The organism is Halorussus amylolyticus, assembly GCF_004143485.2.
In the GTDB taxonomy this organism is placed as follows: domain Archaea; phylum Halobacteriota; class Halobacteria; order Halobacteriales; family Haladaptataceae; genus Halorussus; species Halorussus amylolyticus.
Genome location: NZ_ML974131.1, coordinates 512,341 through 566,347, shown reverse-complemented (window position 1 = coordinate 566,347; position 54,007 = coordinate 512,341). Strand labels below are relative to the sequence as shown.

Sequence of the window (54,007 nt, the reverse complement as noted above, 5' to 3'; positions counted from 1 at the left end):
GAAGCCGAAGCCGTCGTGTTCGATGGCCTTCCGAACGATTTCGGCGTGGCGCTGGGCGTCGGTCGAGAACGACTGGGCGATGAAGCTCCCGCCCGCAGACAGCGCGAGCGCGAGGGGGTTGACCGGCGGCTGTTTCGGTCCCTCGGGCGTCGTGGAGGTCTCGAAGTCCTCGCGGCTGGTCGGCGAGGCCTGCCCCTTGGTCAGGCCGTAGATGCGGTTGTCCATCACGACATAGGTCATGTCCACGTTCCGGCGGACCGCGTGGACGAAGTGGCCCGCGCCGATGGAGTAGCCGTCGCCGTCGCCGCCCGCGACCATCACTTCGAGGTCGGGGTTGGCGAGTTTGACGCCCGTTCCCACCGGGAGCGCGCGGCCGTGAACGCCGTGGAGCGCGTAGCTGTGCATGAAGGTGCCGATTTTGCCGGAACAGCCGATGCCCGCCACGACGAACGTGTCGTCGGGGCTGTTGCCGGTCTCGGCCAGCGCCTTCATCATGCCGTTCATCGTGCCGAAGTCCCCGCATCCGGGGCACCACGTCGGCTGTTTGTCGGATTTGAAGTCTGTGAAGCGAACCTCGGAACTCATGCTGTAACCTCCTCCGCCTGAAGCTTCTCCTTGATGTCGTCTGCCAGCTCGTCGGCCTTGAATCTGATGCCGTTGTACTTGTTGACGCGCTTGACCCGGGTCAGCGCGTCGTGTTCGAGCAGATTCGCGAACTGCCCGGTCTCGTTACACTCGACCACGACGACCTCCTCGGCGGCCTCGATGTCGTCGGTGAGGTCGGGTCGCGGGAAGATGTACGGCACCGAGAGGAAGCGCACGTCCACGCCGTCGTCTTCGAGGTAGTCGAGGGCCTCCTGCATCGCGCCCTCGTTCGACCCCCACGAGATGACGAGGTTGTCCGATTCGGGGTCGCCGAACTCTCGGGGCGACCAGTCTTCCTCCTCCTTCGCGGTCTCGACTTTGCGGTTGCGCTTGTCCACCTGCTCGACGCGAACCTCGGTGTCCTCGGTCCGGCGACCGAGCGAGTTGTGTTCGAGACCGGTGGACATGTGCGCGCCACCGGTCGTGCCGGGGAACGCGCGCGGACTCACGCCGTCAGCGGTCGGGAAGTGGGGCTGGAAGCGGTCCTTCTCGTCGGTCCACGCCTCGATTTCGTTCTCGTCGACGACCTTTCCGCGGTCGATTTCGACTGCGTCCATGTCGAACTCCTCGGGGCTGAACGTCTGCTCGGTGACGGCCATCGCGAGGTCAGAGACCAGGAAGACCGGCGTCTGGTACTTCTCGGCGAGGTTGAACGCCTCGACGGTCTTGTGGAAACACTCCGCGACGGTGGTCGGCGCGACCACGAACCGCGGAATCTCGCCGTGCCCGCCGTAGAGGGCCATGTTGAGGTCGCCCTGCTCCTGCTTGGTCGGCATCCCGGTCGAGGGACCCGAACGCATCACGTCGCAGATGACCAGCGGCGTCTCGCTCTGGGCGACTAGCCCGAACGTCTCGGTCATCAGGTCGATGCCCGGACCGGACGTGGCGGTCATCGAGCGCGCTCCGGCGCGGGCCGCGCCGAGCGCCATGTTGATGGCCGAGAGTTCGTCCTCGGCCTGAATCACGGTGCCCCCGAAGTGGTCGATTCGGCCGGTGAGGTACTCCATCACGTCGGTCGCGGGCGTGATTGGGTAGCCCGAGTAGAACCGACAGCCGGCCGCGATTGCGCCCATGCCGATGGCCTCGTCGCCGTTGAGCAGGACGTAGTCGTTGTCGGTGGTGTCGAGGTCGTAGTCGAACTCGTGGTCGAACTCCTCCTGGACGAACGACTGACCCTTCCGGGCGGCCTCCTTGTTGTTCTCGACGATGGACTCGCCTTTGGCCCCGAACTTCTTCTCCAACGCGGAGTCGAGGTTCTCTATCGGGAAGTTCGACACCTCGCACGCCGCGCCGAGCGCGACGACGTTCTGCATGATGGCTCCGCCCGCCTCCTCCGCGAGGGTCTTGAGCGGGACCGACAGGCCAATCATGCCCTCGGGCACCTCGACGTCCTGCATCTCGGTGCGCTCGCCGTCGTAGATGATGACGCTCCCCTCGTGGAGTTCGTCCAGATTCTCGTCGATTGTTCGCTCTGTCAGCGCGACGAGAATGTCGAGACGGTCCACGACGCTCTCGACGCGGTCGGTCGAACTGCGGATTTTGTACGCGGTGTACCCCCCACGGATGCGGGACGCGAAGTCCTTCGAAGTCAGGACGTGTCGGCCCGCGCGCGAGAGCGCTTGCGCGAAGATTTTCCCCGTCGAGTCGATGCCATCGCCAGCTTCGCCGCCGATGGCCCAGTTCAGGTCGTCTGGCATTCCTAGGTGTGCGGTAGCCGATGCCAAATCAAAAGCCTTCTGAAGCGACCCTCGTATTTCCGGATTTCTGTCCGGTTCGAGAGCGGGTCGGAGCGTCGGATTCAGAGCGAGTCGAAACGCGATTCGAGAGTCGCAGGGTCTTTGGTCGTTCCGGCGCAACCTCGCCCATGGACGGAACCGAAGTCGCGGTTCGCTCGGTCAGGTCGGTCGGGTCGGATACGGTCGCGCTGGAACTCGAAACGCCGCCGGAGTTCGACGCCCGCCCGGGCCAGTTCGTGCAGGTCGGCGCGACGGTCGAGGGCGAGGACGTCACTCGCCACTACACCCTCTCGTCGCCCGACTCCGAGGACACCTTCGAGGTGACGGTCGAAGTGGACCCCGAGGGGTCGCTCAGTCCGTACCTCGCAGGCATCGAACCCGGCGAGACCGTGCTGGTCGCCGGGCCGTTCGGCAACTCTTACTACGAAGGCGAGGAGTCGGTCGTCGTTCTCGGGGGCGGGCCGGGCGTCGGCCCCGCGGTCGGCATCGGCGAGCGCGCGCTCGAAGACGGCGGCGACGTGACCGTCGTCTACCAGGACGACGACCCGGCCCACGAGGAGCGTCTGGCTGACCTCGCCAGCGCGGGCGCGACGGTCGCCATCACGACCGACGCGAGCGCGGAGGACGTGGTCGCCCTGCTCGCCAACAGCGTGGGACAAGTCTTCGTCTACGGCTTCGCGGAGTTTTTGGACGAGGCGACCGCGGCGCTCGACGCCGCGGGTCTCGACCCCGCAGAGGCCAAGACCGAGAACTTCGGTCCCGCGCCCTGAAAACAGCTCCCGGACGAGATTCCTTCAGTCGATGTCGCGCTCGGCTTCGATTTGCTCGGCGTACGCGGTCGCCATCCGTTCGATTATCGCCTCGCCCGCCTCGGCGGTTCCCTCTCGGGGGTCGCCGAGGACGCCGTTCTCCGTGACCGCGTCGAATCCCTCGTTTATCATGCGAGTGCCGGAGATTTTGCCCTCCGCGCCGGGTTCGAGTCGGTCGGTTCGGACGAGGTCCGGTTCGACCGCCAGCACGACCGCGGTCTCGGCGGCCCCGGCGTGAATCGACGGCTCTTGGTACTCGACGCCCGCCTCGGCCATTCCCTCGTTCATCAGCGCCATGTTCTCTTCGAGGTCCGCGAGCGCGACCACGGTCGCGTCGATGTCGCGGGCGACCTCGGGCGCGACGGTGTTGACCGGCCCGAAGTTGCCGCCGTGAGTGGGGACGAGCGCGATGCACTCGAAGCCGTGGTCGTCGAGCGACCGGCAGTACGACTCGATGGTGTCCATCAGCGTCTCGGGCGAAATCGTAATCGTGCCGGGAAACTCCATGTGGTGGGCCGAACAGCCGGGCTGAATCGCGGGTCCGGCGAGCGCGTCGCCGAGCTTTTCGGCGATGCGCGCACAGACCGCCTCGCCAGCGAGCGTGTCCATCTTCAGCGGCAGGTGCGGCCCGTGCTGTTCGATGGAACCAACCGGGACGACCACGGTTCGCGTCCCGTCTTCGAGCGCGGTTTCGACGTCCGTCCACGTCATGTCCTCCAACTGCACCGATGATTCGTCGGTCATACACTCGGTCGGTCCGCGCCGGAGCAATTAAGCCTGTGGGAGGAGGTGTCAAACGGCCAGCCTCGGAACCGGCTCAGTGTTCCACGAACTCGATTAGCGCGCCGCCGGTCGATTTCGGGTGGAGGAAGGCCACGTCGTGACCCCACGCGCCGGGCCGGGGTTCGTCGTCGATGAGTTCGACGCCGTGGTCGCGCGCCCGGTCGAGCGCCCCGTCGATGTCGTCGGTCGCGAGCGCGAGGTGGTGGATACCCGGGCCGTTCGAGTCGAGGTATCGCGAAATCGTGCCGTCTTCGAGCGGTTCGAGCAGTTCGAAGTAGCCGTTTTCGAGTTCGAGGAAGACGACCCGCAGGCCGCCGAACGCCTCGTCGTGGGCGACCGGCGCGTCGAACAGGTCGGCGTACAACTCGGCGAGTCCGTCGGCGTCGTCGGTGGCGATTCCGGCGTGGTCGAAGCGCATGTTCGACGGGTCGAGTCGTCGGAATATAATTTCGGTGGTCTGAGGCTCCCACCCTGCCGTTTCGACAGCGTTTATCACGCGCCACCCCGTGGCAGGCCGCATGAACCCCGAAGACCTCAGAGCCGACATTCCGGCGCTCGACCGCACGATTTATATGAACACCGGGGCCGCGGGACCGAGTCCGACCCGCGTCGTGGGCGCTGGCGAGGGCTGTCTGGAGCGCCACGAGTACGAAGCGCCTGCCGAGGAGGGCGCGTACCCCGCGGCGTTCGAGGTGTTCGACCGCACGCGCGAGGCGGTCGCAAACCATCTCGGCGCGACCCCCGAGGAAATCGCGCTGACCCAGAGCACGACCGACGGCATCAACCGCGTGGCGGCCGCGCTCGACTGGGAGGCGGGCGACAAAGTCGTCCGGACCGACCTCGAACACTCGTCGGGCATCCTACCGTGGAAGCGCCTCGCGAGTCGCGGCGTCGAAACCGAGGTCGTCGGAACCGAGGGCGGTCGTCTCGACATGGACGCGATGGCCGACGCGGTACAGGACGCCAAACTGGTCTGTCTGAGTTCGCTGACGTGGACCCACGGCACGCTCCTGCCCGTCTCGGAGGTCGTGGAGATGGCCCACGACGCGGGCGCGCTCGTTCTCGTGGACGCGGTCCAGTGCCCCGGCCAGATGGAGACCGACGTGACCGAGTGGGGCGCGGACTTCGTGGCGGGCGCGGGCCACAAGTGGCTCCTCGGGCCGTTCGGCGCGGGCTTCCTCCACGTCAGTCCGGGCGCGGAAGACCACCTCGAACCGGCTCACATCGGCTACCGGAGCGTCGAGGACCCCAACGCCGAGGAGTACGCCTACGAACCCGGCGCGCACCGCTTGGAGGTCGGGACGGTCTCGCCCGTGCCGTACGCCGGACTCAGAGAGGCGATTCACCTCATCGAGGAAATCGGCTACGACACCATCGAGGGACGAATCGAGCGATTGACCGACCGACTCAAGGACGGTATCGAGGAATCGGACGAGGCCCGCCTGCTGAGTCCGCGCGAGTACGAATCCGGACTGGTGAGTTTCGTGGTTGACGACCCCGAAGCGACCGTCGAACGACTGGCCGAGGAGGGCGTTCGGATTCGGGACCTTCCGTATCCTGATGGCGTGGTTCGGGCTTCAGTTCACGTGTTTAACACGGAGGACGATGTGGATGCGCTGGTGGAGAGAATCTGAGAGTATCTGAGAACGCGAGTTTTAGTTAAGACTGCCCGTGTAATCGTCGCTCACTGCGAGCGCGGGTTGAACGATACAAATAGCCTATTCAGCACACCAGTCAGCAACGTAATCGACTGGTTCCCCGTCGCCGAGACGATACGGCTGGTGTTCGACGAGGAGACTGAATCTATTACCATCTGGGCACGTGATTTCGTAGTCGAACGTTCCTTCCGATTCTCCATCTAACCACGCCCGGACGGTAAATTGGTCGTTAGAAGTACCCTCAAACGCGTCTTCAATCAGCACTTCTCCTAGTGTTCCATCATCAGCAGGTATCGTTTCCTCCGTGCGGAACACCTCCTCACCAGTATCACGTTCAACAGCGACCGTCATCCGCCACTTCTCGGTATCGTCACTCTGTAACAGAACGTCCACCTTCTTCGGTTTCTCTCGCGTTGTCGAACAGCCGCTGAAGGCGCTTGCTGTGACGAGACTACACAGACCGAGGACTGCTCGCCGGGAGGGCATTATCTCGAGATACTGGCAGGATACTAACTGCTTTTCGATTCTCGCGACACGTTCGCACCACGAACTTAGCAAAACCGCCGAGTCAGTCATGGACTAAGATGGACGAACACCGCACACCAACGACTGCTGAAAAGAGCCACAAACCGACCCCCGCCTACACTGCCGTTCCGGGCTGATATTCTCCAAACGTCTCCCGAAGCACGTTACAAATCTCACCGACAGTCGCGTAGGCCTTCACCGCGTCCACGATGTAGGGCATCACGTTCTCATCGCCCTCGGCGGCCTCCCGGAGCGCGGCGAGTCGCGCCTCGACTTCCTCGTCGTCGCGGTCGGCCTTCACGTCGTTCAGGTGCGCGATTTGCTTTTGCTCTTCTTCCTCGGTGACTTCCTGAATATCGACTTCTGGCTCCTCGTCCACCTCGAACTCGTTGACGCCGACGATGATGCGCTCTTCCTCCTCGATTTCGCGCTGGCGCTCGTAGGCCACGTCCTGAATCTGGCGCTGGACCCACTGCTGTTCGATGGCCCGGAGCATCCCGCCCTTCTCGTCCACGGTGTCGAGGATGTCGAAGGCCTCGTCCTCGATGTCGTCGGTCAGGCTCTCGACGTAGTAGCTTCCCGCGAGGGGGTCGATGGTGTCGGCCGCGCCCGACTCGTGTGCGAGAATCTGCTGGGTTCGCAGGGCCGTGCGGACGCTGTCCTCGGTCGGGAGCGCGAGGGCTTCGTCCTTGCTGTTGGTGTGGAGGCTCTGGGTGCCGCCGAGGACCGCCGCGAGGGCTTGGTACGCGACTCGGACGATATTGTTGTCCACCTGCTGGGCGGTGAGCGTCGAGCCAGCGGTCTGGGTGTGGAATTTGAGCTGTTTCGACTTGGGATTCTCGGCGTCGAATCGCTCCTCCATGATGGTCGCCCACATCCGGCGCGCGGCGCGGAACTTCGAAGCCTCTTCGAGGACGTTGTTGTGGGCGTTGAAGAAGAACGAGAGTTGGGGCGCGAATTCGTCCACGTCGAGTCCGGCGTCCATCGCGGCCTCGACGTACTCGATGCCGTTGCCGAGCGTGAACGCGACCTCTTGGGCGGCGGTCGCGCCCGCCTCCCGGACGTGGTAGCCCGAGATGGAGATGGTGTTGAACTTCGGCGTCTGGTCGGCGCAGAACTCGAAGATGTCGGTGATAATCCGCATCGAGGGTTCGGGCGGATAGATGTAGGTGTTGCGCGCGACGTACTCCTTCAGGAGGTCGTTCTGAATGGTCCCGCGAAGCTCTTCTCGGTCCACTCCTTGCTTGTCGCCCACCGCGATGTACATCGCCAGCAGGACGGAGGCGGGCGCGTTGATGGTCATCGACGTGGAGACTTCGTCGAGCGGAATGCCGTCGAACACGGTCTCCATGTCCGCGAGCGAGTCGATGGCGACTCCGGACTTGCCGACCTCGCCCGCCGACATCTCGGCGTCCGAGTCGTAGCCCATCTGTGTCGGCAGGTCGAACGCCATCGAGAGGCCCGACGACCCGTTTTCGATGAGGTACTCGAACCGCTCGTTGGTCTCCTCGGGCGTACCGAACCCGGCGTACTGGCGCATGGTCCAGAGTCGCCCGCGGTGCATCGTGGAGTACACCCCGCGCGTGTACGGTTCCTCGCCCGGGAAGCCCAAATCCTCGCCGTAGTCCAACTCCGCCACGTCGTCGGGCGTGTAGATGCGCTCGACGCGCTGGCCGCCCGTGTCGGTGGTGAACTCCTCCTTGCGCTCGCCGAACCGCTCGACCGTGGGGCCGACCGTCTCCGCTTCCCACTCCTCGCGCGCCTCGCGTATCTCTTCGAGGTCGTCGGCGTCGAACATTGTGTGGACCGACGGGCGGGCCGGTCTTAACGATTGGCGGATTGGTCCGAAAGCGCGGGGGCGGCCCGCCACACCTTTTTAGCCCCCGAAAGCCTACTGGCACCTATGTACGTCCGGGACGCGAAAAACAGAGAGGAGGTGTGGCTGTTGGACCACATCGAGGCGATGGAACTCGACGAGACCGCGTTCCGCTCGCGAGACTACGTCGTCGCCATCGACGAGACCTCGGGCGATAAGGCGGGATTCGGGCGCATCCGTATCCACAAGACCGACGACGGGGAGGTCTGTGAACTCACCAGCATCGGCGTCCTGCCCGAGTGGCGCGAGCAGGGCGTCGGCGCGCACGTCGTAGAGCGACTGGTCGAACACGCTCGCGACCACAGCTTCGAGGACGTGTACTCGCTGACCAGCGCGACCGACTACCTCGCGCAGTTCGGCTTCGAGGGCGTGGCGACCCCCGACCTTCCCGAACGACTCCGCGAGCGCCTCGATACGAAGCGCGACCGCCTCGACCCCGAAGCGGTCGGGATGGTCCTCGACGTGGACGAGTTCGAGATGCCCGACCGACTCCGTGAACGATTCAAGCGCGCCCAACCCCACGAGGACGACGACGAACCCGAGGAGTCACCCGAGGACTTCGGTATCGACCCGAACGAAGTGACGTACAAGTACGACACCGGGCGGTGACGAACGGCACCGGGCGGTGACGAGATAAAATACGGTCCGGGGCGGTGAGCGCCGACGCGTCGGCGCTCACCACCGATAATTCCGGACGATTCGGATAGCGGCTACCGGTTTTTCACACTCCGCCGGTCACCTCGTCGAGTCGATTCACCACCTGCTGGAGGTCGGCCTCGTCCTCGATGGCGTCCCGGACGCGCTCGCGGTGGCGCACCTCGGCCGCGCTCGCGCCGTAGGCCCGGACGTACTCCGCGCGCGAGTGCTCGTCGAACGCGTGTCGGATGGCGAAGTAGCCGTCGGGGACGACCGACCCGCAGACCTTGCACTCGCGGCGCTTGTGGTCGGTCGTCTGATGGACGATGGCCTGTTCGACGCTGTCGAATCGCTCGCCGCAACCGTCGATGCCGCACTCCCAGTCGCTCATTGGCGGATGGTCCCAGTCCCGGACTAAAATCTTTCTGCCCGACGGTTTCGAACGAACGCGTTCGGTTCGACGCTCCCTTCGACGCTCACTTCGGAACGGTCCGCGCTCACTCCAAGACGTTCGGAACCTCGCGGAGCGACGAGACGGTCGCGTCCGCGCGGGCCGCGCCGTCTTCGGGGTCGGCGGCGACGTAGACGCCGGTGAATCCAGCGTTCTGCGCGGGCACCACGTCGCGCTCCAAATCGTCGGCCACGAAGACGTGTTCGTCCGCGGGGATGGCGTCCTCGGCGGCCGCGAAGATGTCGGAATCGGGCTTGGCCGCGCCGACCGCCCCCGAGACCACGGCCTCGTCGAACTCGTCGGCGAGGTCGTGGTGGTCGAGTTTGCGGCGCTGGACGTTCTCCGCACCGTTCGTGAGGACGCCGAGGGGCGCGTCGAATGCGGAGAGCACGTCCCGTGCGCCCGGTCGGAGTTCGGTTCGGGCGACCTCTGTCTCGACGTACGCCGCTGCCAGTTCGTCGAAGTCGGGGACGAAGCCGAACTCCTCGCAGAGGTCGGCCATCGCCGCCCGGTAGGGTTCGGGGTGACACTCCTCGAAGTACTCGAGAAAGGCCTCGGTGTAGAACTCGTGATGGTCGTCGTCGGTACTCACGCCTACGTCGGCCATCGCGTCGTGGAACAGGTCGGCGAAGTCGTCGGGGAGTTCGACCAGCGTTCCGTCGAGGTCGAAGAAGACTGCGCGCATGGCTCCCGGTTCACACCGAGGGGTCAAAAGTGTCAGGACTGGCGAAGTGTCGGAGAGACGGCGTATCAGGACTGGCGATACACGAGGTTCCGTTGAATCTCGTTCGCGCCCTCGTAGACGACCGGGATGCGAACGTCGCGGTAGACGCGGGCGATTCGCCGGTCGGTCAGAATCGAGCGCCCGCCGTGGAACTGCATCCCCTGCTCGGCGCAGTCGGTCGCGGTCTCGGTCGCCTTCGTCTTCGCCATCGCGGCCCAGAGTCCGGCGTCGTCGTTGTCCCGGACCTTCTCGGCCGCGCGGTAGGTCAGCGCGCGGGCGGACTCGAACTCGATTCGCATGTCGGCGAGTCCGTGCTGGACCGCCTGAAAGTCGGCAATCGTCCGGCCGAACTCCTCGCGGTCGTGGACGAAACTCCACGCCTCCTCGATGGCGGCCGCCGCGAGACCGAGACCGTGGCCCGCGACCACGACGCGACCGAAGTTGAAGAACTCCGCGAGCAGCATGAACCCCGCGCCCTCGGAACCGACCAGATTCGCCTCTGGAATCCGGCAGTCGTCGAAGACGATGTGGGCCTGCTTGCTCGCGCGCATCCCCATCTTCTCGGGGATGTGCTCTGCGTCGTACCCCTCGGCGTCGGTCGGCACGATAAAGAGCGAGTGATTGCCGTAGCGATTGTCCGGGTCGTTTCCGGTCCGGGCATAGACGGTGAGCCAGTCGCCCTCGACGCCGTTTCCTATCCAGTACTTCTCGCCGTTCAGCACCCACTCGCCCGCGTCGTCGTCCTTTTTAGCTGTGGTCTCCATCCCCGAGAGGTCGCTCCCCGTGTCGGGTTCCGAGACCGCGAGGCCGGTGAGTTGGTCGCCCTCCGCGACGGGGCGGAGGTACTGCTCTTTCTGCTCGTCGGTGCCGTACTTCTCGACTATCTCCGCGCCGAAGCTCGCGAGCTGGAGCGAGAGCGCGATGCCAGCGTCAGCTCGGAACCACTCCTCTGCGACCGCGAGCATTTCGACCACGTCGAGGCCTCTGCCGCCCCACTCCTCGCCGATGTCTTGGGCGACGAGTCCGGCGTCTCGACCGGCTTCGAGTATCTCCCACGGGTACTCGGCCTCTCGAAAGCACTCCTCGGCGTTCGGTGCGATGTGTTCGGCGGCGAACTCGCGGGCCTCGTGTTTGACCTCGCGTGCGTACTCGGGGACTACGTCTTCGGAAAGGAGTTCCATACGTCGTGAACGTACTGTGGGGAGTTATGTTCGGGGGCTATCGAGGGGGTTTGTTGGCTTTTACGTTGGTTTTGGTTTCTGAAGAGCGTCGAGCAAGGCGGTAGTCGCTTATTTAAATAATCGAATATTTATATATTTCACGAGCCGTGGCTAAAATAGGGCGCATATCGGTCATAGTCTGTAAAATTGACTACCAGTCCCAATCAGGTCATCCTTTATGCATCCACTCTCGTCCCAAGACTGCCAAACCAGAGGATGCAATTGCCAGACCTGCTGTGACCATTGAGGCATAATTAACCAAGATAGCATACTCCTCTGAAACTGGTAACAGCCATATATCCAATTCCAGCATCAGATATATTACGGCCCCACCAATACTCAGACCTGCCAACACGGCAAGCGATGCTGTCAATATTCGAATATCCGTTCTACTAACCACTAAGTCAGCGACTGCTCTCCGAAGTTGATCCTCCGTAGCGACTTTTTCTTTATGGCTTTCTGAATCTTCTGTCGGTACCCACCAAATCCATCCTTGATTCGTCTTTCTCCCACTGAGTCTATTTCCGCGCATCCCTTTAAGATCGTCAAGAACAGTTTCCTGTGTCACAGACTCAATCCTCTCCGAGACTTCCCCAGTAGTGAGCACGGGTTCATTGGAATTCTGAAAGGACTCAAGAATCTTTTGCTGCCGAATTGTTTTGACTTGTTTTCTTGGGTCGCTCATACAATCAGCCCTCCTTGTACTAATTCGTGGGGTCGCGAATCGGTTCTTGTGGTGACGAATGTGTTCGTACGGACACGACTGGACTTTTCATTATAATCGGCCCTCGGTCGTAGGCAGACTACAGTCAACATGGGCAAGAAGACCATGTTCAGGCTGAAGGGCCGTCGTCTCAAGACGGTCATAGTAAATACCATGACAAAACGCCAAAACGTAAATCTACCGTCGATACACAAATCTCGACGCAATGAGTCTGAACGGCGAATAGTGTATGACCAAACTGTGGATCTATTTGGTGATCTCGATGATAGATGACCTACTTGAGTTCGTAGTCGCAAGTGTAATTCTCGTCACCGGAGTGGGTATTGTGTCAGTTTTGTGGGGTGCCGATCCCGAATTCGCCACTTCTCTGATTAGCGGTGTCACTAAGTTGGGCGTCTATGTTTTGGTAATGGGTATTCTGGTAGCAATTCCGCTTTCGTTTTTCAGGTGACTCGGCCACTGACTCGCTAAATTCGGACTAATTTTCATTTATCTTTAAATTGATGGACAAGCCCTTGTATTTATCACACCGATGTTATCAATACCGAAATGCCCAACATATATAATAGTGAGATGTTTCGGAGAAGTCGAACAAGACGGAAAACAACAGGAAGCTAGCGACTCCCGGTACCTATGAGAGCCGCAATGCAGTGCAATACAATGCATTGCACTGCGACCGCAGGCCACAGTCCTCCCCAACCGACTGCGTTTCTCAGTCAGTCGCTCCCTCCGGTCGCTCCTCCCTGCGATACTCATCCCTCGCGCGCTTTGGGCGCGACCACTCGCGGGTCGCGCCAGCGCGCGCCGGGTGGAAAGTCGAGGTGGCGCGAAAAATCAGATATGTCAGGTGATTCCACCGAAGTCCGCCCCGTTCGCCGCTCCTACTCCTCGTCGGGCGCGGCCTCTTCCGGAACCGACCCCGCCACGAGCGATTCGTCGTCGTACTGCTCACGCAACACTTTCTTGTCGAACTTCCCAGTCGCGGTCTTGGGCACTTCCTCGATGAACACCACCTCGTCGGGTGCCCACCACCGGGGGTACTCCTCGCGGATTTGGGCCAGAATGCTCTCTTTCAGCGCGTCCTCGTCGGTTCCCTCGACCGGGACCACGAAGGCAACGGGGCGCTCCTGCCAGCGTTCGTGGGGGACGCCGACGACCGTCGCCTCCGCCACCTCGTCGTGGGCCATCAGCGCGTTTTCGAGTTCGACCGACGAAATCCACTCGCCGCCGCTCTTGATAACGTCTTTCGCGCGGTCGATGATTTTGACGTAGCCGTCCGAATCGACCGTCACCACGTCGCCCGTTTTGAGCCACTCGCCCTCGAAGTCCTGCTCGTTGGCCTCGGGACGCTTGAAGTACGATTGAGTCACCCACGGGCCTTTGATGTACATCTCGCCGAAGTCCTCGCCGTTCCACGGCACCTCCTCGCCGTCGTCGCCGACGACCTTGAACTCCAGTCCGGGCGCGATGAGTCCCTGCTTGCCGCGCTTCTCGTACTGGTCTTCCTTGCTCCAGTCGTCCATCTTCGACTTGAGGTGCGAGACGGTGCCGATGGGCGCGGTCTCGGTCATCCCCCACGCGTGGAGGACTTCCACGTCGTACTCCTCGTCGAACTCCCGGATGAGGCTCTCGGGCGCGGCGCTCCCGCCGATGACGATTCGTTCGAGCGAGGACATGTCGGCGTCGTTCTCCGCGAGGTACTCCAGCAGACCGAGCCACACCGTCGGGACGCCCGCGGTGAAGGTGACGCCCTCCTCCTCGATGAGACTCGCGAGGTCGGCGGGTTCGGGCGCGGGACCGGGGTACACCTGCTTCGCGCCCGCGGCGGTCGCCGAGTACGGAATCCCCCACGCGTTGACGTGGAACATCGGCACCACGGGCATGATTACGTCGGACTCCTCGAACGCCAAGCCCTGCGGCGTCAGGGTCGCCATCGTGTGCCCCCAGAGCATCTGCTGGGTGTACTCGACGCCCTTCGGTTTTCCAGTCGTCCCCGAGGTGTAGCACATCCCCGCCGGGGTGTCGCCCGAGAGGCTCGGCCAGTCGTAGTCGGTCGGCTGGTCGCCCACGAACGACTCGTAGTCGGTTACTGGGTCGAGCGAGGTGTCGGGCACCGCCTCGTCCATGACGACGAACTGCTCGACGCTCTCGAACGCCTCCGAATCGGCCGCGCCTTCGAGCTTTTCGACGAGCGAGGGGTCCACGAACAGCAGGCGGTCCTCGGCGTTCTCCACGATGTACTGGATGTGGTGGTCCGGAAGCAGGGGATTGATGGTGTGAAGCTGTGCGCCCGAGTTCGGCACCCCGAAGTACGTCTCGGCGTGGCGGTGGTGGTTCCAGCAGAACGTGGCGACCCTGTCGCCCGATTCGACACCCGCCGCGTCGAGCGCGTTCGCCAACTGCGCGGTGCGGTCGTCGTACTCGTCGTAGCCGTACCGCTCGATGCCCCGAGCCGTCCGCGAGACGATTTCGGAGTCGGGGTGAAGCTTGGCCGCGCGCCACAAGAACGGTCGAAGGGTCTGGTCTGCGCCTACCATACCGGACTGTCTCGCCCCTGATTCTTATGGTTTGCTACCGTCCCCCACGGTATCCGAATCACTTGGCGAATCAGAATCGTTAACAGCGTCGTGTCGAAACGAGAGAACGTGACCGACGGCGAACCGTTCCGCGCGGACCTTCACGTGAAAGTGCTGGACGAGCGAGTGGTCGAGCGAGCGAAAGCCCGCGGCCTCGACGCGCTCGTGTACGCGCCCCACTTCACCCGCCTCCCCGACGTTCGCGAGCTGTGCGCTCGCTTCTCCGACGACGACCTGCTCGTGGTGCCCGGTCGGGAGGTGTTCACCGGGCGGTGGCACAATCGCAGACACGTCCTCGGAATCGGTCTCGACGAGCCGATTCCGGACTTCGTCTCGCTCGACGACGCGCTCGCCGAACTCGCCCGACAGGACGCCGCGGTGTTGGTTCCCCACCCCGAATTTCTCAACGTGAGTCTCGACGCCGACGACCTCCGGGCGTACTGCGATGCGGTCCACGCCGTCGAGGCGTACAACCCCAAGCACTGGCCCCACCACGACCGCCGGGCCAGCGCGATTGCGGCCGACCTCGACCTCCCGACGTTCACCTCGTCGTACGCACACCTCCGGACGACGGTCGGCGAGGCGTGGACCGAGTTCGAGACGCAAATCGACTCCGCGAGCGACCTGGTCGGCGCGCTCAGAGACGGGGTTTCGCGCCGGGTCGTCCACCGGTCGGGGTGGGGCCACCGGCTTCGATGCGCCGCGGAGTTCGCCCACCTCGGGTGGGAGAACTCCTACGAGAAAATCGACCGAATCCTCCTCTCGGGCACGGAACCGACCCATCCCGACAACGTCGCGTACGACGACCGGTTCGACGGCGTGTACTGAGTTTTCAGACGAGCGTGCTGACGCTCGTCGAGAGGTCCTGAATCCGGAACGGCAGGTCGAGGTGAACGACGGCGGCGATGACCGCGAGTTCGAAGGCGGTCACCGCGACCGTGACGGCGGTCGCCCGCTTGCTCGAAACCGGAACCCCGAACGGGAGGTTGTACTCCTTGCTGTAGGGGTAGAACAGCGCGATGCCCCGCTTGCTCCCGAGCATGTCGAGGACGTAGTGAGTCGCCACGCCTATCCAGACGTAGTGGAGATTGCCGAAGTACACCGGATACGCGTAGATAATCGCGAGCAGCGGCAGATTGTGTAGCGTCTTGCGGTGCTTGCCGAACGCGGTGTCCACGTCCGGGAGCAGCGCGCCCAAGATTACCGGAACCGAGACCTCGGCTATCATCAAAAACGTCGGCACGTCGCCCGCGGGGTGGATGATGTAGCCGAGACCGATGCTCAGGAGGGCCGCGTTGAGGACGTGTCCCTCCTTGTTCATTTCGCTCCCTCTGTCATGTGCGAGTCCTTATCCGGAGGGGTCACAAGGTTTTCCCTCCGGACCGGCGAACTCAGTCGGTCCCCTCGCCCGCCACCTCTCGGACTTCCGCCAACACGTCTTCGAGCGCCTGCCGAGCAATTTGCTCCTTTATCGCGCGCCGGTCGCCGTCGAACTCGTAGCGAGAGACGGTCGCGTACGAGTCGCCGGTCCCCCAGTCGGCGGCGTATGCCACCCCGATGAACACGGTCCCGACGGGCTTGTCGTCGGTCCCGCCGGTCGGTCCTGCGATACCGGTGGTGGCGACGCCCCACGCGGTTCCGGCGGCGTCCCGAACCCCCTGAGCCATCTCGCGGGCGACCGGTTCGCTGACCGCGCCGCAGTCGTCGAGCGATTCGCGGGTCACGCCGACGTGCTGGAGTTTGGCGTCGTAGGAGTAGGTCACGAGGCCGCGGTCGAAGTAGTCGCTCGACCCCGACACGTCGGTCAGGAGCGACCCGACGAGACCGCCCGTGCAGGATTCGGCGACTGCGATAGTGTGGTCGGCCTCGCGCAGGGCGTCTCCGAGGCGCTCCTCGATGGGTGAGTCGTCGGCGTGTTCGCTCATGTCCGTGAGTGATGCGCCGGGCGGGAATGAAAGTGCGGGTCTACACCTCGTCGCGGTCGGTGTAGGTCCACCGTTCGGTGATGTTCCCGCCTCCGTCGAACCGGTGGAAGTCCGCGAAGCCGAACGAGACGCGCTCGCCGTTCTGCTCGCCAGAGAATCGTCCGCGAACCGCGACGGTGTCGCCGTCCACGACGAGACTAGCGATTTCGTGGTTCCCGTCTTCGAGCGGCCGGTCTTCGAGGTAGAACTCTCGGAACGCCGCCATCCCCGAGAGATTCGACTGGCCGGGCCGGTCGTAGGTCACGTCGTCCGCGAACAGCGCGAACACCGCCTCGTACGCCTCGGCGTCGATTCGGTCGTAGTACGCTCGAACCGCCTGCGGGTCTGCGTTGGTCATGTCGGTTCGACGGGAGCTTCACGGGAAATCGTTTTGGAGCGAGCGATACCCGCGGGTCGAAAGAAAGAGTAGGGCCGCGTCCGAGGTGCGACTATGGAGTACGACACGCCGCTGTTCTTTCGCGTGATGCAGTACGCGGCCGATGCGGACCGAGACGTGGTGGACATGGTGAGCGGCAATCCCGACTGGGGTTCGCCGCCCGCCATCAGCGAGGGGCTTCACGAGTACGCCGACCTCGGGGGCGCGGACTTCCAGTACCCCCCGAGCGAGGGCCTGCTCGAACTCCGCGAGGAAATCGCCGACCGCCGGAACGTCGATACCTCGCAGGTCATCGTGACCAACGGCGGCGGCGAGGCGAACTACCTCGCGATGGCGCGGGCGCTGGAGCGCGAGCGCGGGTCGGAGTTCGTCCTCACGGACCCCGTCTATCCGTACTATCCCGGCAAAACCTCGATGCTCGGCGCGACGGCGCGCTACGTCCCGACTCAGGACGGCGGCGCGCTCGACCCTGCAGACGTGCGCGAGGCCGCGAGCGAGGAGACGGCCGCCATCGTGGTCAACACGCCGAGCAACCCCACGGGAGCGATCTACGACGCCGAGACGATGGCCGAACTCATCGCCATCGCCGAGGAGTACGACGCGCTGCTCGTCAGTGACGAGGTGTACGACCACTTCGACTTCTCCGGGAAGTTCACCTCGGCGCTGTCGGTCGATTCTGACCACCGCGTGGTCACGAACTCCTACTCGAAGACGTTCGCCATCACGGGCTTTCGCGTCGGCTACGCTGTCTTCCCCGAGTCGCTGGTCGAGATGGCGAAGACCCGCCACATGCTCACCAACGTCGCGACTACGCGACCCGGCCAGTACGCGGTCCTGCACGCGCTCCGGAACACCGATCCGGCGTACTACGAGGCGAACCGCCAGCTCCTCGAAGAGCGCGTCGAGACGTTCACGGGCGCGCTCGCCGACGCTGGCGCGGACTTTTCCAGCCCCGACGGCGCGTTCTACGTGATGGCTCGGTTCCCCGACTTCCCCGGGACCTTGGAGAACGTCGAGCGACTCATCGACGAGGCGGGCGTGGCGGGGATGCCCGGCGAGGCGTTCGGCGAGTCGCAAGCCGACCGGATTCGGTTCGCGCTCGTGACCCCGGATGTCGAGGAGGCCGCCGAGCGACTGGCCGACTACTTCGCGTAGATTCGTCTAGTGGCCGCATTCGATAGTGGCTCAGCCCTCTCGGGGTAGTCGGACTGGCGGTTACGGGGTCATCGACCGTGCTAGCCGAGTTGCCAGCTATCTGCCCGCAACCGCACGAAGCGTCCGAGAAGGGTTGGTTCCGGCTTCGTATTTAAACTCTCGTGACGGCCGACTCGACAGTCCCTAAATTCCAGCAGGCCCGTCCGACCACAGGACGCGCCGCGCACTCGGTCGCACCTGCGGTGCGGGCGACCGAGTGCGCAAGCGGGGAGGTACGGGGGCGCGGTGCTGTGCGGCGCGGTCCTCATAGGTACCGGGAATAGCTACCGTCACGCCGATGATGACTAATTCGATAGAAGCGACGCAAACACCATCAGTCCATCACTCTTCCCGAACAACTAAGCCCCCGCGAGAACCCCTCCCCGACAACGAATGGCCGACACGACCGACGAACTCGCCGGGGTGGTGGACCTCTTCGACGCGCTGACCCGCGACGAACTCGAACAGGCGTTAGTGGAACTCGCCTTCAAGCAGGGCAAGGATGTCGAACGCGAGGCGTTCACGGCCGAAATCGAACGCGCGATTGCGGGCTATCACCTCGTGGAAACCGACCAGCGAGCGTGGGACGACGGCGACGAGAGCCTGCTGGTCGCGGGTCCCGCGGCGTTTCCGACGGTCCCCGAGAACGGCGCGGACCTGCCGCACATCTTGGACGTGCCCGACCGCGAATTGGACCGCGAGGGTCTCGGCGAGACGGTCGCCGACCGACTCCGCGAGGAGGCCCGAACGGTCGCGGCGGCGGGCGACGCCGACCGAGCGCGCGACCTGCTCGACGTGAGCTACGACCTCGAAGCGTGGGCACCGGTCGAGGTGGGGGACGTGCGCGAGACGCTCGACCGCACGCTCGACTAACGGGCAAATTAAGACGCACGAGTCCGAGGGTGTCGTATGGAGTTGGGTCGGGTGGCCGAGTACGCCCCGCGGGAAGTCACCGACGAGGAGCGCGACGCCGCGGTGGTAGCCCCGGTGGTCGAACGCGACGGCGAGCAGTTCCTCCTGTTCACGAAGCGCGCGGACCACCTCGGCGAGCACGCCGGGCAGATGAGCTTTCCGGGCGGAAGCCGCGAACCGAGCGACGACGACCTGCTGGCGACCGCGCTCCGGGAAGCAGAGGAGGAAATCGGTCTCCGACCGGAGGAAGCCGAGGTGGTCGGGCGACTCGACGACATCCGGACCACGACCCGGTACGCGGTGAGTCCGTTCGTCGCACGCGTCCCCGACCGCGAGTACACGCCCGACGAGCGCGAGGTGGCCGAAATCGCGATTCTACCTGTTTCCGGGCTTCTCGACCCCGAGAACTACGAGAGCGAGCGCCGCGAGCACCCCCAGTACGGCGAGGCGGTCGTCCACTTCTTCCGCGTGAACGGCTACACGGTGTGGGGCGCGACCGGCCGGATTCTGGTCCAACTGTTGGAACTGACGACCGACTGGCGTGCGCCGGAGAAGATTGATCGGGTGGTGGACCCCGACGCCGACGTTCGGCGAGGGTGAAACTGGTGGGCGTTCTGAACGCTTGTCTGTCTCGGTAGAAGTAGAGTGACTACAGACCGCCAGAAAGCCCGCGCGCTCGCCGCCGCCGGACAAACCGCGTCCGCCGAGGTCTCGTTCGTTTGCTCACGTGACCGCGAGCGGGCGGCCCCTTTCAGTTCCACCCCCGCAAGCCGCACTGCGACCGCAGGCCACAGTCCTCCCCAACCGACTGCGTTTCTCGATTGCTCGCTGACGCTCGCAATCTGCGATACTCATCCCTCGCGCGCTTTGGGCGCGACCACGAGGGTCGCGCCAGCGCGCGCCGAGAGGTAAAACTGACTGACAGGTTTCGTTCAGAAGCGACCCTCGCGGGCGGGCAGACGCGGTAAGACTCACGCGTGCCGATACCCTTTTGACCCTCCCACGGGTACGAGTGGCTACATGGTCGCACAGACGATGGATCGAGTTCCGCACGAGTCGTAGACGAGTAACTATTGCTGGAGGTGTTCGCGCGTGCTGACGACTGGCAAGGCCGTCGTGAACACAGGTATCGACGCCGCCGCGCTCAAGCCCGCCGAGTGCGACGTGTCCCGCGCGCGTGACCTCCCCTTCGAGACGGTCACGATAGACTACGAGGGCCGCGAGCATCTGCCCGACGCCGAGACGCTCGCCGACCTCGCGCGTCACAAGGAGGTCCGGCTGACCACGCCCGTCCGCGCCGAGGGGTACGACCCCCTCGGCGACGATAGCCTCTCGGGCGAGATTCCCGAGGGCGTCCGCCGGGTCGCGGTCGCCGGACATCCCGCGTACCTCACCGACGACGAGCGCCGGAAGGCGGTCGCGCCCCGACTCGGTGCCGTGGTCGAGCGCGACCCCGATACGTGGGTCGGCACCGAGGGCGTCGAGCGCGCCGCGCTCGCGACCGGGGCCACCCAGTTCGAACTCCTCTCGCGCTCGACCGACCGCGACGTTCGCGGCCTCCGGGCCGCGGGGTTCGACGGCGAAATCGCGATTTACGCCCCCACGGTGCTGACCGACGACGGCGACACCGTCCTCGACGCCGTGGGCGCGTACATCGGGCGTCGGGGACCCGTGGCACGGGCGCTCCCCGAGGGCGCGGCGACAGACGCCACTGCGACGGGTCGAGCGCGAGAGGTCCTCTCGGCCGCGAGCAAGGACTACGCGCTGGTCGGCACGCCCGGAGAGGTCGCCGAGCGCGTCGATGCACTGAAGCAGGCGGGGGCCGACACCGTGGTCGGCTACCCCGCGCGGGGCGTCGAGGAGTTCTGCTGATTTTCCGAGGGGCACAACGCTAAGTGCCCGACCGACCTTCTCCCGGCCATGAGTTGTACGAATCCGCACGAATCCGCGACAGCGACGAAATCAGGGCGCTCGCTACGGGGACAGCGATGAAGGTCGCAGTCGTCGGCGGCGGCGCAATCGGCGTCACCGCGGCGTACGACCTCGCCGAGCGAGACGCCGAGGTCGTGGTCTACGAGAAGGGTGAGATTGCGGGCGAATCGACGGGCCGGGCCGCGGGCGTCCTCTACGACGCCTTCGCCGCGCCCGAGGACGCCCGCGTCGGCGACCGAGCAATCGAGCGCTTCCGCGAGTTCTCGGGCGAGGGCGACTTCGAGTTCCGCGAGACGCCCTACGTCCTGTTCGCCCGCGACGGCGACGAGAAGCGCGCGGACGCCATCCGCGAGCAGGTGCCCCGAATGCAGGACGAAGGCCGGGACGTCGCGCTCGTGGACCCCGACGAACTCCGCGAGCGGTTCCCGACGGTCGAGTGGGACGATGTCGGCGTCGCCGCGGTCGCCGAGAACACCGGGTGTACCGTCCCGGCGACCTACGCCGAACTGCTCGCGGAGAAGGCCAGCGAAGCGGGGGCCGACGTTCGAACCGGAACCGAGGCCCGACTCGACGCCGAGAGCCTCGAAATCGAGACCGACGAAGGGACCGAATCGTTCGACGCGATTCTGGTCGCCGCGGGCGCACACACCAAGCGCCTGCTCGCCGAGACCGGGATTCAGGTCGCGCTGAAGCCCTATCGAGTGCAGGCGCTGACCGCCGGGTTCGACGACGACCGGCGCGACGACTTGCCGATGGCCTACGACGCCACCGCGGGCTACTACCTCCGACCCCATCCCGACGGCCTGCTCGCGGGCGACGGCACCGAGGAGGTCGAGAGCGACCCCGACGACTGGAAGCGCGACGCCGACTCGGAGTTCGTGGACGTGACTCGCGAGCGACTCGGCCACCGTCTCGGCGAGTTCGGCGCGGTCCGCGAGGCGTGGGCGGGCCTCTGCGTTGCGACCCCCGACCGCGACCCTCTGCTCGGGGAACTCCGCGAGGGCCTGTTCGTCGCGGCGGGGTGGCAGGGCCACGGTTTCATGCGCGCCCCGGCGCTCGCAGAGGCGGCCGCCGAATCGGTGCTCGGCGAGGACCCGATTCCCGAGTTCGACCCGACGCGATTCGACGGCGACGAGGAGTTCGACATCGTGGAGGGGATGGCGGTCGAATAGCGCCCGTCGGGTCGTGTCGCTCAGAAAATACGGTCTCCGAAGTTGGCACGGCAACCGCGCCGACCGCGACTGGAGTCGCGGTCGGCGCGTTCGCTGGCGCAGTGTCCCCCACGTGACGCGTTCGAGTGCTACGGTCGCGAAAATGAAGTCGGCGAGTCGCTACGCCTCGACCGATTCGCCGTCCTGCTCGTCGGCCTCCTCGGCCCGCTTCGGAACTCGGACTTCGAGCGTGCCGTGTTCGGTCAGGGTTGCGGACGCTTCCTCGGCGTCCACGAGCGCGTCGGCGGGCAGTTCGGCCTGCCCGTCGAGCGAGAGGCCGCGACCGGGGAACAGCATCTCGAAGCCCTCGTGGTAGTCGCGAAAGCGGTCGATACGGACGAGAACCGCGCCGTCGGCGTACCGGACCTGCACGTCGCTTCCGGTCGCACCGGGAGCGTCGAAGACGACGAGGTAGGCGTCGTCGCTCTCCAGCAAGTCCACGGGGAGGGGTTTGGACTCTTGGACCTTGCTCGCGGCGCGGCCGACACGCTGGAGGACCGCACCCCCGACCGACCGGCCGAGTTTCCGGAGATTCATAGCTCGATTTCGTCGAGCGTGTCGGTTCGAGCGCAGTACGGACACTGGAAGTCCGAGACGCCCGTCCCGTCGGGCATGTCGTAGGTGTAGTGGAGTTCGAACATGTCGAGTTCGCAGTCGTCGTTCGTACACGCTACTTCGAGTGTCGCGGGCATGCTCGGACCTAACGCCCGCGTGACCATAAACACGCGGGCTTCGGCGAGAATCCGTCGTCAGTCGCGGCCGTTCCCCCGACCGCGGTCCCCTCCGTTTCCGCGTCCCTTCTCGTCGCCCCTGCCGCCGCGACCCGCCCCCTTTTCGCCGCTCTTTCCGGGGGCTTTCTCTCCGTCTTCATTTTCGTCGTCGTCATCGTCGTCCTCCCCCTCGTCATCGCCGTCTTCCTCCTCGTCATCGTCACCATCGCCGTCTTCATCTTCATCTTCCTCGTTCTCCTCGTCATCGTCACCATCGCCGTCTTCATCTTCATCTTCCTCGTTCTCCTCGTCATCACCTCCTCTGTCGTCGCTCTCGTGGTCTTCGTCGTTATCCTCGTCGCTCCCTCCGTCGTCTGCACGGTCGTCGTCCTCGATTTCGTCGCTCTCGTCATCGCGGTCGTCGTCCTCGCGGTCGTCATCATCGCGGTCGGAGTGTCCGTCGTCTGCCTTTTCGTCCTTCCCGTCCGGCGTGGTCTCGCGAGTCGTCTCCCCAACGGTCGTGGTCGTCCCACTCCCCGAACAGTCTCCGGGTCGAATCGTGACCGAGTCCGTGAGCGACAACGAGATGCGGTCGGGGTCGTTCCGGTCGCCCGAAACGACCTGCCAGTCGGTGAGTTCGCCCTCGTAGGGGTCGCCGTACAGCGCGGCTTCCTCGTTGAACGCGGGGTGGATGGTCACGGCAAAGTCGTCGCCGAGGGGCCGGTAGGCCCCACCGTCGGAGCGTCCTTCGGTCCACGTCCAGTCTATCTGCCACCCATCGGCGGTCTCCTCGAATCGGTCGTAGTTCGACTCGCCGTCGTAGACGTCGTCTCCGACGGCCCACTCGCCGCCAGCGAGGTTTTCGAACTGAAAGGTGACCGACCCGCCACTCGTGCCGTCGTCCAGCGCGTCGTGAATCACGACGAGGCTGAGTCCCTCCGGACCGTCGTAGAGGAAGCAGATGCTCGTCTCGGCCCGCTGGAGGTCGGTCGTCCCGTAGGAACTGTACGCGGGTCCCGAGGGGTCGGTGAACGGGGTCCGGTAGTCGTAGAACTCCTCGACCGTCTCGTCGCCGGACAGCGGCGTTATCGGTACGCACCGGTCGCCCTGCTCGACGACGTGGGTCGCGTCCGCCGACTCGCGGGCGAGGACGTGACGACTCAGGCCAGCGCCACCGAGTCCGGCCCCGAGCGCCGACAGCACGGTTCGGCGCTCGATGCGGTCGGTCGGGAGTGGTCGTTCGGACATCGAGCGTTGCTTTGACCGGTTCGAACATTGTTCCACGCCGCTTACTTTCAGCGACGCTACATTCGCCGTGATGGTGCAACTGCGACGACCACCTCGGTCGTCGCGAACGCGACCGACCCGTCGGGTCCGTGACTTTAGGCGCGATAGAACGACCTGAGAAGGTTCGGTCTCCGTCGGTCGCGTGGCGGCGTTCGCCGAGGCTGCTCGGCGTCGATACGGAAGTGTCGGCGTGTCGATTCAGAACGCGACCACCTTACGCTTTGATAGGTGGTACACGCCGATTACTCCCGGTCGGTCTCCGACCCACTCGACCCGTCGCCCCCGAACGCCGCCCGCCGATGTGTAGTCACCGTTTTACCCGTCGAGCGGCAACGAGACCACATGACCGACCTCGCGACTCTCGACGTGACTCTGGTGGACGGGTACGTCGACGAACCGGCGCACTTCGGCGTCCCGCCGTACATCTCGACGTATCCGCGATACACCGCCGGAGCCATCGTGGACGCGGGCGTCCCCGAGGAGAACGTCACCTACCATACCATCGACGAACTCCGGGACGACTCGCACAAGTGGCGCGACGTGGAGGACGCCGACCTGTTCATTTATATCGGCGGGATGACCGTCCCCGGGAAGTACGTCGGCGGGACGCCCGCCGAACCCGACGAAGTGCGAAAGATGGCGTGGACCGCGCAGGGAACGAGTCTGATGGGCGGCCCCGTCAAGTTTGGCGTGGGCGACGAGAACGCGGGCGGCACCGAAACCGAGCGCGACGACCTCGACTTCGACTTCGTGGCGAAAGGCGACGTGGAGGCCGCGGCCTACGACCTCCTCGAAAGCGGTCTGGAGGGGTTCGGCAATCGGATGCGCGACAACGCCGAAATCGACCGCTGGGCCGAGGCGGGCGCGTTCGTCGTCGAACAGCACCCGAACCATCCCGAGTACCTCATCTGCGAGATGGAGACCTCCAGAGGGTGTCCCTACCGATGCTCGTTCTGCACGGAACCCTTGTACGGGAATCCCGCCTTCCGAGAGCCGCGGTCCGTCATCGAGGAAGTCGAAGGCCTCTACGACCGGGGCGCGCGCCACTTCCGACTCGGCCGACAGGCCGACATCCTGGCGTACGGCGGCGACGGCGAGAAGCCGAATCCCGACGCGCTCCGCGAACTCTACGGCGGGATTCGGGAGGTCGCTCCCGACCTCCGCACACTCCATCTCGACAACATGAACCCCATCACGGTGGTCGAGTGGCCCGACCTCGCGCGGGAGGGCATCCGGGTCATCGCCGAGCACAACACGCCCGGCGACACCGCGGCATTCGGTCTCGAATCCGCGGACCCGCTCGTACAGGACGAAAATAATCTCAACGTCACCGCCGAGGAGTGTTTCGAAGCCGTCAAAATCGTGAACGAGGAGGCCGGGTGGCGTCCCGGCGAATCGCGCGACGACGCGCCGACTCACGGCAAAGAAGCCGCGAACAGGCTCCCAAAACTCCTGCCCGGAATCAATCTCCTCCACGGACTGAAGGGCGAGCGCCGGGAGACGTTCGACCACAACAAGCGGTTTCTCGAACGCGTGTACGACGCGGGCCTGATGCTCCGACGGGTCAACATCCGACAGGTGATGGCGTTCGACGGCACCGAGATGAGCGACGTGGGCGCTGACATCGCCAAGGACCACAAGAAACTGTTCAAGCAGTACAAGACCGAGGTCCGCGAGGAAATCGACAATCCGATGCTCCGGCGACTCGCTCCGGCGGGGACGCGCCTGCCGAACGTCCACCTCGAATACCATCAGGACGGCCGGACGTTCGGCCGCCAACTCGGCACCTACCCGCTGCTCGTCGGCATTCCCGGCGAGCGCGAACTCGGACAAACCGTGGACGTGGCGGTGGTAGACCACGGCTATCGGTCGGTAACGGGCGTGCCCTACCCCCTCGATTTGAACACCGCGACGATGGACGAACTCACCGCGATTCCGGGCCTCGGAAAACAGCGCGCGGGCAACCTCATCGTGAATCGGCCCTACGACTCGCCCGACGACTTGGACGCCGACGTGGGTGTGGACTTGTCCCAGTTCGCGACCGCGAAAATGCCCGAGGGCGCGGACTGACCACGAGCGAACGGGCTATCCCGCGACCCGCGCGGCCACTTTTCTGGCGACGATGCCGGTCGAAATCGAACACCCGACGTACCACACGAGCCAGACCTTGAGCGGGCCGATTACGGTGGCGGTCCACGCGACGTGTCCCACAAGCGGGAGCGCGAACGCGGCGGGCGCGACCGCGACGCTCGGCGCGAGGAACACCCATCGAAGCCAGAGGAACGTGGGAATCGAAATCAGCATGCTCCACGCGGCGGGCCGGAGTTGGGTTTTCATCGCGGACATCCAATCCATCATAACGTCCTGCTGTTCGGCTCGCAGGTCCTCGATGGTATCCTCGTCGTCGCGCTCGCGGGCGCTGTCGAGTCGCTCCCGAAGGTCCGCCATCCGCTCTTGGAGGTCGTCCATCCGGTCCTGGTTGCGGAGCTTCACGTTGAGAATCGCCGACGAGACGCCGGTCGTCCCCGCCAGCAGGAGTATCAGGACTGAGAACGGCACGAGCGCCGCGGCGGGCGCGAGTATCGCGTGGAGGCCGGTTCCCACGGCCGCCTGAATCGGGTCGACGTAGTAGCCCGACAGCAGCGCGAGCGCCGCGAGACCCGCGAGTTTGTCGTAGCGGGTCCAACCGCGTGATTCTGTCGTCATAGTAACTGCTTTCAGCCGTATTCGTATCAATCTGTTCCCGTTTCGGCCGCGGTTCGGTCGCGACCGAACCGCGGCCGAAACGTGCAGTGAGAGCGAGTGAAACAGACACACCAGTAGCTCTCGCACAAGCGACCGAGCGGAGTCGGCCGACGAACTCCGCCAGCGCGCCGTCGCGGCGAGGCCGCGACGGCGCGCTGGCCGAGGCCGGTTAGAACTCCTCGTCGATTATCTCGCCGACCGCGAAGTTCGACTTGACTTCGGTGATTTCGACTTTGACGCGCTCGCCGATTTCGGCGTCGGGCACGATGATGACGTAGCCGCGCTCGACGCGGGCGATACCGTCGCCCTGCTTGCCGATGTCCTCGACTTCGACGTAGCGAATTTCGCCCTCTTCGACGGGGGGTTGCGGTTCCGACGGAGTCGAGCTACCGCCGCTACTCGGGCTCTTCGACGACGACGGCTCCGACTTCGTCTCGGAGTCGGTGTCGTTCGAGATGAGCGCGACGCGATACGTCTCGCCCGGTTCGACCGACCCGGTCTCGATTTCGCGGCGCGGTACTTCGACGACGTACCTGTCGTCTTCGATAGTGACATCCGCACTGAACAGACACAGGAGTTTATCAGAGATCTCCAAGGCTATATGCCTCCGTTCCAATCCAAGTGGTCAGTGCGTAAAGAACTTTACTCAACGCATTTCTCGCGCGCTCGGCCGGTCGCACCGCTCGACGTCCCGAGCATTTATATACGAAGACGCGGCCAACCCTCCGCGTGTCGAATCACAAACTGATAGTCGGCGCGCTCGTGACGGTCGCCACTGCGCTCGTCAGCCTTGGTAGGCCGACCCGTCCGGGCGCTTCGCGCCCTCCGAGTCGTGGACGACGACTCCCTCGTCGGGGTCGGCGGGTTCGTAGGCGTCGCGGACCGCGATGGCCTCCTCCAGTTCCCGGACCGCGCGCTCCTTGAGCGCATCCGCGAGGTCCTCGGCGCGGTCCCGAGAGATATCTCGACCCAGTCCCTCGCACTCGTGGGCGCGGACCATCCCCGCTTCGTCAACCGCCTCGCCCATCGGCTGGCTCGTCCCGCCGAGCGCGACCGAGAACGGGTACGTCTCGCAGATGAGCGGCCGGTCTCCGTGGACCGAGCAGGCTCCCGTACCGTCGTCGTCTTCCCGGTAGAAGGCGCAATCGCCGCATGCGTCAGTCTGGAGCGCCCACTCGAACGTCTCGCCTTCGGCGTCCTCACCGTCACTGTCGAGTCCGTAGGGCATCGGGCGGGCGACGTCCCTCCAATCGTACTCGGTCGCCTCTTGGAGGTCCCGCACCTCGTCGGGAAAGACGGTCGCTGTATGCGGGTCGTCAGCTTCGCTCTTACAACAGGCCCCGCACCGCGTACACTCGAAGCCGATGGTCTCGATGGCGTCGGCTAGCTCGTCGGAGTCGAGGTCGCGGGCGCGCTCCAGTTCGGCTTCGAGGCTCTGCACGACTCAGGGTTCGTCGCCGCGGGCAAAAGGGTGTCGCGGTTCGGCGCGCTCTCCGTCCCACGCGACCTTCCCTTCGACCCAGAGTTTCTGAAGGTGGGCCGCCACGGTACTTCGAGCGAGGTCCCGGACCCCCGAAAGGTCCTTGTCGTAGGCCGAATCGAGAACCCCGTCCAACTCCGTCGCACCGCCTCGCACCGCGGCCAGCACCTTCGCCTCGCGGTCGAGTCGGTGGCGAATCAGTCGCTCGACCGTCGCTCGTGGGTGGTCGATGACGGGGCCGTGACCCGGATACAGCCTCGCGGGGTTGCGAGCGTAGAGTCGCCGGAGCGACGTGAGATACGCCCGAATGTCGCCCTCGTCCGCGCCGACGACCACGCTCCCCTCCGAAACGACGAGGTCGCCGGTCAGGACGGCGTCACCGGCGACGAGTGCAACGTGGTCGGGCGCGTGGCCGGGCGTCTCCATCACCGTGGCGGGGCCAATCGGCGTCCCCTCGCGGAACGTTCGGTCGGGGGAAATCCCCGTCGCGCGCTCGAAGCGGTCCTCGCGGCCCGCGCGCGCCCAGACGGTCGCGTCGCAGGCGTCGGCGTAGTGGGCGACCGCGCCCACGTGGTCGGGGTGAGCGTGCGTGACGAGGACGTGCTCGACCGCGCAGTCGGTGACTGCGCGGTCGAGGTCGTCGGTTCGGGCCGCCGGGTCCACGAGGAGCGCCTGCTCCCGGCCGAGAAGGTAGGCGTTCGTAGTTCCGTCTGGTGCGAGCGTCCCAGTCGGCACGGGGACGCGTTTCGGGTCCATGTGTCGGCGGATGGTCGCAGAGCAAAAAAAGCGTGGGTGAGTCGGAGGAATCTCAGCGGTTCAGGTAGTAGACCTGCTTGCGGGCGTCCTGAAAGCTGTAGCGCGACGCCACGAGGTCGGACTCTTCGAGGCGGTTGAGCGCGTACCGAACCGTGCGGTCGGGCAGGAGCGACTCCTCGGCGAGTCGACCCTGCGAAAGCGGGGCGTCGGTTTCGAGGACTTTGGCGACGAGTTTCGCGCTCGGGGGGAGTTCGCGGAGGCGTTCACGGAAGTTGTCTGGTGACTGCTCGGCAACGGCTGCTTCGTCCGGAGTCGTGCTCATGTTGTGTGGACTCCGAGCGGTAGTGGTAAGTGTTGGCTATATTGGTATCCGTATAATTTACATTCATTAAATGCATATAAGGTCCACTTGGATTCCTTTCACATTTTCGAGGTGGCAAAAATTACGTGGAGAGCGAACGTAGCGCCTGCATGGATGCGATTCCGGAGGAGTTCGGCGACCTGTTCGAGCGCCAGACGTTCGCGAGTTTCGCCACGGTGATGGGCGACGGCACGCCGCAGGTGACGCCCGTCTGGATAGACATCGACGGGGAGGGGAATCTAGACATCGACGGGGAGGGGAATCTGCTGGTCAACACCGCTCGCGGCCGCCAGAAGGAGCGAAACGTCGAGCGAAACCCGAAGGTGGGTCTCTGCGTGATGGACCCCGACGACCCCTATCGCTACGTGTCGGTCCGCGGAGAGGTCGTCGAAGTGACCGAGGACGGCGCAGTCGAACACATCGACGAACTCGCTCGCCGGTACATGGACGTAGACGAGTATCCGAACCACGGCGAGGAGTCCGGCCCGCGCGTCGTCATCCGAATTCGACCCGACCGTGTCGTGACGAACGGGTAGCCGGTTCGGAGTGTTCGGTTCGGAAATCGTCAGTCCGGAAATCGTCGGTTCGTGGTTCTACTCCGAGCGTCGGTCGGTCTTCGGGTCGTCGCCGTGACGGTCGTAGCGACCGAGCACGCGCTTGCAGTCCGGGCAGTGGACGAGTACGATTCGACCTCGTTCGTGGCGGACGAGGTCCTCGACCGCGAGGTCTCGCCCGCATCCGTTGCACGTCCGCATCGTGGGTCCCGAACCGGGTACGACCCCCGCGAGTAAAGCGGTTGGTAACGAGACGGTTCCAGTACCGTTTTAGTCCCCCAGTGGGATACGACAGGTGAGAAGCGTGAAAGGAGAGGAGTGGTATCAGGCGGACGAGGTCGCCGAGGAGTACGAGGAGAAACGATTCTCTCGGGGCGGACGACTCATCGACCGACGGGAGAAACAGGCGGTCCTCGACGCTATCGGCCCGCTGGACGACCAGACGGTCCTCGAAATCGCCTGCGGGACCGGCCGGTTCACCGTCATGCTCGCAGAGCGCGGTGCGGACATCGTCGGACTCGACATCTCGGCCGCGATGCTCCAGCAGGGTCGGAAGAAGGCCCGCACCGCGGGCGTGGCCGACCATCTGGAGTTCATGCGGGGCGACGCCGCTCGACTGCCGTTTCCCGACGACCACTTCGACACGGTGTTCGCGATGCGGTTTTTCCACCTCGCGGACACGCCCGCGGCGTTCCTCTCGGAGATGTGTCGGGTCGCCAAAGAGCGGGTGGTGTTCGACACCTTCAACGCCGCGAGTACGCGGAGCGTCTACAACTGGCTCCTCCCGATGGGGTCGCGGCTCTACGGCCGGTCGGAAGTCGAGACGCTCCTCGACGGTGCGAACCTCGAACTCGTGAGCGCCGAGCACGACTGGATTCTGCCGTACGGCTTCTATCGGAAGATTCCGGGCGCGATTGCGGGACCGATTCGGAAGGCCGACACCGCCATCGGCGATTCGCCGGTCGGCGACCACCTCGCGTCGGTCTCCTACTGGAACACTCGCGTCAAGTGACGCGAGCAGGAGAGGCCGAACTGCTTTTAAGGCTTCGGCGGAATTTTCCGGGACATGAAACTATCCGTGGTGGTACCGACGCTCAACGGGCGCGAGCGGCTCGCGGCGTGTCTCGACGCGCTGGCCGCCAACGCCCCCGAGGCGGAGGTGGTGGTGGTCAACGGCCCCTCCGCCGACGGAACCACCGGGATGGTGCGGAGCCGCGACGACGTGGACGTACTCATCGAGGTCGCCGACAGAACGCTGAACGTCGCCCGAAACGCGGGCCTCGAAGTCGCGACCGGTGACGCAATCGCGGTGGTCGGCGACGACACCGTGGTCGAGGCGTCGTGGACCGACGGGATTCGGGACGCGCTCGCCGACACCGCGGTCGTGACGGGGCCGGTCCATCGCTCGGTTCGCGCCGGAATGACCACCGAGTCCGAGGAGTCCCGAACCATCGGCGGGCGCGAGGTCACGTACTTCGACGGTAACAACGTCGCGTTCACGCGCGAGACCGTCGAAGCCGTGGACGGCTTCGACGAGTACCTCGCGACCGGCGGTGCGCGCGACTGCGCGCACCGCCTCGCAATCGGCGGCCACGACGTGACGTGGTCGCCGGATGTCTGCGTGACTCGAAACGACGACAGTCGCGGTGACGGCGACCGCGACTGGGGGTGGAAGTACCGCGCGCTCGCCTACCGACTGGTGAAAAACTACGGTCCCCGCCCCGGAATCTTCGGTCGCACCGGTCGGGACGCGGTCGCCGACGCGGTCGGAACCGCGACCGACGTGGCTCGCGGCGAAGGACTGCCCTCGAAGTGGTTCGCCAACGGCAAGCGCGTGGTCACCAACATCGCGGTCGGCGCGAAAGACGGGCTGATTTCGCGCGTAAAGGACCGAACAGAGTCGCGAAACCCCAACGGACTCTCCTCGCGAGCCGACCGAGCGGTCGAGCGATACGACTGGCGCGACGACTAACCTCACTCCTCGTCAGTGTCGTCGCGGGAGGTGGCCTTTTCGGGAGCGTCGGCCTGTTCGGGCGAGATGGTCGCCCGGACCAGGGTTTCGGTGGCTCGGCGGAGTCGCTCGGAAATCGCCTGTCGCGAGACGCCGAGTACGTCGGCGAGGTCTTCGAGTTCGACTTCCCTGGGCACGTCGAAGTAGCCCATCTCGGTCGCGGTTCGGAGCGTCTCGGCCTGGCGGTCGGTCAGGCCGAGCGAGTAATCGTCCCGCCCGCCAGCGTCGTACAGTTGTCGGAGGTCGAAGGTCAGCCCCTTCTCCTCGCAGTAGGCGGCGTACTCCCGCAGGCTCTCGCGGTCGGGGAACCGAATTCGGGTTCGCCACCCGTCGCCGACGCGCTTCGAGGAGACGAACACCGCGCCGAGGTCGGCCCACGAGTGGTAGGTCATGAGTTCGTCGCCCCGCGCGGCGAGTTCGACCTGGTACAGTCGCTGGTCGTCCACTTCCGCGAGCACCCGCCAGTCGGTGGCGGTCGAGTCGGCGTCGAGCGCCGATTCGAACGTCTCGAAGTCGTCGCCCGACGCCCAGAGCGTGAGCGCGAACGGCTTCGACCCGCGAGAGGTCTGCTGTTCGACCATCACCTCCATCTCCGGAACCGCGTCGAGCGCCTCCCGAACGACCGGCGTTTCCAGATAGAAATCCGCGATGAGGGTCACGGCGTAGCCTACGCCCCGGAGTAATTTAATTCGAGGGGCCGGTCGAGCGATACGCCGAGCAAAACAGTCGGAACGGACAGAACGGTCGGTGCAAAACGGTCGAAACCGAGGTTCGGTTTTAAGGGAGACGCTGGCGGTACTCGCGACCACATGGAACGTGGTAACTGCGGACCCGAAGTCCACGACCGACTCGACGCGTCGTTCGGACTTCTCGCCCACGCGCACCGCCGGTCGGTTCTCTACGCCCTCCGCGAGGACGGTCCCAAAACGAGGGACGAACTCGCCGACGAACTCGTCGCCACGGGGGTGGCCGACGACCGCGACCGCACGGTGGCGTCGCTCTTTCACACGCACCTCCCAAAACTCGACGACGCCGGGGTCGTCGAGTACGACAGAGACGACGGTGTCGTCTCGCTCGCTCCCGATGTCGAGCGACTCGAACCGTATCTCGACATCGCCGCGCACCACGAAGCCGACGGCTACGAGTGGATTTCGAACGGCGAGAACTGGAGCGCCGGTATCGGCCGAGAAGTCCAGTGAGCGCGCGACACGTCAGGTGAGTTCGCGGTTGCTCACTCGCGTGCGAGACCGTCGATGACCCGCGAGGGGTTCTTGTCGAACACTTTCCGCATGGCGTCCTCGGGCACGTCGAGCGTGAGAATCTCCATCACCGCAACGTTGGGGTGGGAACTCGGTGCGCCGCTCCCGAACAACACGCGGTCGGGGTGTTCCATCACTGCGCGTTCGAGCAGGTCGCGGTACCGGACGTAGCTCGTGTCGAGGTAACACTCGTCGTAGCGTTCGAGCAGGTCGATGGCGTCGGTCATCAGGTCGCGATTCAGCGGGTGGCCGCCGAAGTGCGCGAGAATTACGGGAAACGACCGCGAGAGGAGCGAATCGGCGGCGGCCGCGGGCGGGAAGTCCGTCCCCCCGTGGACGAGGACCGGAAGCCCGACGTCTTCCAGTTTGTCGATGGTCGCCTCGTCGGGGAGTCCGTCCTCGACCGGGTCCAGCTTGAAACCGTGGAATCGGTCGTCGTAGGCGTACTGCTCGACGTCCTCCGGGGAGGTGTGGTGGTCCTGCCGTCGCGCGGTCAGATTCCGAAGCCGCGAGGAAGTCTTCTCGCCGGGGTCGCGCGGCCCGTCGATGCGGGCGAACGCGAGGAACGGCCGCTCGACGCTCCGGCGCGCGACCGCGTTGTTCGCGCTCACGTAGCTCCCCTCCTCGCGCGGGCCGGGGAACACGACCGTCCGCACGACCCCGGCCTGGTGCATCTCGCGTTCGAGTCGGTCGGGACTGATGGCCCGCCCGCGAGTCTGTACCCCGCCCGCGTCGGCGTCGAGGCGGGCGTGTACGTCCACTACCCGAAACCGATGCTCCAACTCCAGCATCGTTCTCGATTTCGGAACTACCCTATTTTTCAGTATCGGTTGTGGTCGCGCCGAGGAGATACGAAGTATCGAGGGCGTGACGCAACAGAGTTACCAACAGAATTATCGACAGCCAGAAAGCCCCCGCCCGGTCGCTACGTTTCAGTGACGGAGCTGTGGGAGTGCAGGCCTCGAAAGCCCCCGCCCGGTCGCGGTCGCTCAGCGACATATCCTCGCTCACTTCGTTCGCTCGGATAGGGGTCGCTGAGACGACCAAGCGTTGCGCGACCGGGCGGCCCCTTTCAGTCCCACCCGCGTTACAAGATTCACTGGCCGTTTCCGGCGGATGGTTCACCGGCCGTTTTCCGGTGAATGTGTCACCGGCAGTTTCCGGCGGATGACTCACCGGCCGGAACCCGCGGCCGGTGACGCCGACCGCCAAGGCAGAAATCTTTATATAGAAGTTCAAACATCTTCTATACGGGGATACACGCATGGCAAATTCAAGCTTTGGACAGCAACGCATGGGCGGCCGACCGATGTTGATTCTGGGTGAAGACTCCCAGCGAACCCACGGACGCGATGCGCAGGCGTCGAACATCGCGGCCGGAAAGGCGGTCAGCGAGGCCGTCCGGACCACGCTCGGGCCGCGCGGGATGGACAAGATGCTCGTCTCGGACACGGGCGACGTGACCATCACGAACGACGGCGCGACCATCCTCGGGTCGATGGACATCGAGCATCCCGCCGCCCAGATGATAGTCGAGGTCGCCGAGGCCCAGGAGGACGAAATCGGCGACGGCACCACGACCGCGGCGGTGCTCGCTGGCGAACTCCTTTCGAAGGCCGAGCAACTGCTCGACGACGACGTACACCCGACGACCATCGTGGAGGGGTACGCCGAGGCCCGCGACATCGCGCTCGACGCCATCGCCGAGCGCGTCCTCGACGCGGAGGCCGACGACGACCTCCTCCGGCAGGTCGCCGAGTCGAGCATGACCGGCAAGGGGACCGGCGACGTGACCACCGAGCGACTCGCCGAAGTCGTCGTGGACGCCATCCGCCACGTCGAGGGCGAGTCGGGCGTCGAGCGCGACAACGTGTCGGTCCACACCCAAACCGGGTCGTCTTCGTCGGCGACCGAACTCGTGGAGGGCGTCATCAGCGACGAGGAACCGGTCCACGCCAACATGCCCCGCGAAGTCGAGGACGCTACGATTGCGGTCGTGGACGAGAAGTTCGACGTGCGTGAGACCGAAATCGACGCCGAGTACAGCGTCGAGAGCGTGGACCAACTCACCGCCGCGATGGACGCCGAGAGCCGCGAACTCCGGGAGTACGCCGACGCGCTCGCCGACGCTGGCGTGGACGTGGTGTTCGATACGAAGGACATCAGCGACCGCGCGGCCGCCTATCTCGCCGACGCGGGCATCCTCGCGTTCGAGAGCGTGAGCAACGACGAAGCCCGCGCCATCGCCTCGGCGACCGGCGCGAGCAGGACCGGCAAGGTCGCCGACCTCGAAGACGCCGACCTCGGCCGCGCCGACGCGGTGCGCGTCCGAACGTTCGGCGACGAGGACCTCGCGTTCGTGGAGGGCGGGGCGGCCGCCGAGTCGGTCACGCTCCTCGTCCGGGGCGGCACCGAACACGTCGTTAACGAACTCGAACGCGCGCTCGCCGACGCGCTCGACGTGGTGACCGCGGCGCTCGATTCGGGCGGCGTGGTCCCCGGCGCGGGCGCGACCGAAATCGCCGTCGCGGACCGCGTCCGCGAGGCCGCGGCAGGCATCGAGGGTCGAAAACAGCTCGCGGTCGAGGCGTTCGCCGACGCGGTGGACGTGCTCCCGCGCACGCTCGCCGAAAACACCGGGATGGACCCCATCGACGCGCTGGTGGACCTCCGGGCCGAAAACGAGCAGGAATCGGGACGCGCAGGCGTCATCGCGGTCGGCCAGCACGGCGAAATCGGCGACCCCGTCGAGGCGGGTATCATCGACCCCGCGGCGGTCAAGCGCGAGGCGGTCGAGTCCGCGACCGAGGCCGCGACGATGATTGCGCGCATCGACGACGTTATCGCGGCGGAGTAGGTTCGAGAAAGTTCGTTTTTTCTTCGCGCAAAACCCGAAAACCGTAGCGTTACAGAAGCCCCGCACCCTCGGGACAAATCCGAGTCCGATTCGCCAGCGCGCCCTCCGTGCCCGCCGCGAACACCGTCTCACCGACCATCGCCATGCTCGCGACCCCGCCAGCGTCCTCGGCGCTGGCGACCGCCTCGCGCACTTCCTCGGTCGCGAGTTCGACTTCCTCTGTGAACTTCCAGCCCTCGCGAGTCACCGCGGCGAGTGTGGGTTCGGCGGAGAGCGCATCGAGCGCGCGGCGACCCGCGCGCTCGATGCGGGCCATCAGGTCGGCGTCGGCCAGCATCTGCTCGGTCGAGATACCACCGAAGCTGACGTACTCGACCGGCGTCTCGCAGTCGTATCGCCGTCGGTCGGTGCCGTTTCCGACGACGAGACCGCCCATCTCTTGAACGAACACGTCGCCGAGTCCGGTCCCTGCGGTGACTTCCGCGCGGTGGGAGATTCCGAGAAGCTCCTCGCGGGTCTTCCCGAGGTCGAACGCGGCGTTGGCCGCGAGCGCGGTGGCGAGGGTGGCCGCCCCGCTCGCGCCGAACCCGCAGCCGATGGGAATCTCGGCAGTGAGCTCCACGCGGGCCGTCACGGAGAGCGCGTCGAGCGCGAGTCCGACCGGTTCGAAGTCGGTCGGGTCGCCGTCCACGGTCACGACCGATTCGGTCGCGCCGCGCGCGACCGAATCGGTGGCGGTCGATACGTCTCCATAGTCCGCGGGGCGAACCTCGGCCACGATGCCGTCCTCGATGGCGAAACTCGCGCCCATCGACTCGTCGCCCGACTCGGTGGGCGCGAACAGCGCGGTGACGCTGCCCGGTGCGAACGCCTTCATACGATTATCTGGCTCGCGGCTCCGTTATGAACGCTCCGTATCGAATCGAGTCCGACGAGGAGAGTCACCGGGCCTTCGCTCGGTCTATCCATCCCGAGATGCGCTTCGCAGAGAGGTCGGTCTCGTCGGCGAGGTGGTCGGCGTCGGCGTCCGCGAGCGCGGCGACGTCGGGGACGCCCGCATCGCGGAGTCGCTCGGCGTAGGCCGGACCGATGCCCTTGACGTCTTCGAGGGGTTCGCCGCCGCCAGCGGTCTCCTCGGCGGCCGCATCGGATTCGGCCGCCTCTTCGTTCTCGGCGGTTTCTTCGTCGGCGACACCCGCCTCGTCCTCGCCCGTCTCCTCGTCGGTCGGTTCGGGCGTCGGTTCGGGTTCGGTGCCCTCGGTCTGGGTCGGCTGTGCGGCACCCGAGGAGGGGCCGGTCGCCTCGGCTGGTTCGGCCGCCTCGTCGGTCTGCGATTCGACGCTCTCGGCTTCGGGTGCCGTCGTCACGTCCTCGGTCGCGATACCCGATTCCGCCTCGGTCTCGTCGGGTTCCGCTTCGATAGTGTCAGTTTCATTAAATTCCGCTTCGGCAGACTCGTCGGCCGGTTCAGTTCGGGTGGCTTCGGCCGCGCTCTCCGTGTCCGCGTCGGGTTCGGGCGACTCGTCGGGGTCTCGCTCGATGGTCACGCCCGAGTCGGTGCGACGCACCTGCGAGCGGTCATCGTCGAGACCGAGCAACGACTTCAGCTTGGTGAGCAGTCCCATTTGCGTGACAGTAGACCCGCGTGGTACTTAAAGTCGTGCCCGGCGCGCTCGAAAGTCAGTTTCCCGAATCGCGTCCGGGTCGGGTCTCGTCTGGGTCAGAGTCGGTCCCGAAGCGCGGCGTTCATCGCGTCCACCGGGGCGCCTCGTCCGGTCCAGCGTTCGAAGGCCTCGACGCCCTGATACAACAGCATCCACGCGCCGTCGATGGTGGTCGCGCCCACCTCGCGGGCGTCCCGGAGGAGTCGCGTGTCGAGCGGCCGATACACCGCATCGAGGACCGCGAGGTCGGCGTGGAGCGCGTCGGCGGGGACCGGCGAGCGGTCTTCTTCCATGCCAACGCTGGTGGCGTTGACCAGTACGTCGGCGTTCGAAACGCGACGTTCGAGCGCGTCGAGACCGCCCGCGGTCGCACCGTCCACGTCGGCCGCGAGGGCTTCGGCGCGCGAGACGGTTCGGTTCGCGACGTGGACGCTCGCGCCAGCGTCCGCGAGGACGAACGCGACCGCTCGGGCCGCGCCGCCCGCGCCCACGACCACGGCGTCGGTCCCGGCGAGGGTAACGTCGTGATGGGCGAACGACCGGCGCACGCCCGCGGCGTCGGTGTTGTAGCCCGCCGGCGACCCCTCGCCACCGAAGTCGATGGTGTTGACCGCGCCGATTCGGGCGGCCATCTCGTCGGTCTCGACGTGGGCGAGCGCGTCCTCTTTGAACGGGATGGTGACGTTCAGGCCCGCGATTCCGAGCGCCGCCGCACCCTCGATTGCGGCCCCGAGGTCGTCGGGGTCGGGTTCGAAGGTGACGTACCGGGCGTCGATTCCGAGTTCGTCGTAGCCAGCCTCGTGCATCGGCGGCGACAGCGAGTGGCCCACCGGATTACCGAGGAGTCCGAACACCTGCATGTGTCCGGGAAGTCGGGGCGGGGCGATAACGACTGTGATTCCGTCGAACTCCCGATTCCAATTACGGAGGAAATTGTTATCAGTGGCGAGCGAGTACGTCGGACTATGGCGACCGAGGAGACCGAGACGACGGTGAATCAGAGCTACGCGGTCACCATCCCGGCCGCAGTTCGGGAGCATCTCGATCTCGAACCGGGCGACCGCCTGCAGTGGAGCATCGACGAAGACGGGCGACTCGTCGCCGAAATCGTTCGCGAGCGCTACGGGCTGGCCGACGATATCGAGCCTATCGACATGGGAGAGACCGACGCGGTCGAAGTGACCGAGAGCTACGAGTGGTCGTAATGCCGAGCGCACTCGTCGATTCCAACGTGTTGTTCGCGTTTCGAAGCGCTCGCGACCAGCACCACGCTCGTGGCGCGGCAATCGTCGAAGCGATGGACCGGGGAGACCTCCCCCGAGGCCAGGTGACGAACTACACGCTTCCCGAGGTCCTAAACCCGATTCTCAAAAACGCGGGCTACGACCGGACCGTCGAAACGCTCGCCTTCCTCACCGAAAGCGGTGGGTTCCGAATTCGTCATCTCGCGCGCGAAGATTTCACTCGGGGGCAGGCCCTCTTCCGACGAACCGAAGGTGTCGAGATTACGGACTCGATTCTCGTCGCCTTTATGCGACGAACCGACACCGAGTACATCTACAGTTTCGACGACGATTTCGACCGCTTCGAGTCCATTACTCGGCTGACTACGGCGACGAATCCGTTCGAAACGGAGTGAGCGCGCCACGACCACTGTCGTCCTGTGAGCGACGGCCGACTTTCGAAGTCCGTATCGGTGAGCTTTAAATCCCCTGGGCGAAAGCAAAGTTCAATGGTATCGTTCGTCCTCGCCGCCGACGGCGCGTGGTCGGGTCTCGACGTGGCGTACTTGCTGGGTGGAATCCTGTTTCTCTACCTCGGTGCGGAGCTACTCGTCAACAGCGCCTCGAAGCTCGCGGTCGGATTCGGCATCAACCCCGCGACGGTGGGCGTCACCATCGTCGCGTTCGCCACGACCGCGCCAGAACTGTTCGTCAGCACGGTCGGCAGTATCGGCATCTCCGACGACATCGGTCTCGGCAACATCCTCGGGTCGAACATCGCCAACATCGGTCTCGTCCTCGGCGCGTCGGCGCTCGTCCGACCCATGTCCATCGACAAGGAGATACTCCGAAAGCACGGTCCGTTCATGTTCGTTGCGGCCGCGCTCCTCGTCGTCCTCGGACTCGACGGCACCCTGAGCGCGTTCGACGGGTCGGCGATGCTGGTGCTGCTCGCGGCGTTCACCGGCTACCTGTTCTACAACGCCCGACAGAACGACGGGGAAGTCGCCGTCACCGAGGACGTCGAACTCGACGGCGACGAGTCCGCGACGCTCCGGGACGGTGCGATACTGGTCGGCGCGGGCGCGTTCCTGCTCGCGGGGTCGATGGGCCTGCTCGAAGGCAGCACGAATCTGTTGCAGGCGTACGGCTTCAGCAATCTGTTCATCGCGCTGACGGTCATCGCGTTCGGCACGTCGCTCCCCGAACTCGCGACCTCGGTCGTGAGCGCGTTCCGGGGCGAGAGCGAGTTCAGCATCGGCAACGTCATCGGGAGCAACATCTACAACATCCTCGCGGTCATCGGGATTCTCGCAGTCGTCAACCCCATCACGGTCAGGACCGGCGTCCAGTCGTTCCACTTCCCGATACTCATCGGGTTCACGGTCGGCGCAATCGCGCTGATGGCCGCGCGAAACCGGATTTCGAGAGTCAGCGGCGTGCTACTTCTGTGCGGATACGCCGTGTTCGTCTACGCGCTGTTCCCGTAGCGGAACACAAGGCCTACTTTCTCGCCGGGAGTATCACGACCGAGAGAAATGTACAGCCGAGTGCGCCATCCGTTGACCGCGGCCGCGGTGGCGGTACTGCTGACCGCCCCGTGGCTCGGTATCTATCTTACCGGGTCGTCGGGTGGGGTGGAGACCTTCACCCTCGTCGCTATCTCCGGGGTCGCAATCCTCGGAGCCTCCTTCATGCTGGCGTGGGGTGCCGAAACCGCGGAGAAGGACGTTCCCAGAGCGTTCGCAATCGCGGTCCTCGCGGTCCTCGCGGTCGCTCCCGAGTACGCGGTGGACGCCCTCTACGCGTGGCAGGCCGGGGCGAACATGGGTACCGAGCGCGGCGTCGAGGCCGGAAATCTCGCAATCGCGAACATGACCGGCGCGAACCGCATCCTCATCGGTCTCGGGTGGTCGGGCATCGCGCTGTTCACCGTCTACCGAGCCGGGAGTTCGAGCGACCACGCGGTGGTCGAGCGCCCCGGCTTCCTCCGGAACAGGGTGGAACTCGACCGGAATCTCGCGACCGAAATCGCGTTCCTGCTCGCGGCGACGGCGTACGCCTTCTTCGTGCCGTTCGGGGGCGGCATCGGTCTGACCGACACCGTCGTCCTCGTGGGGCTGTATCTGACGTACATCGCCATCATCATCCGGGGCGACGTGGACGAACACGACGAGCAGGTCGGGATTCCGGCGTACTTCCAGAGCTTCTCGAAAGCGCCCCGAATCGCCACCGTCCTCCTGCTGTTCTCGTACTCGGGCGCGATGATTTACACCGCGGTCCACCCGTTCGCCCACGGACTCGAAGAACTCGGACTCGCGCTCGGCATCCCGCCGTTCTTCATGATTCAGTGGATTGCGCCGCTGGCCTCCGAGTCGCCCGAACTCATCGTCGTCGCGTACCTCGTCAACAAGGCGCGCTCGACCGCGGGGTTCAACGCGCTCATCTCCTCGAAACTGAATCAGTGGACCCTCCTCATCGGGACGCTCGCGGTCGTCTACTCCATCGCGGCCGGACAGGTCGGGACGCTCTCGTTCGACCAGAAGCAGGCGGCCGAAATCTGGATTACCGCGGCTCAGAGCTTCTTCGCCATCGGCGTGCTGGCGAACTTCAACATCAGCGTCCGGGAGGCGCTCGTGCTGCTCGCGCTGTTCTCCTCGCAGGTGCTCATCGAGTTCGGCGTGCTGCAGACCGTCGCCGAGCCGAGAGCGACCGAACTCAGCATCCTGCTGCTGTACGCCTACACGGTCGTCTACCTCGTCGTCGGGACGTACCTGTTCGTGACCCGGCGCGGCGAACTCCGAGGAATATTCACCCGAACGCTGGCCAACGCCCGAGACGCGCTTCCCGGCGGGTCGGAGAAGCCCGAACACGCCGACTGAAAAAGACGACTCCGGCGCACCGGTCGAACCGCGGCGCGGTTCGACCGGTGCGCCGGAACGTCCGTTCCGACGCGCTTTTCGCGGTCGGCCGACCTACTCTCGGGCGTGATAGCCATCGTCGTCAGCAGGGCCGATTCGGCCTCGGTGCACATCGGTGACCACCTGCTGGACCTCGCCGACTGGGAGACCCGCGAAGACGAGTCGCGTCCCGACGCCGAGGGCGGGGCCACCTACTACCGACGCGAGGGGTTCGAACTCCGGGAGTTCGACGCGCTCCACCTCGAAATCGAGGAGACCGCAGAACCCTTCGACTCGCCCGACCTGCTCGTGTTCGTCTCCCGGCACTCGGGCAACACCGGCCCGCTCCTGACTGCTCACTTCACGGGTAACTTCGGTCCCGCGGAATTCGGCGGCACGGACGGCGGTCTCGCCGAGACGTGCCCGAACGCTCACGACCGCCTGCTCGACGCCTTCGCGGAACACGCGCCCGAGGGCTACGAGGTCGGCACCGAGTGCACCCACCACGGTCCCTCCGAGGTGGGCGTCCCCTCGCTGTTCGCCGAACTCGGGAGCGACGAGGCCCAGTGGGACGACCCCGAGGGCGCGCGTGCAGTCGCCCGAGCGGTCCTCGACTTGGAGGGCGTCGAACCCCACCGCGAGCGACAAATCGCGGGCTTCGGCGGCGGCCACTACGCACCCCGATTCACCCGAATCCTCAGCGAGACCGACTGGGCGGTCGGCCACGTCGCCGCGGACTGGTGTCTCGACGCAATGGGCGCGCCCGAGGAAAATCGCGACGTGATTCGACGCGCGTTCGAAGCGAGTCGGGCCGAGCGCGCGGTGGTCGACGGCGACCGACCCGAACTGGAGTCCGTCATCGAGGACCTGGGCTACCGAGTCGTGAGCGAGACGTGGGTGCGCGAGACCACGGGCCGCCCGCTCGAACTGGTCGAGCGCCTCGAAGCCGACCTCTCGCCCGTCGGCGAGGGGCTTCGGTTCGGCGAGCGCGCGGCCGACACCGAGACGGACGGCGACTACGAACTCGTCTCGCTCCCCGGCGACCTGCTCGCGGAAGCCCAGGGTATCGACCCCGAGACGACCCGCGAGGCGGTCGAAGCCCGCGCGGTCGCGTTCGAGACCGAACAGAGCGGTACCCGCACGGCGGGGCGGGTCGCGGTTTCCGACTCCGAGGACCGCGAGGCGCTGGTCGAAAGTTTGGTCGATGTCCTCGCCGAGAAGTACGATTCGGTCGCGCGCGAGGACGGCGCGGTCGTCGCGCGCGAGACGACGTTCGACGCCGAGAAAGCGCGCAAACTCGGCGTCCGCGAAGGCCCAGCGTTCGGAAAGCTCTCGGCGGGCGAGTCGGTCGCGGTGGACGGCGAGGAGATACCGCCCGAGGCGGTTCGGAGCGAGCGCGTTCGACGCTTCTCGGAGTGAGTTCTGCGAGTCGAGGTTCGGAACGAGACAGGTCTGATTCCCGTAACTATCGGATTCGTCAGACATTCGTCCGACAAAGAGGGGAAAGATAATTACGCTCCGTTCTCAATGCCACTTCAGCATGGACTCGCTAGTCGAAGACGCCATCGAGGAAGCCGAGGAGACAGGGTCCTCTCGGCAGTCCGCTTCGGGGGGGACGAAGGACGTGAATCCCTCGGGGACGATGACCGACGAGGAACTCAAAGACGTTCTCCAAGACCTCCAGACCGACATCACCGTGGTCGGGTGTGGCGGTGCCGGTGGGAACACGGTCAATCGGATGGCCGAGGAGGGCATCCACGGCGCGAAGCTCGTGGCCGCCAACACCGACGTACAGCACCTCGTGGAGATAGAGGCCGACACCAAGATTCTGATGGGCGAGCAGAAGACCCAGGGCCGGGGCGCTGGCTCGCTCCCGCAGGTCGGCGAGGAGGCCGCCCTCGAAAGCCAAGAGGAGATTTACGACGCGATTCAGGGGTCGGACATGGTGTTCGTCACCGCCGGACTCGGCGGCGGGACCGGTACCGGCTCCGCGCCCGTGGTCGCCAAGGCCGCCCGCGAGTCGGGCGCGCTCACGATTTCCATCGTTACGACGCCGTTCACCGCCGAAGGCGAGGTCCGCCGGACCAACGCCGAGGCCGGACTGGAGCGCCTGCGCGACGTGTCTGATACTGTCATCGTCGTGCCGAACGACCGCCTGCTCGATTCGGTCGGCAAGCTCCCGGTGCGACAGGCGTTCAAGGTCGCCGACGAGGTGCTGATGCGCTCTGTCAAGGGCATCACCGAACTCATCACTAAGCCCGGTCTCGTGAATCTGGACTTCGCCGACGTTCGCACCGTGATGGAGAAAGGCGGCGTGGCGATGATAGGGCTCGGCGAGAGCGACTCGGACGCGAAGGCACAGGACTCGGTGAAGTCCGCGCTCCGGTCGCCCCTGCTCGACGTGGACATCTCGGGCGCGAACTCCGCGCTGGTGAACGTCACCGGCGGCAACGACATGTCCATCGAGGAGGCCGAGGGCGTGGTCGAGGAGATTTACGACCGCATCGACCCCGACGCCCGCATCATCTGGGGGACCTCCATCGACGAGGACCTCGACGGCGAGATGCGCACGATGATAGTCGTCACCGGCGTCGAGTCGCCCCAGATTTACGGCCGGAACGAGGCCCAACAGGCCAAGGCCGACCAGCGACTGCAGGACATCGACTACGTGGAGTGATAAGGTCGGTTGTAACTATTTGCAGCAGTCACACTCTCTCGGGTGAACCGGACGTGAAATCGTCCGACGACGGATGGGGGACGGGAACGAATTACAACCGGCCCTATGAGTCCGCGGTCGCCCCGCGGTCGCCCTGTGGTCCCCGTTCGACCGCCCTGACCGACCCTCCGCGTCTCGTTTCCGGTCGCGCGTTCCATCTCCAGCCTCGCGTATCGCCTCTAGCCCCGCGTCCACTCGCCGCGCGAGCGCGGCGAGTGGACGCGCCAAGAGCAATAGATAGAAAAAGCCCGCTCCCGAAGTTCCGATAACATGGATGTCAAGCTAGACCTCACCTCGTACGTCCGCGTGCTGAAGCTCGCCAGCACGCCGTCGTGGGAGGAGTTCTCGAAAATATCGAAAATCGCGGGAGCCGGAATCGTCCTCGTCGGCCTGCTCGGGTTCATCATCTTCGCAATCATGAGCTTCATGCCATCGTAGGTGGTCACGAATGCCAATGTACGCAGTTAAGACGACCGCGAGCCAGGAACGAACAGTCGCAGACATGATTATCAACCGCGAGGAGCCGGACGTTCACGCCGCGCTCGCGCCCGACTCGCTCACGAGCTACGTGATGGTCGAGGCCGACAACAGCGCGGTCCTCGACCGGGTCCTCGAAGAGATTCCCCACGCCCGGAGCATCGTGCCCGGCGAGAGCGATATCTCCGAGGTCGAACACTTCCTGTCGCCGACCCCTGACGTGGAGGGCATCGCCGAGGGCGACATCGTGGAACTCATCGCCGGACCGTTCAAGGGCGAGAAGGCCCAGGTCCAGCGAATCGACGAGGGCAAGGACCAGGTGACGGTCGAACTGTACGAGGCGACCGTCCCGATTCCCGTGACGGTTCGGGGCGACCAGATTCGCGTGCTGGACAGCGAGGAACGGTAAACGTACGCCGAGCGGAGCGAGGCGTTTCGCCGACCGCGTGCGCGGTCGGGCTTTTTTGGTCCAGATTTTTGCGACGAGCGGTGCCGCCGCGTCCGAGCGAAGCGAGGACGTGAGGACACCCGAGGCGGAAAAAGGTGGGCGACCAGATTCGCGTGCTGGACAGCGAGGAACGGTAAACGTACGCCGAGCGGAGCGAGGCGTTTCGCCGACCGCGTAGGCGGGCAAACTTTTTCACCGAGCGCCGAGCCGCTCGCGGAGCGTCTCGGGGTCTCGAATCTGAACCATTCGAAGCGGGTCGCTGTCGCTCCAGCCCGCGGGTTCGAGGTCGAGCGTCGCGGTGCCCAGCAATCGACCGGGGAGCCCGGACGACGCCGTCACGGTGTCGATTTCGTTGACGCCGACCGCTCGCTGTGGCGCGTCAAGCCACCGGTCGTGAGCGACGACCGCGTCGTCGTACAGTCGGTACTCTAAGGTCCCGTACTCGGCGTAGTGGACGAGCGCCCGGAGTGCGACGATTGGGAGTCCAATTGCGGCGGCCACGGTGAGACCCAACCGCGCGCCGCCGAAGCTGAACAGCGCGACCACGCCGACGAACAGGAGACCGAGTCGTCCCTCGCCGCCGAGGAACAGGAACGTGACGCCGCGACCGACCGCATCGAGCGCGAACGCCTTTCGGTCGGGGGTCACGGTTCGCTCGGGGTCGCCGCCGGGGGTCGCTACCGGCGGGAGGTCGATTTCGTCTTCGAGGTGGTCGGCGAACACCGGTCGCCCGCTTTCGGTGTGGTCGCGCCAGAAGACGTAGAGGTCGTAGCCGAGTTTTCCGAGGACCACCGCCGCGAGCGCGTACGTCCCGATTCCGGAACTCTCGGCGTCGTTCCCGACGACCACGACGCCGACGAAAAAGAGGACGAAGACGCCGAAAAGGTGCTGAATTGGCGTCCGAGCGAGCGCCTGCGGCGAGGTCGTCCGATACTGCTCGTCGCGGACGTAGTCGGTCCAGAACTCGACGCCGCGAGCGACGAAGATGGCGAAGCCGCCGACCAACACCTGTTCAATCGCTTCGACCGTGGGGGCAGAAAGCGCGAACACCGCGAAACTGAGAAACAGTTCCAGCGGGCCGAAAAAGACCACGAGCGGGAACAGGACCGGGAGGTTCCGCGGGTACACCTTGGGGAGGAATCGAGTGAGTCGGACCCCGCCGCGCTTGTCCTGCAACGGCTTCGGCGGGCCGGGGGTCTTGGCGTCGTCCGTCTCGGCGTAGCGCTCGGCGAACGGCACTTTCACCGCGGTCCAGAACAGCACGGCCCACATCTCGACGACGTAGAGACCGACCAGCACCGTCGCCGACCACCCGAGCGAGACCACCGCGACGACCGGAATCAGATTCGACGCGACCACCATCGCCTGCGAGACGCGCTGATTCGTGACGGGCGGACGGTTCACACTCGAACGTCTCGGATACCGGTCAAATTCCTTTCGTCTTCCCGATGTGACCGGATTCCGGTCTTCGAACGGCTTTAGTAGGCTCCTTCACTACCTCCCCCCAATGACTCGAATCGTCGTGGTTGACAACCACGGGCAGTTCACCCACCTCGAACACCGGACGCTCCGCGACATGGGCGTGGACACAGAAATCATCGACAACACCACGCCGGCCGACGACATCGACGCCGACGGCATCGTCCTCTCGGGCGGTCCCGACATCGACGACATCGGCAACTGCGCCGACTACCTCGAACTCGACGTTCCCGTCCTCGGAATCTGTCTCGGCCTGCAGGCCATCGCCGAGATTCTCGGCGGCGAGGTCGGCGGCGGCGACTACGGCGGCTACGCCGACGTGACTGTCGAGATTCTGGACGACGACGACCCCGTTGTGGGGTCGCTCGCGCCCGAGACGCGCGTGTGGGCGAGCCACGCCGACGAAGTCAAGGAGGTCCCCGAGGGGTTCGCCTGCACCGCCACCAGCGACATCTGCGGCGTCGAGGCCATGAGCGACACCGGCCGCGACCTCTACGGTGTCCAGTGGCACCCCGAGGTGGCCCACACCGCCGAGGGCGAGGAACTGTTCGAGAACTTCGTCGCGGTCTGCGAGTCGTAACGCTTCGCTCGTCGTTTGCGGTTGCGGTGCGATTTCAACGGCTCAGCGGGAGAGGTGGTCGTTTCGAACGTCAGCTCGGTCGCTTCTGCGTGTAGATAACGGAGCCACAGAAGCGACTATCTCGAAAGCCCTCGCCCGGTCGCGGGCGGCAGGCCGCGACCGGGCGACCCCTTTCAGTCCCGTGAGGAACGAACGGGACGTCGAAAGACGAGCGAAACGAAGTCTTTCGGAAATCCCACCCGAGGTGTGTCACCGGCTGACTCTCGGCGGCTGTCCCACCGGGCGCATTCCCGTGATTCGTTCCACCGACCGGACCCCGAAATCGACGGCGGCGAGTAGCATCTTTTAACCGTCGGGTCTCGTATCTTCCATTCATGACAGCGACGCAGGGCGACCTCGCGAGTCTCTCGCGGTACATCTTCGCCGCCCCGAGCTGGTACGCCAGCGTGGCCTTCGCGCTCGTGGTCGCCGCGGTCGCGGGCGTCGGCGCGTTCGACGCCGGATTCGTACTTGAGGACGCGTGGCAGGGGGTCTTCTTCATCGGCGTTCCGACCGTGGTCGCGAGCCTGCTCACGACTCCCGTAGACCGACGCCTCGGCGGCCAACTCACCTACAATCGGTCCTCGCTCCTCGCGCTGACCTGCGAGGGCGTGCTGGTCGCGGTGATGGCGGGCGCAGGCGCGGCAACCGTCCTGTTTCAGCGACTCGACCAGCAGTTCGTGTTCGACGCGCTCATCGTCGGTCTCGCGTCGGTGTTCGCGCTCCGCCTGCTGGTCCTGCTCGCCATCTCCGGGAAGTCGGTCGTGGTCGCCGCGATTCCGGCGAGCATCCAGACCGCGGCCGCCGCGTTCTTAGTGTTCGTCTACAGCGGGACGATGCAGTACCTCTACCTCGGAGGCGGCCCGCTCGCCGAGACGCTCGTGGAAATCGTGATGAGTCGGGCCGACGAGGCACCCCCGGCGCTCGGCGCCATCGTCGCGGTGGACTTCGTCCTCCTCGCTGTTCTGTGCGTCCTCTACGGATTCGCGGTGTGGGTGTTCGTCCGATTCATCGACCGGCCGTGGGAGCGGAGCCTCGGCGTGAGCATGCTCGACTTCCTCCGGGGGTTCGTCGGCCACATCGCCGAGGGGACCGACGAACTCGAAGACTTCTTCGAGCAAATCGGCGAGAAAGCGGTCGTCCCGGTCACGGTGCTGGCGTTTCGGTGCGGCGATGGTTCGGAGAAAGCCCGGTTCGTCCTGCCGATGATTCACCCCGGGCCGATGGGCGAAATCGGCGGCGGAAACCTCCCTCAGCGCGTGGCCGAGACCGCCGACGGACTCGGCTTCCCGCCCCACGCCACTGCGGGCCACGACTTCAACCTCGTCACGCAGCGCGAACTCGACGCCATCATCGAGACCGCCGAGTCGGCCTACGAGAAAATCGAGTACGGCGACACCGCCTCACCGAGCGTCCGGGCCCAAGCCGGGGACGCGAAGGTCATCGGCCAAGCGTTCGGCGACGACCTCATGCTGACCGCGACATACGCCCCGAACTGCACCGACGACGTGATGTACGCGGTCGGCCTGTCGGCCGCCGCGGAGGCCCGGTCGAGCGGCTTCGACGACGTACTGCTCGCCGACGCCCACAACTGCAACGACGGCATCGAGGACGTCGAAGATATCGGCCACGTCTACCCCGGCAGTGAGAAGTCGTTCGACCTGATGGAGGCCGCCCGAGACGCCGCGACCGACCTCGCGGACGCCCCGCGGAGCGAGATTCGACTCGGCACCGCGTGGGACCCGACCGACTGGGAACCCCACGAGGGAATCGGCCCGCTCGGGGTCAGAGTCGCGGTCTTCGAGGTCGGCGACCAGACCACCGCCTACGTCCTCGTGGACGGCAACAACATGGAACCCGGTCTCCGGGACCGAATCGTGGCGGCCGTCCGGGAGGACGCCGAGGCGACCGACGACCCCGTGGACGCGGTCGAGGTGCTGACCACCGACAACCACGTCGTCAACAAGACCAAGTCCGAGAATCAGGTCGGGGCGGCCATCTCTCAGGACGCGCTCGTCGCACTCGTGACCGACCTCGTGGCCGAGGCCCGCGGCGACCTCGAACCCGTCGAGGCCGGGATGGCGAGCGAGCGCGCCGAGGTCACGGTGTTCGGCAACGACCGGACCGAGACGCTGGCGAGCCACGCCAACGCGGTCATCTCGATGGGCGGTGCCTTGGCCGGTGCGGTCATACTCGCAGCGATGGCCATCAGCGTCGTCATCTTCTTCCTGACGTGAGTCGCACCAATTTTCGGCCTGTGTCAGGTCGTCCCCGATTCGACTCTATTTCCGAGCGTGGCGTACCCCCGACTCGGTGGGAGAAATGACAGCGCACAACGTAGGAGATGAAACGGTCGCGGCGCTCGCCGCCGACTTCGCGGGAACGTTCGTCGTACCGGACGACGACGCCTACGAGCAGGCCCGGCGGGTCTGGAACGGCATGGCGAACGCGCGACCGGCGGTGGTCGCGTACTGCACCGGGGTCGCGGACGTGACGGCCGCGGTCGCGTTCGCGCGCGAACGCGACCGCCCGGTGACGGTTCGAGGCGGCGGCCACGGCGTCGCCGGAAACGCGGTCGCGGACGGCGCGGTCGTGGTGGACCTCTCGGGAACGTCGCCAGTATGCGTATCGAACCCTCTCTGGGAGGGAAGTAGAACTGCGTTTCGCTCCTCGCGTCGCTCTCGGTTCGGCTTCGAAAGAATACTGCATACCACAAGTACCCCTACCTGCGGTGTTTACACACGTACACGGGCCGGGGATATGCTTTGTGGTGTCGTTCGAAAGACGGAATCGAGTTCAGTCCGCGTCCTCGAACAGGTCGTCTACCGCCGCGCGCGCCGCGAGCGCGGCGTCCTCAGCGACTTTCTCCTCGGTGTTGCGCGAGTCGGGGACGTTGAGATACACGTCCACGTCGAGGACGCCTTCCTCGAACGTGACGGTCACGTCGAAGTCCTTCACCTCGGACTGCTTGAACCGCGAGAAGATAACGTTCTCGGCGGCTTCCGCGGCCGTCTGGACGACCTCGTCGTCACGTGGCATTTATGCGCCGCCAGCGCCGCCCATGCCGGGACCCTGCGGGCCACCGGGGCCGCCACCGCCGCCGAGCATCTGCTGGAGCTCCGACTGGAGGCTCTCGAACTGCTCCTGGACGCGCTCTTCCTGCTTTTCGAGCGTCTCGACGCGGATTTCGAGACTGCTGACCTTCTCTTCGAGGTCCTCGGACGCCGTCTCGAAGTCGGTCTCGACGAGGAGTTCGCCGACCTCGCGGTACATCGTGGTGTCCTCGTCGATGTCGTCGAGCTCGTCAAGCGCGGTCTTCGACTCGTTGAGCTGTGTCTCGGCCTGATTCTTCTGGGCGGCGACCTGCTGGGCCGTCTCCTGAAGGTCCTGCAAGTCCTCGAGTTTCTCTTGTGCTTCCGGTGGCAGATTACCCTGCATACGTCGAATCATGCGACCCGGACTGAAAAACCCCCGCTTTCGGTTCTCGGTGCGAGAGTGGCGTGATTTCGTGTTCGACCGTGGCCGACTCGATGTGATTCCGTGTCCGACTGCAACCAACTCGACGTGACTGTCCGCCCAACCGTGACCGCCACTCGCACGGTGCCTATGAGACCGCACAGCACCGCAACCGCACACACAGCAACCGCGGCCGCACGCACCGCAACCCACTCCCTCTCACGCCGAACCAACATTTAAATACGGAGACGAATAACCTCGAATCGTGCTACGCACGGCCCGCGTTTCCCGGCGTTCGACGGCACTCGCTCGCGCTATGCGCATTCGGAGCGACGCCTAACGTCGGGAGGACCTGCCGGGCCGTGACACGCGGCGTTTTCGCGGTGGTGAAACCCGACCGCTCGCTCGCATCGCCCGCGAGTCTCGACCTCGCCGAACCGACACCGAACACACCGATGCACGAACACCGAAATCGGCGGGTTTTACACCCGCGAACGAGGACTGAGTAACATGAGCCACGACGACTTCCCGACCGACAATCCGGCGGTGGTCACGTGCGGTCTGCCGTACGCCAACGGCGACCTGCACATCGGCCACCTCCGGACGTACATCAGCGGCGACGCCTACGCCCGCGCGATGGAGAAACTCGGCCAGCAGACCGCGTTCGTCTCCGGGTCCGACATGCACGGCACCCCGGTCGCGGTCAACGCCGAGAAGGAGGGCGTCTCGCCCGAGGCGTTCGCGATGCGCCACCACGAGAAGTACGCCGAGACGTTCCCGAAGTTCAACGTCGAGTTCGACAACTACGGCCACACCCACGACGAGACCAACACCGAACTCACCCAGGAGTTCGTCCGGTCGTGGGTCGAGGAGGACCACGTCTTCGAGAAGGAGATTCAGGTCGCGTGGGACCCCGAGGCCGACACGCCGCTCCCCGACCGCTTCGTGGAGGGCACCTGCCCGTACTGCGGCGCGAAGGCCCGCGGCGACGAGTGCGACGAGGGGTGTCAGCGCCACCTCGAACCCGGCGAAATCGAGGACCCCGTGAGCACCATCACGGGCAACCCCGCCGAGTACCGCGCCCGCGAACACAAATTCCTGCGACTCTCGGACTTCCAGGAGTACCTCAAGGGGTTCATCGACCGACTGGAGGGCACGAGCAACGCCCGGAATCAGCCCCGAGAGTGGATAGAGGGCGAACTACAGGACCTCTGTATCACCCGCGACATGGACTGGGGCATCGACTACCCGAGCGAAAGCGACGAAGACGGAGACGGAACGAGCGAGGAAGACCTCGTCCTCTACGTCTGGGTAGACGCCCCCATCGAGTACGTCGCCTCCAGCAAGCAGTACACCGAGCGCGTCGGCGCGGACACCTTCGACTGGGAGCAAGTGTGGAAGGCGGGCGCACCCGAACCCGGAGCGTCCGACGAGGCCGACAACGAGGCGTGGACTCAGAGCGACACGGGCGAAATCGTCCACATCATCGGCCGGGACATCATCCAGCACCACACCGTCTTCTGGCCGTCGATGTTGCGTGGTGCGGGCTACAACGAACCCCGCGCGGTCATGGCGAGCGGCTTCGTCAACCTCGACGGGGACGCGTTCTCGACCAGCCGAAATCGGGCAGTCTGGGCGGACGACTACCTCGACGAGGGGTTCGACCCTGACCTGATTCGGTACTACCTCACCACGACCGGCGGCTTCCAGCAGGACGTGGACTTCTCGTGGGAGAAGTTCCGAGAGCGCGTCAACGGCGAACTCGTCGGTACGCTCGGCAACTTCGCCTACCGGAGTCTGCTGTTCGCGGCCCGGAACTACGAGGGGACGCCCGACGCCGACACGTCTGAGGAGGTCAGCGAGCGCATTCGCGAGGCGATAACCGACTTCGAGGACGCGGTCAACGACTACTCGCTCAAGCGGGCGGGCGACGCCGCCGTCGCGCTGGCTGGCTTCGGTAACGAGTACATCCAGCGAAACGAGCCGTGGAATCTGACCGACGACGACCCCGAGAAGGCCGAGCAGGTCATCTACGACTGCGTCCAGTTGGCGAAAGCCGTCGCGGTCCTCTCCGCGCCAATCCTCCCCGGCAAGGCCCAGACGCTCTGGACCCAGTTGGGCGAGGAGGGGTCGGTCCACGACGTGCCCCTCTCCGGCGCGCTCGAAGCGCCGCCCGCCGACTTCGGCGAACCCGACGAACTGTTCGAGAAGATAGAGGACGACCGCGTCGAGGAACTCAACGAGAAGCTCGAAGCGAGCGTCCAAGCGGCGGCCGATGCCGCCGAGGAAGACGCGGACGAATCCGAGGACGAAACCGTGACAGACGAATCCGACACCGAATCCGACATCGACATCGAACCCATCAACGACGACCGCATCAGCTTCGACGAATTCCAGGACCTCGACCTCCGAATCGGCGAAATCGAGGTCGCCGAGCCAATCGAGGGTGCGGACGACCTCGCGCGCGTCGAAGTCGATATCGGCGTCGAGACCCGCCAAATCGTGGCGGGCATCAAACAGCTCCACGACCTCGATTCGCTTCCGGGCAAGAAGGTCGTCATCGTGGCGAACCTCGAAAAAGCCGAACTATTCGGCGTCGAGAGCAACGGCATGTTGCTCGCGGCGGGCGAAGAAGCCGACATCCTGACGACCCACGGCGACAGCGGTCCGGGAACGAAGGTTCGGTAGACTCGACGCCCGAACGCGCGAACGCGCGACCCCGACTCACGACTTTTGCGAGAAGCGCCACGGTCAAGCGACCGGGGAGCATCGCGTCTCGCATGGACGACTCAGCCCGGAAACGCGAAAACGCCGACTCGTTCGGCGCGGTGGCCGACGCCTACCGCGAGAGCGCGATTCACCGCGAGGGCGCGGACCTCGACCTGCTCGCGGAGTGGTGCGACGGAGCCACTCGCGCGCTCGACGTCGCCTGCGGCGCGGGCCACACGGCTGGCGCGCTCGCGGCCTCTCGGGCCGCGAGCGCCCCCGGGTCGGAGACAGAAGGGTTCGCCGCCGACCTGACCCCCGAGATG

At 65.4% G+C, this 54,007-nt stretch carries 58 protein-coding genes and 2 pseudogenes (1 of these 60 cut by a window edge); 29 read left to right on the top strand and 31 right to left on the bottom strand.

Going from position 1 to position 54,007, the window contains the following annotated elements; genetic code table 11:
• Nucleotides 1-585: the 5' portion of a 2-oxoacid:ferredoxin oxidoreductase subunit beta gene (locus tag EKH81_RS06810; protein WP_132057411.1), read on the bottom strand. 279 nt of this gene lie to the left of the window's left edge; the window shows 585 of its 864 coding nt (coding positions 1-585); its start codon is at nt 583-585; the stop codon falls past the left edge of the window.
• Complete coding sequence (locus EKH81_RS06805; protein ID WP_132057410.1) at nt 582-2,342, bottom strand: 2-oxoacid:acceptor oxidoreductase subunit alpha; 1,761 nt, start codon at nt 2,340-2,342, stop codon at nt 582-584. Before EKH81_RS06805 ends, EKH81_RS06810 begins: the two co-directional genes overlap by 4 nt.
• A 167-nt stretch (nt 2,343-2,509) precedes the next feature.
• On the opposite strand from EKH81_RS06805, the gene EKH81_RS06800 reads away from it, so the two are divergent.
• Nucleotides 2,510-3,151 carry a ferredoxin--NADP reductase gene (locus tag EKH81_RS06800; RefSeq protein WP_132057409.1) on the top strand — a complete coding sequence of 214 codons (642 nt, stop codon included), beginning with the start codon at nt 2,510-2,512 and terminating at the stop codon, nt 3,149-3,151.
• Between the two features lie 24 nt (nt 3,152-3,175).
• Here EKH81_RS06800 and EKH81_RS06795 read toward each other — a convergent pair whose 3' ends face one another.
• Nucleotides 3,176-3,934, bottom strand: coding sequence for a creatininase family protein (locus EKH81_RS06795; RefSeq protein WP_132057408.1), 759 nt, complete (start codon nt 3,932-3,934; stop codon nt 3,176-3,178).
• A 73-nt stretch (nt 3,935-4,007) separates the two neighbouring features.
• Complete coding sequence (mce, locus tag EKH81_RS06790; RefSeq protein ID WP_132057754.1) at nt 4,008-4,391, bottom strand: methylmalonyl-CoA epimerase; 384 nt, start codon at nt 4,389-4,391, stop codon at nt 4,008-4,010.
• Nucleotides 4,392-4,491: 100 nt separating this feature from the next.
• Here mce and EKH81_RS06785 point away from each other — a divergent pair, with 100 nt between their 5' ends.
• Nucleotides 4,492-5,607: an aminotransferase class V-fold PLP-dependent enzyme gene (locus EKH81_RS06785; protein ID WP_132057407.1), complete on the top strand. Its 1,116-nt coding sequence runs from the start codon at nt 4,492-4,494 to the stop codon at nt 5,605-5,607.
• An 84-nt stretch (nt 5,608-5,691) separates the two neighbouring features.
• On the opposite strand, the gene EKH81_RS06780 is transcribed toward EKH81_RS06785, so the two are convergent.
• Both EKH81_RS06780 and EKH81_RS06775 read right to left on the bottom strand, forming a co-directional pair.
• Entirely contained in the window at nt 5,692-6,207 is a 516-nt protein-coding gene (locus EKH81_RS06780; RefSeq protein ID WP_132057406.1) for a hypothetical protein, read from the bottom strand.
• A 64-nt stretch (nt 6,208-6,271) separates the two neighbouring features.
• Nucleotides 6,272-7,954, bottom strand: a complete 1,683-nt coding sequence (locus EKH81_RS06775) for an acyl-CoA mutase large subunit family protein (RefSeq protein WP_132057405.1) — start codon at nt 7,952-7,954, stop codon at nt 6,272-6,274.
• A gap of 105 nt (nt 7,955-8,059) precedes the next feature.
• Between EKH81_RS06775 and EKH81_RS06770 the strand changes: the two genes are divergently transcribed.
• Nucleotides 8,060-8,641: a GNAT family N-acetyltransferase gene (locus EKH81_RS06770; protein ID WP_132057404.1), complete on the top strand. Its 582-nt coding sequence runs from the start codon at nt 8,060-8,062 to the stop codon at nt 8,639-8,641.
• Nucleotides 8,642-8,753: 112 nt separating this feature from the next.
• On the opposite strand, the gene EKH81_RS06765 is transcribed toward EKH81_RS06770, so the two are convergent.
• From EKH81_RS06765 to EKH81_RS06750, 4 genes are all read right to left on the bottom strand, one after another.
• Nucleotides 8,754-9,059, bottom strand: coding sequence for a DUF7565 family protein (locus tag EKH81_RS06765; RefSeq protein ID WP_132057403.1), 306 nt, complete (start codon nt 9,057-9,059; stop codon nt 8,754-8,756).
• Nucleotides 9,060-9,165: 106 nt separating this feature from the next.
• Nucleotides 9,166-9,804 (bottom strand): HAD family hydrolase, encoded by a 639-nt coding sequence (locus tag EKH81_RS06760; protein ID WP_132057402.1) that lies wholly within the window; start codon nt 9,802-9,804, stop codon nt 9,166-9,168.
• A gap of 65 nt (nt 9,805-9,869) precedes the next feature.
• Nucleotides 9,870-11,024: an acyl-CoA dehydrogenase family protein gene (locus EKH81_RS06755; protein WP_132057401.1), complete on the bottom strand. Its 1,155-nt coding sequence runs from the start codon at nt 11,022-11,024 to the stop codon at nt 9,870-9,872.
• 208 nt (nt 11,025-11,232) lie between these two features.
• On the bottom strand, nt 11,233-11,748 hold the full coding sequence (locus EKH81_RS06750) for a hypothetical protein (RefSeq protein ID WP_132057400.1): 516 nt from the start codon (nt 11,746-11,748) through the stop codon (nt 11,233-11,235).
• A gap of 301 nt (nt 11,749-12,049) precedes the next feature.
• On the opposite strand from EKH81_RS06750, the gene EKH81_RS06745 reads away from it, so the two are divergent.
• Nucleotides 12,050-12,238, top strand: a complete 189-nt coding sequence (locus EKH81_RS06745) for a hypothetical protein (protein WP_132057399.1) — start codon at nt 12,050-12,052, stop codon at nt 12,236-12,238.
• Between the two features lie 430 nt (nt 12,239-12,668).
• On the opposite strand, the gene EKH81_RS06740 is transcribed toward EKH81_RS06745, so the two are convergent.
• Nucleotides 12,669-14,324: a long-chain fatty acid--CoA ligase gene (locus EKH81_RS06740; RefSeq protein ID WP_132057398.1), complete on the bottom strand. Its 1,656-nt coding sequence runs from the start codon at nt 14,322-14,324 to the stop codon at nt 12,669-12,671.
• Between the two features lie 108 nt (nt 14,325-14,432).
• Between EKH81_RS06740 and EKH81_RS06735 the strand changes: the two genes are divergently transcribed.
• A complete protein-coding gene (locus EKH81_RS06735; protein ID WP_132057397.1) occupies nt 14,433-15,191 on the top strand; it encodes a PHP-associated domain-containing protein in 759 nt (252 codons plus the stop codon).
• A gap of 4 nt (nt 15,192-15,195) precedes the next feature.
• Here EKH81_RS06735 and EKH81_RS06730 read toward each other — a convergent pair whose 3' ends face one another.
• The 3 genes from EKH81_RS06730 to EKH81_RS06720 all read right to left on the bottom strand — a co-directional run bounded on the left by EKH81_RS06730 (nt 15,196) and on the right by EKH81_RS06720 (nt 16,685).
• The gene (locus tag EKH81_RS06730) at nt 15,196-15,684 is read right to left on the bottom strand and encodes a metal-dependent hydrolase (protein ID WP_132057396.1); all 489 of its coding nucleotides are present in this window, start codon (nt 15,682-15,684) and stop codon (nt 15,196-15,198) included.
• Nucleotides 15,685-15,754: 70 nt separating this feature from the next.
• Nucleotides 15,755-16,288, bottom strand: coding sequence for a CinA family protein (locus EKH81_RS06725; RefSeq protein WP_132057395.1), 534 nt, complete (start codon nt 16,286-16,288; stop codon nt 15,755-15,757).
• Between the two features lie 40 nt (nt 16,289-16,328).
• A complete protein-coding gene (locus EKH81_RS06720) occupies nt 16,329-16,685 on the bottom strand; it encodes a nuclear transport factor 2 family protein (protein ID WP_132057394.1) in 357 nt (118 codons plus the stop codon).
• Between the two features lie 93 nt (nt 16,686-16,778).
• On the opposite strand from EKH81_RS06720, the gene EKH81_RS06715 reads away from it, so the two are divergent.
• The 5 genes from EKH81_RS06715 (at nt 16,779) to EKH81_RS06695 (ending at nt 21,934) form a co-directional block, all read left to right on the top strand.
• Entirely contained in the window at nt 16,779-17,879 is a 1,101-nt protein-coding gene (locus EKH81_RS06715; protein WP_132057393.1) for a pyridoxal phosphate-dependent aminotransferase, read from the top strand.
• Between the two features lie 432 nt (nt 17,880-18,311).
• Nucleotides 18,312-18,791: a DUF7109 family protein gene (locus EKH81_RS06710; RefSeq protein WP_132057392.1), complete on the top strand. Its 480-nt coding sequence runs from the start codon at nt 18,312-18,314 to the stop codon at nt 18,789-18,791.
• A gap of 36 nt (nt 18,792-18,827) precedes the next feature.
• Entirely contained in the window at nt 18,828-19,430 is a 603-nt protein-coding gene (locus EKH81_RS06705; RefSeq protein ID WP_132057391.1) for an NUDIX hydrolase, read from the top strand.
• 492 nt (nt 19,431-19,922) lie between these two features.
• Entirely contained in the window at nt 19,923-20,702 is a 780-nt protein-coding gene (locus EKH81_RS06700; protein WP_132057390.1) for a DUF7388 family protein, read from the top strand.
• A gap of 116 nt (nt 20,703-20,818) precedes the next feature.
• Entirely contained in the window at nt 20,819-21,934 is a 1,116-nt protein-coding gene (locus tag EKH81_RS06695) for an NAD(P)/FAD-dependent oxidoreductase (protein WP_132057753.1), read from the top strand.
• Nucleotides 21,935-22,093: 159 nt separating this feature from the next.
• On the opposite strand, the gene EKH81_RS06690 is transcribed toward EKH81_RS06695, so the two are convergent.
• Genes EKH81_RS06690 through EKH81_RS06685 form a run of 3 tightly spaced genes read right to left on the bottom strand, consistent with a single transcriptional unit; the run spans nt 22,094 to nt 23,931 of the window.
• Nucleotides 22,094-22,510 carry an Hsp20/alpha crystallin family protein gene (locus tag EKH81_RS06690; protein WP_132057389.1) on the bottom strand — a complete coding sequence of 139 codons (417 nt, stop codon included), beginning with the start codon at nt 22,508-22,510 and terminating at the stop codon, nt 22,094-22,096.
• Nucleotides 22,507-22,665: a DUF7559 family protein gene (locus EKH81_RS19280; protein ID WP_202935073.1), complete on the bottom strand. Its 159-nt coding sequence runs from the start codon at nt 22,663-22,665 to the stop codon at nt 22,507-22,509. Before EKH81_RS19280 ends, EKH81_RS06690 begins: the two co-directional genes overlap by 4 nt.
• Nucleotides 22,666-22,722: 57 nt before the next feature.
• Nucleotides 22,723-23,931: a hypothetical protein gene (locus EKH81_RS06685; RefSeq protein WP_162224512.1), complete on the bottom strand. Its 1,209-nt coding sequence runs from the start codon at nt 23,929-23,931 to the stop codon at nt 22,723-22,725.
• A 381-nt stretch (nt 23,932-24,312) separates the two neighbouring features.
• On the opposite strand from EKH81_RS06685, the gene EKH81_RS06680 reads away from it, so the two are divergent.
• Nucleotides 24,313-26,040: a radical SAM protein gene (locus EKH81_RS06680; RefSeq protein WP_132057388.1), complete on the top strand. Its 1,728-nt coding sequence runs from the start codon at nt 24,313-24,315 to the stop codon at nt 26,038-26,040.
• A 15-nt stretch (nt 26,041-26,055) separates the two neighbouring features.
• On the opposite strand, the gene EKH81_RS06675 is transcribed toward EKH81_RS06680, so the two are convergent.
• From EKH81_RS06675 to EKH81_RS06655, 5 genes are all read right to left on the bottom strand, one after another.
• Complete coding sequence (locus EKH81_RS06675) at nt 26,056-26,676, bottom strand: DUF106 domain-containing protein (RefSeq protein ID WP_132057387.1); 621 nt, start codon at nt 26,674-26,676, stop codon at nt 26,056-26,058.
• A gap of 208 nt (nt 26,677-26,884) precedes the next feature.
• Nucleotides 26,885-27,310 carry a TRAM domain-containing protein gene (locus EKH81_RS06670; RefSeq protein ID WP_132057386.1) on the bottom strand — a complete coding sequence of 142 codons (426 nt, stop codon included), beginning with the start codon at nt 27,308-27,310 and terminating at the stop codon, nt 26,885-26,887.
• 189 nt (nt 27,311-27,499) lie between these two features.
• Nucleotides 27,500-28,156, bottom strand: a complete 657-nt coding sequence (locus EKH81_RS06665) for a YkgJ family cysteine cluster protein (protein WP_132057385.1) — start codon at nt 28,154-28,156, stop codon at nt 27,500-27,502.
• A gap of 3 nt (nt 28,157-28,159) precedes the next feature.
• Nucleotides 28,160-28,951 carry an MBL fold metallo-hydrolase gene (locus EKH81_RS06660; RefSeq protein ID WP_132057384.1) on the bottom strand — a complete coding sequence of 264 codons (792 nt, stop codon included), beginning with the start codon at nt 28,949-28,951 and terminating at the stop codon, nt 28,160-28,162.
• A gap of 52 nt (nt 28,952-29,003) precedes the next feature.
• Entirely contained in the window at nt 29,004-29,273 is a 270-nt protein-coding gene (locus EKH81_RS06655) for a MarR family transcriptional regulator (RefSeq protein WP_132057383.1), read from the bottom strand.
• 149 nt (nt 29,274-29,422) lie between these two features.
• On the opposite strand from EKH81_RS06655, the gene EKH81_RS06650 reads away from it, so the two are divergent.
• A complete protein-coding gene (locus EKH81_RS06650) occupies nt 29,423-29,848 on the top strand; it encodes a PPOX class F420-dependent oxidoreductase (RefSeq protein WP_132057752.1) in 426 nt (141 codons plus the stop codon).
• Between the two features lie 57 nt (nt 29,849-29,905).
• Here EKH81_RS06650 and EKH81_RS19275 read toward each other — a convergent pair whose 3' ends face one another.
• Nucleotides 29,906-30,067: a hypothetical protein gene (locus EKH81_RS19275; protein WP_202935072.1), complete on the bottom strand. Its 162-nt coding sequence runs from the start codon at nt 30,065-30,067 to the stop codon at nt 29,906-29,908.
• Nucleotides 30,068-30,170: 103 nt separating this feature from the next.
• On the opposite strand from EKH81_RS19275, the gene EKH81_RS06645 reads away from it, so the two are divergent.
• Together EKH81_RS06645 and EKH81_RS06640 are read left to right on the top strand one after the other, a co-directional pair.
• Complete coding sequence (locus tag EKH81_RS06645) at nt 30,171-30,878, top strand: class I SAM-dependent methyltransferase (protein ID WP_132057381.1); 708 nt, start codon at nt 30,171-30,173, stop codon at nt 30,876-30,878.
• Nucleotides 30,879-30,932: 54 nt separating this feature from the next.
• Nucleotides 30,933-31,838 (top strand): glycosyltransferase family 2 protein, encoded by a 906-nt coding sequence (locus EKH81_RS06640; RefSeq protein ID WP_132057379.1) that lies wholly within the window; start codon nt 30,933-30,935, stop codon nt 31,836-31,838.
• Between the two features lie 2 nt (nt 31,839-31,840).
• On the opposite strand, the gene EKH81_RS06635 is transcribed toward EKH81_RS06640, so the two are convergent.
• Complete coding sequence (locus tag EKH81_RS06635; RefSeq protein ID WP_132057377.1) at nt 31,841-32,536, bottom strand: helix-turn-helix domain-containing protein; 696 nt, start codon at nt 32,534-32,536, stop codon at nt 31,841-31,843.
• Between the two features lie 150 nt (nt 32,537-32,686).
• Between EKH81_RS06635 and EKH81_RS06630 the strand changes: the two genes are divergently transcribed.
• Nucleotides 32,687-33,076 (top strand): DUF7344 domain-containing protein, encoded by a 390-nt coding sequence (locus tag EKH81_RS06630; RefSeq protein ID WP_132057375.1) that lies wholly within the window; start codon nt 32,687-32,689, stop codon nt 33,074-33,076.
• 32 nt (nt 33,077-33,108) lie between these two features.
• Here EKH81_RS06630 and EKH81_RS06625 read toward each other — a convergent pair whose 3' ends face one another.
• On the bottom strand, nt 33,109-33,927 hold the full coding sequence (locus EKH81_RS06625) for an amidohydrolase family protein (RefSeq protein ID WP_132057373.1): 819 nt from the start codon (nt 33,925-33,927) through the stop codon (nt 33,109-33,111).
• Between the two features lie 503 nt (nt 33,928-34,430).
• On the opposite strand from EKH81_RS06625, the gene thsA reads away from it, so the two are divergent.
• Entirely contained in the window at nt 34,431-35,993 is a 1,563-nt protein-coding gene (thsA, locus tag EKH81_RS06620) for a thermosome subunit alpha (RefSeq protein WP_202935088.1), read from the top strand.
• Between the two features lie 49 nt (nt 35,994-36,042).
• On the opposite strand, the gene EKH81_RS06615 is transcribed toward thsA, so the two are convergent.
• The 3 genes from EKH81_RS06615 to EKH81_RS06605 all read right to left on the bottom strand — a co-directional run bounded on the left by EKH81_RS06615 (nt 36,043) and on the right by EKH81_RS06605 (nt 38,517).
• Nucleotides 36,043-36,870 carry a GHMP family kinase ATP-binding protein gene (locus EKH81_RS06615; protein WP_132057371.1) on the bottom strand — a complete coding sequence of 276 codons (828 nt, stop codon included), beginning with the start codon at nt 36,868-36,870 and terminating at the stop codon, nt 36,043-36,045.
• 64 nt (nt 36,871-36,934) lie between these two features.
• Complete coding sequence (locus EKH81_RS06610) at nt 36,935-37,618, bottom strand: helix-hairpin-helix domain-containing protein (protein WP_132057369.1); 684 nt, start codon at nt 37,616-37,618, stop codon at nt 36,935-36,937.
• A 95-nt stretch (nt 37,619-37,713) separates the two neighbouring features.
• Nucleotides 37,714-38,517: a shikimate dehydrogenase gene (locus EKH81_RS06605; RefSeq protein ID WP_132057367.1), complete on the bottom strand. Its 804-nt coding sequence runs from the start codon at nt 38,515-38,517 to the stop codon at nt 37,714-37,716.
• A gap of 105 nt (nt 38,518-38,622) precedes the next feature.
• Between EKH81_RS06605 and EKH81_RS06600 the strand changes: the two genes are divergently transcribed.
• The 8 genes from EKH81_RS06600 (at nt 38,623) to EKH81_RS06565 (ending at nt 45,382) form a co-directional block, all read left to right on the top strand.
• Complete coding sequence (locus tag EKH81_RS06600; RefSeq protein WP_132057365.1) at nt 38,623-38,862, top strand: AbrB/MazE/SpoVT family DNA-binding domain-containing protein; 240 nt, start codon at nt 38,623-38,625, stop codon at nt 38,860-38,862.
• On the top strand, nt 38,862-39,296 hold the full coding sequence (locus EKH81_RS06595) for a type II toxin-antitoxin system VapC family toxin (RefSeq protein ID WP_132057363.1): 435 nt from the start codon (nt 38,862-38,864) through the stop codon (nt 39,294-39,296). Before EKH81_RS06600 ends, EKH81_RS06595 begins: the two co-directional genes overlap by 1 nt.
• A 93-nt stretch (nt 39,297-39,389) precedes the next feature.
• Nucleotides 39,390-40,370: a calcium/sodium antiporter gene (locus EKH81_RS06590; RefSeq protein WP_132057361.1), complete on the top strand. Its 981-nt coding sequence runs from the start codon at nt 39,390-39,392 to the stop codon at nt 40,368-40,370.
• A gap of 48 nt (nt 40,371-40,418) precedes the next feature.
• On the top strand, nt 40,419-41,762 hold the full coding sequence (locus tag EKH81_RS06585) for a sodium:calcium antiporter (protein ID WP_132057359.1): 1,344 nt from the start codon (nt 40,419-40,421) through the stop codon (nt 41,760-41,762).
• 105 nt (nt 41,763-41,867) lie between these two features.
• Nucleotides 41,868-43,199 (top strand): D-aminoacyl-tRNA deacylase, encoded by a 1,332-nt coding sequence (locus tag EKH81_RS06580; RefSeq protein WP_132057357.1) that lies wholly within the window; start codon nt 41,868-41,870, stop codon nt 43,197-43,199.
• Between the two features lie 121 nt (nt 43,200-43,320).
• Nucleotides 43,321-44,457: a cell division protein FtsZ gene (ftsZ, locus tag EKH81_RS06575; protein ID WP_132057355.1), complete on the top strand. Its 1,137-nt coding sequence runs from the start codon at nt 43,321-43,323 to the stop codon at nt 44,455-44,457.
• A gap of 309 nt (nt 44,458-44,766) precedes the next feature.
• Nucleotides 44,767-44,934, top strand: a complete 168-nt coding sequence (locus EKH81_RS06570; protein WP_132057353.1) for a protein translocase SEC61 complex subunit gamma — start codon at nt 44,767-44,769, stop codon at nt 44,932-44,934.
• 10 nt (nt 44,935-44,944) lie between these two features.
• Complete coding sequence (locus EKH81_RS06565) at nt 44,945-45,382, top strand: transcription elongation factor Spt5 (protein ID WP_132057351.1); 438 nt, start codon at nt 44,945-44,947, stop codon at nt 45,380-45,382.
• A gap of 231 nt (nt 45,383-45,613) precedes the next feature.
• Here EKH81_RS06565 and EKH81_RS06560 read toward each other — a convergent pair whose 3' ends face one another.
• Nucleotides 45,614-46,825: a DUF6498-containing protein gene (locus EKH81_RS06560; RefSeq protein ID WP_132057349.1), complete on the bottom strand. Its 1,212-nt coding sequence runs from the start codon at nt 46,823-46,825 to the stop codon at nt 45,614-45,616.
• A gap of 103 nt (nt 46,826-46,928) precedes the next feature.
• Here EKH81_RS06560 and EKH81_RS06555 point away from each other — a divergent pair, with 103 nt between their 5' ends.
• The 3 genes and pseudogenes from EKH81_RS06555 to EKH81_RS19820 all read left to right on the top strand — a co-directional run.
• Nucleotides 46,929-47,480, top strand: a complete 552-nt coding sequence (locus EKH81_RS06555) for a GMP synthase subunit A (RefSeq protein ID WP_132057346.1) — start codon at nt 46,929-46,931, stop codon at nt 47,478-47,480.
• A 374-nt stretch (nt 47,481-47,854) separates the two neighbouring features.
• The gene (locus tag EKH81_RS06550) at nt 47,855-49,756 is read left to right on the top strand and encodes a DUF2070 family protein (protein ID WP_132057344.1); all 1,902 of its coding nucleotides are present in this window, start codon (nt 47,855-47,857) and stop codon (nt 49,754-49,756) included.
• 85 nt (nt 49,757-49,841) lie between these two features.
• A pseudogene (locus EKH81_RS19820) lies at nt 49,842-50,114 on the top strand (FAD-binding oxidoreductase); the annotation flags it as partial.
• Between the two features lie 201 nt (nt 50,115-50,315).
• On the opposite strand, the gene EKH81_RS06540 reads toward EKH81_RS19820, so the two are convergent.
• Both EKH81_RS06540 and EKH81_RS06535 read right to left on the bottom strand, forming a co-directional pair.
• Nucleotides 50,316-50,558, bottom strand: a complete 243-nt coding sequence (locus tag EKH81_RS06540) for a DUF3194 domain-containing protein (protein WP_132057342.1) — start codon at nt 50,556-50,558, stop codon at nt 50,316-50,318.
• The gene (locus tag EKH81_RS06535; RefSeq protein ID WP_132057340.1) at nt 50,559-50,957 is read right to left on the bottom strand and encodes a prefoldin subunit beta; all 399 of its coding nucleotides are present in this window, start codon (nt 50,955-50,957) and stop codon (nt 50,559-50,561) included.
• Nucleotides 50,958-51,485: 528 nt separating this feature from the next.
• Here EKH81_RS06535 and metG point away from each other — a divergent pair.
• Both metG and EKH81_RS06525 read left to right on the top strand, forming a co-directional pair.
• Nucleotides 51,486-53,663 carry a methionine--tRNA ligase gene (metG, locus tag EKH81_RS06530; protein ID WP_132057338.1) on the top strand — a complete coding sequence of 726 codons (2,178 nt, stop codon included), beginning with the start codon at nt 51,486-51,488 and terminating at the stop codon, nt 53,661-53,663.
• A gap of 92 nt (nt 53,664-53,755) precedes the next feature.
• Nucleotides 53,756-54,007: pseudogene (locus EKH81_RS06525) on the top strand (class I SAM-dependent methyltransferase); the annotation flags it as partial.

Excerpts from the sequence above, each read along its gene's own strand:
- EKH81_RS06800 (WP_132057409.1), top strand. The coding sequence starts at position 2,510 with ATGGACGGAACCGAAGTCGCGGTTCGCTCGGTCAGGTCGGTCGGGTCG.
- EKH81_RS06540 (WP_132057342.1), bottom strand. The coding sequence starts at position 50,558 with ATGCCACGTGACGACGAGGTCGTCCAGACGGCCGCGGAAGCCGCCGAG.
- EKH81_RS06740 (WP_132057398.1), bottom strand. The coding sequence starts at position 14,324 with ATGGTAGGCGCAGACCAGACCCTTCGACCGTTCTTGTGGCGCGCGGCC.
- EKH81_RS06715 (WP_132057393.1), top strand. The coding sequence starts at position 16,779 with ATGGAGTACGACACGCCGCTGTTCTTTCGCGTGATGCAGTACGCGGCC.
- ftsZ (WP_132057355.1), top strand. The coding sequence starts at position 43,321 with ATGGACTCGCTAGTCGAAGACGCCATCGAGGAAGCCGAGGAGACAGGG.
- EKH81_RS19275 (WP_202935072.1), bottom strand. The coding sequence starts at position 30,067 with ATGCGGACGTGCAACGGATGCGGGCGAGACCTCGCGGTCGAGGACCTC.
- EKH81_RS06750 (WP_132057400.1), bottom strand. The coding sequence starts at position 11,748 with ATGAGCGACCCAAGAAAACAAGTCAAAACAATTCGGCAGCAAAAGATT.
- EKH81_RS06570 (WP_132057353.1), top strand. The coding sequence starts at position 44,767 with ATGGATGTCAAGCTAGACCTCACCTCGTACGTCCGCGTGCTGAAGCTC.
- EKH81_RS06725 (WP_132057395.1), bottom strand. The coding sequence starts at position 16,288 with ATGAGCGAACACGCCGACGACTCACCCATCGAGGAGCGCCTCGGAGAC.
- EKH81_RS06785 (WP_132057407.1), top strand. The coding sequence starts at position 4,492 with ATGAACCCCGAAGACCTCAGAGCCGACATTCCGGCGCTCGACCGCACG.
- EKH81_RS06685 (WP_162224512.1), bottom strand. The coding sequence starts at position 23,931 with ATGTCCGAACGACCACTCCCGACCGACCGCATCGAGCGCCGAACCGTG.
- EKH81_RS06535 (WP_132057340.1), bottom strand. The coding sequence starts at position 50,957 with ATGCAGGGTAATCTGCCACCGGAAGCACAAGAGAAACTCGAGGACTTG.
- EKH81_RS06745 (WP_132057399.1), top strand. The coding sequence starts at position 12,050 with ATGATAGATGACCTACTTGAGTTCGTAGTCGCAAGTGTAATTCTCGTC.
- EKH81_RS06705 (WP_132057391.1), top strand. The coding sequence starts at position 18,828 with ATGGAGTTGGGTCGGGTGGCCGAGTACGCCCCGCGGGAAGTCACCGAC.
- EKH81_RS06655 (WP_132057383.1), bottom strand. The coding sequence starts at position 29,273 with ATGAGCACGACTCCGGACGAAGCAGCCGTTGCCGAGCAGTCACCAGAC.
- EKH81_RS06710 (WP_132057392.1), top strand. The coding sequence starts at position 18,312 with ATGGCCGACACGACCGACGAACTCGCCGGGGTGGTGGACCTCTTCGAC.
- mce (WP_132057754.1), bottom strand. The coding sequence starts at position 4,391 with ATGCGCTTCGACCACGCCGGAATCGCCACCGACGACGCCGACGGACTC.
- EKH81_RS06680 (WP_132057388.1), top strand. The coding sequence starts at position 24,313 with ATGACCGACCTCGCGACTCTCGACGTGACTCTGGTGGACGGGTACGTC.
- EKH81_RS06600 (WP_132057365.1), top strand. The coding sequence starts at position 38,623 with ATGGCGACCGAGGAGACCGAGACGACGGTGAATCAGAGCTACGCGGTC.
- EKH81_RS06760 (WP_132057402.1), bottom strand. The coding sequence starts at position 9,804 with ATGCGCGCAGTCTTCTTCGACCTCGACGGAACGCTGGTCGAACTCCCC.
- EKH81_RS06605 (WP_132057367.1), bottom strand. The coding sequence starts at position 38,517 with ATGCAGGTGTTCGGACTCCTCGGTAATCCGGTGGGCCACTCGCTGTCG.
- EKH81_RS06610 (WP_132057369.1), bottom strand. The coding sequence starts at position 37,618 with ATGGGACTGCTCACCAAGCTGAAGTCGTTGCTCGGTCTCGACGATGAC.
- EKH81_RS06720 (WP_132057394.1), bottom strand. The coding sequence starts at position 16,685 with ATGACCAACGCAGACCCGCAGGCGGTTCGAGCGTACTACGACCGAATC.
- thsA (WP_202935088.1), top strand. The coding sequence starts at position 34,431 with ATGGGCGGCCGACCGATGTTGATTCTGGGTGAAGACTCCCAGCGAACC.
- EKH81_RS06650 (WP_132057752.1), top strand. The coding sequence starts at position 29,423 with ATGGATGCGATTCCGGAGGAGTTCGGCGACCTGTTCGAGCGCCAGACG.
- EKH81_RS06755 (WP_132057401.1), bottom strand. The coding sequence starts at position 11,024 with ATGGAACTCCTTTCCGAAGACGTAGTCCCCGAGTACGCACGCGAGGTC.
- EKH81_RS06775 (WP_132057405.1), bottom strand. The coding sequence starts at position 7,954 with ATGTTCGACGCCGACGACCTCGAAGAGATACGCGAGGCGCGCGAGGAG.
- EKH81_RS06615 (WP_132057371.1), bottom strand. The coding sequence starts at position 36,870 with ATGAAGGCGTTCGCACCGGGCAGCGTCACCGCGCTGTTCGCGCCCACC.
- EKH81_RS19280 (WP_202935073.1), bottom strand. The coding sequence starts at position 22,665 with ATGCCCGCGACACTCGAAGTAGCGTGTACGAACGACGACTGCGAACTC.
- EKH81_RS06770 (WP_132057404.1), top strand. The coding sequence starts at position 8,060 with ATGTACGTCCGGGACGCGAAAAACAGAGAGGAGGTGTGGCTGTTGGAC.
- EKH81_RS06640 (WP_132057379.1), top strand. The coding sequence starts at position 30,933 with ATGAAACTATCCGTGGTGGTACCGACGCTCAACGGGCGCGAGCGGCTC.
- EKH81_RS06660 (WP_132057384.1), bottom strand. The coding sequence starts at position 28,951 with ATGGACCCGAAACGCGTCCCCGTGCCGACTGGGACGCTCGCACCAGAC.
- EKH81_RS06630 (WP_132057375.1), top strand. The coding sequence starts at position 32,687 with ATGGAACGTGGTAACTGCGGACCCGAAGTCCACGACCGACTCGACGCG.
- EKH81_RS06795 (WP_132057408.1), bottom strand. The coding sequence starts at position 3,934 with ATGACCGACGAATCATCGGTGCAGTTGGAGGACATGACGTGGACGGAC.
- EKH81_RS06675 (WP_132057387.1), bottom strand. The coding sequence starts at position 26,676 with ATGACGACAGAATCACGCGGTTGGACCCGCTACGACAAACTCGCGGGT.
- EKH81_RS06555 (WP_132057346.1), top strand. The coding sequence starts at position 46,929 with ATGACTCGAATCGTCGTGGTTGACAACCACGGGCAGTTCACCCACCTC.
- EKH81_RS06565 (WP_132057351.1), top strand. The coding sequence starts at position 44,945 with ATGCCAATGTACGCAGTTAAGACGACCGCGAGCCAGGAACGAACAGTC.
- EKH81_RS06695 (WP_132057753.1), top strand. The coding sequence starts at position 20,819 with ATGAAGGTCGCAGTCGTCGGCGGCGGCGCAATCGGCGTCACCGCGGCG.
- EKH81_RS06595 (WP_132057363.1), top strand. The coding sequence starts at position 38,862 with ATGCCGAGCGCACTCGTCGATTCCAACGTGTTGTTCGCGTTTCGAAGC.
- EKH81_RS06590 (WP_132057361.1), top strand. The coding sequence starts at position 39,390 with ATGGTATCGTTCGTCCTCGCCGCCGACGGCGCGTGGTCGGGTCTCGAC.
- EKH81_RS06765 (WP_132057403.1), bottom strand. The coding sequence starts at position 9,059 with ATGAGCGACTGGGAGTGCGGCATCGACGGTTGCGGCGAGCGATTCGAC.
- EKH81_RS06780 (WP_132057406.1), bottom strand. The coding sequence starts at position 6,207 with ATGACTGACTCGGCGGTTTTGCTAAGTTCGTGGTGCGAACGTGTCGCG.
- metG (WP_132057338.1), top strand. The coding sequence starts at position 51,486 with ATGAGCCACGACGACTTCCCGACCGACAATCCGGCGGTGGTCACGTGC.
- EKH81_RS06625 (WP_132057373.1), bottom strand. The coding sequence starts at position 33,927 with ATGCTGGAGTTGGAGCATCGGTTTCGGGTAGTGGACGTACACGCCCGC.
- EKH81_RS06585 (WP_132057359.1), top strand. The coding sequence starts at position 40,419 with ATGTACAGCCGAGTGCGCCATCCGTTGACCGCGGCCGCGGTGGCGGTA.
- EKH81_RS06690 (WP_132057389.1), bottom strand. The coding sequence starts at position 22,510 with ATGAATCTCCGGAAACTCGGCCGGTCGGTCGGGGGTGCGGTCCTCCAG.
- EKH81_RS06730 (WP_132057396.1), bottom strand. The coding sequence starts at position 15,684 with ATGAACAAGGAGGGACACGTCCTCAACGCGGCCCTCCTGAGCATCGGT.
- EKH81_RS06805 (WP_132057410.1), bottom strand. The coding sequence starts at position 2,342 with ATGCCAGACGACCTGAACTGGGCCATCGGCGGCGAAGCTGGCGATGGC.
- EKH81_RS06550 (WP_132057344.1), top strand. The coding sequence starts at position 47,855 with ATGACAGCGACGCAGGGCGACCTCGCGAGTCTCTCGCGGTACATCTTC.